Source organism: Pseudomonas sp. PAMC25584 (assembly GCF_058135675.1).
In genome coordinates, this window is record NZ_CM176870.1 from 1929091 (window position 1) to 1984985 (window position 55895).

At 59.6% G+C, this 55895-nt stretch carries 55 protein-coding genes and 1 pseudogene (1 of these 56 running past the window's edge); 37 read left to right on the forward strand and 19 right to left on the reverse strand.

What is annotated here, in order from left to right; genetic code table 11:
- The 10 genes from ACS5Q8_RS08985 to phnN form a co-directional block, all read left to right on the forward strand.
- Positions 1-578 carry the 3' portion of a heme ABC transporter permease gene (locus ACS5Q8_RS08985; protein ID WP_276197203.1) on the forward strand. It extends 178 nt beyond the left edge of the window, so the window shows 578 of its 756 coding nt (coding positions 179-756); its start codon lies beyond the left edge, outside the window; the stop codon is at positions 576-578.
- The gene (ccmD, locus tag ACS5Q8_RS08990) at positions 575-751 is read left to right on the forward strand and encodes a heme exporter protein CcmD (protein WP_253394359.1); all 177 of its coding nucleotides are present in this window, start codon (positions 575-577) and stop codon (positions 749-751) included. The genes ACS5Q8_RS08985 and ccmD overlap by 4 nt, the downstream gene beginning before the upstream one ends.
- Complete coding sequence (gene ccmE / locus ACS5Q8_RS08995; RefSeq protein WP_027607026.1) at positions 748-1203, forward strand: cytochrome c maturation protein CcmE; 456 nt, start codon at positions 748-750, stop codon at positions 1201-1203. The genes ccmD and ccmE overlap by 4 nt, the downstream gene beginning before the upstream one ends.
- A gap of 3 nt (positions 1204-1206) precedes the next feature.
- A complete protein-coding gene (locus tag ACS5Q8_RS09000) occupies positions 1207-3195 on the forward strand; it encodes a heme lyase CcmF/NrfE family subunit (protein WP_276197204.1) in 1989 nt (662 codons plus the stop codon).
- Positions 3192-3728: a DsbE family thiol:disulfide interchange protein gene (locus ACS5Q8_RS09005; protein ID WP_276197205.1), complete on the forward strand. Its 537-nt coding sequence runs from the start codon at positions 3192-3194 to the stop codon at positions 3726-3728. Before ACS5Q8_RS09000 ends, ACS5Q8_RS09005 begins: the two co-directional genes overlap by 4 nt.
- Positions 3725-4198 (forward strand): cytochrome c-type biogenesis protein, encoded by a 474-nt coding sequence (locus tag ACS5Q8_RS09010; RefSeq protein ID WP_276197206.1) that lies wholly within the window; start codon positions 3725-3727, stop codon positions 4196-4198. Before ACS5Q8_RS09005 ends, ACS5Q8_RS09010 begins: the two co-directional genes overlap by 4 nt.
- Positions 4191-5375, forward strand: a complete 1185-nt coding sequence (gene ccmI / locus ACS5Q8_RS09015; protein ID WP_276197207.1) for a c-type cytochrome biogenesis protein CcmI — start codon at positions 4191-4193, stop codon at positions 5373-5375. Before ACS5Q8_RS09010 ends, ccmI begins: the two co-directional genes overlap by 8 nt.
- Positions 5376-5390: 15 nt before the next feature.
- Positions 5391-5786: a hypothetical protein gene (locus tag ACS5Q8_RS09020; RefSeq protein WP_443694098.1), complete on the forward strand. Its 396-nt coding sequence runs from the start codon at positions 5391-5393 to the stop codon at positions 5784-5786.
- Between the two features lie 40 nt (positions 5787-5826).
- Positions 5827-6057, forward strand: a complete 231-nt coding sequence (locus tag ACS5Q8_RS09025) for a hypothetical protein (protein ID WP_443694099.1) — start codon at positions 5827-5829, stop codon at positions 6055-6057.
- A 191-nt stretch (positions 6058-6248) separates the two neighbouring features.
- The gene (phnN, locus tag ACS5Q8_RS09030; RefSeq protein ID WP_443694100.1) at positions 6249-6812 is read left to right on the forward strand and encodes a phosphonate metabolism protein/1,5-bisphosphokinase (PRPP-forming) PhnN; all 564 of its coding nucleotides are present in this window, start codon (positions 6249-6251) and stop codon (positions 6810-6812) included.
- Here phnN and ACS5Q8_RS09035 read toward each other — a convergent pair.
- Positions 6801-7682, reverse strand: a complete 882-nt coding sequence (locus ACS5Q8_RS09035; RefSeq protein WP_443694101.1) for a LysR family transcriptional regulator — start codon at positions 7680-7682, stop codon at positions 6801-6803. The genes phnN and ACS5Q8_RS09035 overlap by 12 nt on opposite strands.
- 462 nt (positions 7683-8144) lie before the next feature.
- Between ACS5Q8_RS09035 and ACS5Q8_RS09040 the strand changes: the two genes are divergently transcribed.
- Positions 8145-9638 carry a M57 family metalloprotease gene (locus tag ACS5Q8_RS09040; protein ID WP_465160086.1) on the forward strand — a complete coding sequence of 498 codons (1494 nt, stop codon included), beginning with the start codon at positions 8145-8147 and terminating at the stop codon, positions 9636-9638.
- Between the two features lie 30 nt (positions 9639-9668).
- Here ACS5Q8_RS09040 and ACS5Q8_RS09045 read toward each other — a convergent pair whose 3' ends face one another.
- The 6 genes from ACS5Q8_RS09045 to gcl all read right to left on the reverse strand — a co-directional run bounded on the left by ACS5Q8_RS09045 (position 9669) and on the right by gcl (position 16944).
- Positions 9669-10865 (reverse strand): MFS transporter, encoded by a 1197-nt coding sequence (locus ACS5Q8_RS09045; RefSeq protein ID WP_426099408.1) that lies wholly within the window; start codon positions 10863-10865, stop codon positions 9669-9671.
- Between the two features lie 322 nt (positions 10866-11187).
- A complete protein-coding gene (locus ACS5Q8_RS09050; RefSeq protein ID WP_276197214.1) occupies positions 11188-12192 on the reverse strand; it encodes a sulfate ABC transporter substrate-binding protein in 1005 nt (334 codons plus the stop codon).
- A 95-nt stretch (positions 12193-12287) separates the two neighbouring features.
- Complete coding sequence (locus ACS5Q8_RS09055) at positions 12288-13112, reverse strand: ion transporter (protein WP_247405189.1); 825 nt, start codon at positions 13110-13112, stop codon at positions 12288-12290.
- Positions 13113-13315: 203 nt separating this feature from the next.
- Positions 13316-14206, reverse strand: a complete 891-nt coding sequence (locus tag ACS5Q8_RS09060; protein WP_465160087.1) for a 2-hydroxy-3-oxopropionate reductase — start codon at positions 14204-14206, stop codon at positions 13316-13318.
- Positions 14207-14375: 169 nt separating this feature from the next.
- Positions 14376-15158: a hydroxypyruvate isomerase gene (gene hyi / locus ACS5Q8_RS09065; protein ID WP_426099404.1), complete on the reverse strand. Its 783-nt coding sequence runs from the start codon at positions 15156-15158 to the stop codon at positions 14376-14378.
- Between the two features lie 10 nt (positions 15159-15168).
- Positions 15169-16944: a glyoxylate carboligase gene (gene gcl, locus ACS5Q8_RS09070; RefSeq protein ID WP_426099403.1), complete on the reverse strand. Its 1776-nt coding sequence runs from the start codon at positions 16942-16944 to the stop codon at positions 15169-15171.
- 266 nt (positions 16945-17210) lie between these two features.
- Here gcl and ACS5Q8_RS09075 point away from each other — a divergent pair, with 266 nt between their 5' ends.
- Positions 17211-17651 (forward strand): GlcG/HbpS family heme-binding protein, encoded by a 441-nt coding sequence (locus tag ACS5Q8_RS09075; RefSeq protein WP_276197218.1) that lies wholly within the window; start codon positions 17211-17213, stop codon positions 17649-17651.
- Positions 17652-17786: 135 nt separating this feature from the next.
- Here ACS5Q8_RS09075 and ACS5Q8_RS09080 read toward each other — a convergent pair whose 3' ends face one another.
- Complete coding sequence (locus tag ACS5Q8_RS09080) at positions 17787-18392, reverse strand: TetR/AcrR family transcriptional regulator (RefSeq protein WP_276197219.1); 606 nt, start codon at positions 18390-18392, stop codon at positions 17787-17789.
- A 134-nt stretch (positions 18393-18526) separates the two neighbouring features.
- Here ACS5Q8_RS09080 and ACS5Q8_RS09085 point away from each other — a divergent pair, with 134 nt between their 5' ends.
- From ACS5Q8_RS09085 to ACS5Q8_RS09105, 5 genes are all read left to right on the forward strand, one after another.
- Entirely contained in the window at positions 18527-19441 is a 915-nt protein-coding gene (locus ACS5Q8_RS09085; RefSeq protein ID WP_276197220.1) for a DUF808 domain-containing protein, read from the forward strand.
- Positions 19442-19628: 187 nt separating this feature from the next.
- Positions 19629-20381, forward strand: a complete 753-nt coding sequence (locus ACS5Q8_RS09090) for a transporter substrate-binding domain-containing protein (protein ID WP_276197221.1) — start codon at positions 19629-19631, stop codon at positions 20379-20381.
- A 17-nt stretch (positions 20382-20398) separates the two neighbouring features.
- Entirely contained in the window at positions 20399-21115 is a 717-nt protein-coding gene (locus ACS5Q8_RS09095; protein WP_443694735.1) for an ABC transporter permease, read from the forward strand.
- Entirely contained in the window at positions 21112-21834 is a 723-nt protein-coding gene (locus ACS5Q8_RS09100; RefSeq protein WP_276197223.1) for an ABC transporter permease, read from the forward strand. Before ACS5Q8_RS09095 ends, ACS5Q8_RS09100 begins: the two co-directional genes overlap by 4 nt.
- A gap of 27 nt (positions 21835-21861) precedes the next feature.
- Entirely contained in the window at positions 21862-22626 is a 765-nt protein-coding gene (locus ACS5Q8_RS09105) for an amino acid ABC transporter ATP-binding protein (protein ID WP_465160088.1), read from the forward strand.
- A gap of 34 nt (positions 22627-22660) precedes the next feature.
- Here ACS5Q8_RS09105 and ACS5Q8_RS09110 read toward each other — a convergent pair whose 3' ends face one another.
- The 3 genes from ACS5Q8_RS09110 to ACS5Q8_RS09120 form a co-directional block, all read right to left on the reverse strand.
- Entirely contained in the window at positions 22661-23866 is a 1206-nt protein-coding gene (locus ACS5Q8_RS09110; RefSeq protein WP_465159091.1) for an ISL3 family transposase, read from the reverse strand.
- A gap of 147 nt (positions 23867-24013) precedes the next feature.
- Positions 24014-24802, reverse strand: coding sequence for an MlaA family lipoprotein (locus tag ACS5Q8_RS09115; RefSeq protein ID WP_276197225.1), 789 nt, complete (start codon positions 24800-24802; stop codon positions 24014-24016).
- Positions 24795-26093 carry a serine/threonine protein kinase gene (locus tag ACS5Q8_RS09120; RefSeq protein ID WP_276197226.1) on the reverse strand — a complete coding sequence of 433 codons (1299 nt, stop codon included), beginning with the start codon at positions 26091-26093 and terminating at the stop codon, positions 24795-24797. Before ACS5Q8_RS09120 ends, ACS5Q8_RS09115 begins: the two co-directional genes overlap by 8 nt.
- A 235-nt stretch (positions 26094-26328) precedes the next feature.
- Here ACS5Q8_RS09120 and ACS5Q8_RS09125 point away from each other — a divergent pair, with 235 nt between their 5' ends.
- Positions 26329-26697: a hypothetical protein gene (locus ACS5Q8_RS09125; RefSeq protein ID WP_426099399.1), complete on the forward strand. Its 369-nt coding sequence runs from the start codon at positions 26329-26331 to the stop codon at positions 26695-26697.
- 52 nt (positions 26698-26749) lie between these two features.
- Here the strand turns inward: ACS5Q8_RS09125 and ACS5Q8_RS09130 are convergent, their stop codons facing one another.
- Entirely contained in the window at positions 26750-28303 is a 1554-nt protein-coding gene (locus tag ACS5Q8_RS09130) for a glycoside hydrolase family 17 protein (protein WP_443698563.1), read from the reverse strand.
- A 331-nt stretch (positions 28304-28634) separates the two neighbouring features.
- On the opposite strand from ACS5Q8_RS09130, the gene ACS5Q8_RS09135 reads away from it, so the two are divergent.
- The 3 genes from ACS5Q8_RS09135 (at position 28635) to ACS5Q8_RS09145 (ending at position 31713) form a co-directional block, all read left to right on the forward strand.
- Positions 28635-29486, forward strand: coding sequence for a glycine betaine ABC transporter substrate-binding protein (locus tag ACS5Q8_RS09135; protein ID WP_276197228.1), 852 nt, complete (start codon positions 28635-28637; stop codon positions 29484-29486).
- Positions 29487-29746: 260 nt separating this feature from the next.
- Entirely contained in the window at positions 29747-30058 is a 312-nt protein-coding gene (locus ACS5Q8_RS09140; RefSeq protein ID WP_276197229.1) for a DUF485 domain-containing protein, read from the forward strand.
- The gene (locus tag ACS5Q8_RS09145; protein WP_276197230.1) at positions 30055-31713 is read left to right on the forward strand and encodes a cation acetate symporter; all 1659 of its coding nucleotides are present in this window, start codon (positions 30055-30057) and stop codon (positions 31711-31713) included. Before ACS5Q8_RS09140 ends, ACS5Q8_RS09145 begins: the two co-directional genes overlap by 4 nt.
- Before the next feature lie 390 nt (positions 31714-32103).
- Here the strand turns inward: ACS5Q8_RS09145 and gltA are convergent, their stop codons facing one another.
- Entirely contained in the window at positions 32104-33393 is a 1290-nt protein-coding gene (gltA, locus tag ACS5Q8_RS09150; protein ID WP_247396434.1) for a citrate synthase, read from the reverse strand.
- Between the two features lie 363 nt (positions 33394-33756).
- On the opposite strand from gltA, the gene sdhC reads away from it, so the two are divergent.
- The 11 genes from sdhC (at position 33757) to ACS5Q8_RS09205 (ending at position 47770) form a co-directional block, all read left to right on the forward strand.
- The gene (gene sdhC, locus ACS5Q8_RS09155; protein ID WP_247396437.1) at positions 33757-34131 is read left to right on the forward strand and encodes a succinate dehydrogenase, cytochrome b556 subunit; all 375 of its coding nucleotides are present in this window, start codon (positions 33757-33759) and stop codon (positions 34129-34131) included.
- Positions 34125-34493 (forward strand): succinate dehydrogenase, hydrophobic membrane anchor protein, encoded by a 369-nt coding sequence (sdhD, locus tag ACS5Q8_RS09160; protein WP_247396440.1) that lies wholly within the window; start codon positions 34125-34127, stop codon positions 34491-34493. The genes sdhC and sdhD overlap by 7 nt, the downstream gene beginning before the upstream one ends.
- 3 nt (positions 34494-34496) lie before the next feature.
- Positions 34497-36269 carry a succinate dehydrogenase flavoprotein subunit gene (gene sdhA, locus ACS5Q8_RS09165; protein ID WP_276197231.1) on the forward strand — a complete coding sequence of 591 codons (1773 nt, stop codon included), beginning with the start codon at positions 34497-34499 and terminating at the stop codon, positions 36267-36269.
- Positions 36270-36280: 11 nt separating this feature from the next.
- Complete coding sequence (locus tag ACS5Q8_RS09170) at positions 36281-36985, forward strand: succinate dehydrogenase iron-sulfur subunit (protein ID WP_276197232.1); 705 nt, start codon at positions 36281-36283, stop codon at positions 36983-36985.
- A gap of 261 nt (positions 36986-37246) precedes the next feature.
- A complete protein-coding gene (locus ACS5Q8_RS09175; RefSeq protein WP_276197233.1) occupies positions 37247-40078 on the forward strand; it encodes a 2-oxoglutarate dehydrogenase E1 component in 2832 nt (943 codons plus the stop codon).
- Between the two features lie 44 nt (positions 40079-40122).
- Positions 40123-41340 carry a 2-oxoglutarate dehydrogenase complex dihydrolipoyllysine-residue succinyltransferase gene (gene odhB / locus ACS5Q8_RS09180; RefSeq protein ID WP_276197234.1) on the forward strand — a complete coding sequence of 406 codons (1218 nt, stop codon included), beginning with the start codon at positions 40123-40125 and terminating at the stop codon, positions 41338-41340.
- Between the two features lie 101 nt (positions 41341-41441).
- The gene (lpdA, locus tag ACS5Q8_RS09185) at positions 41442-42878 is read left to right on the forward strand and encodes a dihydrolipoyl dehydrogenase (protein ID WP_276197235.1); all 1437 of its coding nucleotides are present in this window, start codon (positions 41442-41444) and stop codon (positions 42876-42878) included.
- Positions 42879-43081: 203 nt separating this feature from the next.
- The gene (gene sucC, locus ACS5Q8_RS09190; RefSeq protein WP_017846770.1) at positions 43082-44248 is read left to right on the forward strand and encodes an ADP-forming succinate--CoA ligase subunit beta; all 1167 of its coding nucleotides are present in this window, start codon (positions 43082-43084) and stop codon (positions 44246-44248) included.
- The gene (gene sucD, locus ACS5Q8_RS09195) at positions 44248-45129 is read left to right on the forward strand and encodes a succinate--CoA ligase subunit alpha (protein ID WP_003210566.1); all 882 of its coding nucleotides are present in this window, start codon (positions 44248-44250) and stop codon (positions 45127-45129) included. The genes sucC and sucD overlap by 1 nt, the downstream gene beginning before the upstream one ends.
- A gap of 428 nt (positions 45130-45557) precedes the next feature.
- A complete protein-coding gene (brnQ, locus tag ACS5Q8_RS09200; RefSeq protein ID WP_276197236.1) occupies positions 45558-46871 on the forward strand; it encodes a branched-chain amino acid transport system II carrier protein in 1314 nt (437 codons plus the stop codon).
- A 158-nt stretch (positions 46872-47029) separates the two neighbouring features.
- Complete coding sequence (locus ACS5Q8_RS09205; RefSeq protein ID WP_276197237.1) at positions 47030-47770, forward strand: DUF599 domain-containing protein; 741 nt, start codon at positions 47030-47032, stop codon at positions 47768-47770.
- Positions 47771-47891: 121 nt separating this feature from the next.
- Here ACS5Q8_RS09205 and ACS5Q8_RS09210 read toward each other — a convergent pair whose 3' ends face one another.
- Positions 47892-48143 (reverse strand): hypothetical protein, encoded by a 252-nt coding sequence (locus ACS5Q8_RS09210; RefSeq protein ID WP_247396461.1) that lies wholly within the window; start codon positions 48141-48143, stop codon positions 47892-47894.
- 157 nt (positions 48144-48300) lie between these two features.
- On the opposite strand from ACS5Q8_RS09210, the gene ACS5Q8_RS09215 reads away from it, so the two are divergent.
- From ACS5Q8_RS09215 to ACS5Q8_RS09230, 4 genes are all read left to right on the forward strand, one after another.
- Positions 48301-48777 carry a PaaI family thioesterase gene (locus ACS5Q8_RS09215; RefSeq protein WP_276197238.1) on the forward strand — a complete coding sequence of 159 codons (477 nt, stop codon included), beginning with the start codon at positions 48301-48303 and terminating at the stop codon, positions 48775-48777.
- Positions 48774-49226 carry a PaaI family thioesterase gene (locus tag ACS5Q8_RS09220; protein WP_276197239.1) on the forward strand — a complete coding sequence of 151 codons (453 nt, stop codon included), beginning with the start codon at positions 48774-48776 and terminating at the stop codon, positions 49224-49226. Before ACS5Q8_RS09215 ends, ACS5Q8_RS09220 begins: the two co-directional genes overlap by 4 nt.
- A gap of 89 nt (positions 49227-49315) precedes the next feature.
- Positions 49316-51220 carry a molecular chaperone HtpG gene (htpG, locus tag ACS5Q8_RS09225; protein ID WP_276197240.1) on the forward strand — a complete coding sequence of 635 codons (1905 nt, stop codon included), beginning with the start codon at positions 49316-49318 and terminating at the stop codon, positions 51218-51220.
- A 66-nt stretch (positions 51221-51286) separates the two neighbouring features.
- Positions 51287-52015, forward strand: coding sequence for a dienelactone hydrolase family protein (locus tag ACS5Q8_RS09230; protein ID WP_276197241.1), 729 nt, complete (start codon positions 51287-51289; stop codon positions 52013-52015).
- Between the two features lie 97 nt (positions 52016-52112).
- Here ACS5Q8_RS09230 and ACS5Q8_RS09235 read toward each other — a convergent pair whose 3' ends face one another.
- The 3 genes from ACS5Q8_RS09235 to ACS5Q8_RS09245 form a co-directional block, all read right to left on the reverse strand.
- Entirely contained in the window at positions 52113-52979 is an 867-nt protein-coding gene (locus tag ACS5Q8_RS09235; protein ID WP_276197242.1) for a pirin family protein, read from the reverse strand.
- Positions 52980-53043: 64 nt separating this feature from the next.
- Positions 53044-53460 carry an OsmC family protein gene (locus tag ACS5Q8_RS09240; protein WP_276197243.1) on the reverse strand — a complete coding sequence of 139 codons (417 nt, stop codon included), beginning with the start codon at positions 53458-53460 and terminating at the stop codon, positions 53044-53046.
- Positions 53461-53468: 8 nt separating this feature from the next.
- Positions 53469-53636, reverse strand: coding sequence for a hypothetical protein (locus tag ACS5Q8_RS09245; RefSeq protein ID WP_247396472.1), 168 nt, complete (start codon positions 53634-53636; stop codon positions 53469-53471).
- Here ACS5Q8_RS09245 and ACS5Q8_RS09250 point away from each other — a divergent pair.
- Positions 53632-53883: pseudogene (locus ACS5Q8_RS09250) on the forward strand (HAMP domain-containing protein); the annotation flags it as partial. The gene ACS5Q8_RS09245 and the pseudogene ACS5Q8_RS09250 sit on opposite strands and share 5 nt — an antisense overlap.
- Positions 53884-53975: 92 nt before the next feature.
- Here ACS5Q8_RS09250 and fabB read toward each other — a convergent pair.
- A complete protein-coding gene (fabB, locus tag ACS5Q8_RS09255; RefSeq protein ID WP_276197244.1) occupies positions 53976-55196 on the reverse strand; it encodes a beta-ketoacyl-ACP synthase I in 1221 nt (406 codons plus the stop codon).
- 11 nt (positions 55197-55207) lie between these two features.
- Complete coding sequence (gene fabA, locus ACS5Q8_RS09260; RefSeq protein WP_247396474.1) at positions 55208-55723, reverse strand: 3-hydroxyacyl-[acyl-carrier-protein] dehydratase FabA; 516 nt, start codon at positions 55721-55723, stop codon at positions 55208-55210.
- Between the last annotated feature and the right edge of the window lie 172 nt (positions 55724-55895).

Here is a 55895-nt window from a genome sequence, read left to right on the forward strand (position 1 = left end):
TCCACGTGCCTGCCGCGATGCTGGCCCAGTCCTGCTACGTGATGCTGGCGGTGTGCGGCATCGTCGGCCTGGTGTGGAAGATGAAGCTCGCGGACGTCGCCCTGCAATGCGCTGCGCCCATCGGTGCGTGGATGACCGCCGTGGCGCTGGTCACCGGCGCGATCTGGGGCAAACCCACCTGGGGTTCGTGGTGGGTGTGGGATGCGCGACTAACGTCCATGCTGATCCTGTTGTTTCTGTACTTCGGTCTTATTGCCCTTGGCAATGCGATCAGCAATCGTGACAGCGCCGCCAAGGCCTGTGCGGTGCTGGCGATTGTCGGCGTGATCAACATCCCGATCATCAAATACTCGGTGGAGTGGTGGAACACCCTGCACCAGGGCGCCACCTTCAGTCTGACCGAAAAGCCGGCCATGCCCGTGGAAATGTGGGCGCCGCTGTTGGTGATGGTGCTGGGGTTCTACTGCTTCTTTGGCGCTGTGCTGCTGATGCGCATGCGCCTCGAAGTGCTCAAGCGTGAAGCCCGCGCCAGTTGGGTCAAGGCCGAAGTGCAAACCAGCCTGGGAGCGCGTGGATGAGTTTTGCTTCTTTCAGTGATTTTCTCGCCATGGGCCACCACGGCCTGTATGTCTGGACGGCCTATGGCATCTGCCTGGCCGTACTGGCCCTCAACGTCGCCGTGCCGATCCTGGCCCGCAAGCGTTACCTGCAACAAGAGGCGCGTCGTCTGCGCCGGGAGACCGATAAGTGAATCCGCTGCGTAGAAAGCGTCTGTTGATCATCCTTGCCATTCTGGCCGGCGTAAGTATTGCCGTGGGCCTGGCGATGAGCGCCCTGCGGGAGAACATCAACCTGTTCTACACCCCGACCCAGATCGCCAATGGCGAAGCCCCGCTGGACACGCGCATCCGCGCCGGCGGCATGGTGGAGAAGGGCTCCTTGAAGCGTTCCGGCGATTCCCTGGACGTCACCTTCGTGGTCACCGACTTCAACAAGGCCGTGACCATTACTTATCGCGGCATCCTCCCGGACCTGTTCCGTGAAGGCCAGGGCATCGTCGCCCTGGGCAAACTCAATGCCGACGGTGTGGTAGTGGCCGATGAAGTACTGGCCAAGCACGATGAGAAATACATGCCGCCGGAAGTCACCAAAGCGTTGAAAGACAGCGGCCAATCCGCCCCAACTCCAGCCAAGGAGGGCTAAGTGATGACGTCCGCACTGTATATTCCGGAGCTGGGCCACTTGGCGATGATCCTCGCCCTGTGCTTCGCCATCGTCCAGGCCGTGGTGCCGTTGCTCGGCGCGTGGCGTGGCGACCGTCTGTGGATGAGCCTCGCGCAGCCGGCCGCCTGGGGCCAGTTTGCCTTCCTGGTGTTCGCGTTCGGCTGCCTGACCTACGCCTTTATGACCGACGATTTTTCCGTCGCCTATGTGGCCAGCAACTCCAACAGCGCCTTGCCCTGGTATTACAAATTCAGCGCCGTGTGGGGCGCCCACGAAGGTTCGCTGCTGTTGTGGGCCCTGATCCTCGGCGGTTGGACCTTCGCCGTGTCGATCTTCTCCCGGCAACTGCCGCAAGTCATGCTGGCTAGGGTGCTGGCGGTGATGGGCATGATCAGCATCGGCTTCCTGCTGTTCCTGATCATGACCTCCAACCCGTTCAGCCGCATCCTGCCGCAGATCCCGGTGGACGGGCATGACCTCAACCCGCTGCTGCAGGACATCGGCCTGATCGTCCACCCGCCGATGCTCTACATGGGTTATGTCGGGTTCTCCGTGGCCTTCGCCTTCGCCATCGCCGCCTTGCTCGGCGGGCGCCTCGATGCAGCCTGGGCGCGCTGGTCGCGGCCATGGACCATCGTCGCCTGGGCCTTTCTCGGCATCGGTATCACCCTGGGTTCGTGGTGGGCCTATTACGAACTTGGCTGGGGCGGTTGGTGGTTCTGGGACCCGGTGGAAAACGCGTCCTTCATGCCTTGGCTGGTGGGCACCGCGCTGATTCACTCGCTGGCCGTCACCGAAAAACGCGGCGTGTTCAAGAGCTGGACCGTGTTGCTGGCCATCGCTGCGTTTTCCCTCAGCCTGCTCGGCACTTTCCTCGTGCGTTCGGGCGTGCTGACCTCGGTTCACGCGTTTGCGTCCGACCCTGCGCGCGGTGTGTTCATCCTGATCTTCCTGCTGTGTGTGGTCGGCGGTTCGCTGACCCTGTTCGCCCTGCGCGCGCCGGTGGTCAAGAGCCAGGTCGGCTTCAACCTGTGGTCGCGGGAAACCCTGCTGCTGGGCAATAACCTGGTGCTGGTGGTGGCTGCGTCGATGATCCTGCTCGGCACCCTGTACCCGCTGGTGCTGGACGCGCTGACCGGCGCCAAGCTGTCGGTCGGCCCGCCGTATTTCAACGCCTTGTTCATCCCGTTGATGGGCTTGTTGATGGTGGTAATGGCTATCGGCATGCTGGTTCGCTGGAAAGACACCCCGGTGAAATGGCTGGTGGGCATGCTGACCCCGGTGCTGCTGGGCAGCGCGGCCTTGGCCGTGATCGCCGGTATTGCCTATGGCGATTTCAACTGGGCGGTCCTCGCCACGTTCATGCTCGCCGCCTGGGTGTTGCTGGCCGGTATGCGCGACATTGTCGACAAGACCCGCCACAAAGGCCTGATCAAGGGCCTGCCCACCCTGACCCGCAGCTACTGGGGCATGCAGGTCGCGCATATCGGCATCGCCGTGTGTGCCCTCGGCGTGGTGCTCTCCAGCCAGAACAGCGCCGAGCGCGACCTGCGCATGGCCCCCGGCGAGTCCATGGACCTGGCCGGTTACCACTTCATCTTCGAAGGCGCCAAGCACTTCGAAGGGCCGAACTTCACGTCCGACAAAGGCACCGTGCGCGTAGTACGCAACGGTAAGGAAATCGCCGTGCTGCACCCGGAAAAACGCCTGTACACCGTGCAGAGCTCGATGATGACCGAAGCCGGGATCGACGCCGGTTTCACCCGCGACCTTTACGTCGCCATGGGTGAGCCGCTGGGCGAAGGCGCCTGGGCGGTGCGCGTGCATGTCAAACCGTTCGTGCGCTGGATCTGGTTCGGCGGTTTGATCACCGCTTTTGGTGGTGTGCTCGCGGCGCTGGACCGGCGCTATCGGGTCAAGGTCAAGAGCCGGGTGCGTGAAGCGCTGGGTCTGCAAGGAGCGGCGGTATGAAGCGTTGGTTGATGGTCGTGCCGCTGGGGTTGTTTCTGCTGATGGCGGTGTTCCTGTATCGCGGGTTGTACCTGGACCCGGCCGAGTTGCCCTCGGCCATGATCGGCAAGCCGTTCCCCGCCTTCAATCTGCCGACGGTGCAGGGCGACAAAACCCTGACCCAGGCTGACCTGCTGGGCAAACCGGCGCTGGTCAATGTGTGGGGCACCTGGTGCATCTCCTGCCGTGTCGAGCACCCGGTGCTGAACAAGCTGGCGGAGAAGGGCGTGGTGATCTACGGCATCAACTACAAGGACGACAATGCGGCGGCCTTGAAGTGGCTGGCGGAATTCCACAACCCGTACCAGTTGGATATCCGCGATGAAGACGGCAACCTCGGTTTGAATCTCGGCGTCTACGGTGCCCCGGAAACCTTCTTTATCGACGCCAAGGGCGTGATCCGCGATAAGTACGTCGGCGTGATCGATGAAGTGGTCTGGCGCGAACAACTGGCCGCCAAGTACCAGGCCCTGGTCGACGAGGCCAAGCCATGAAGCGCTGGTTAGCTGCTGCCGTATTAGCCTTGGGCCTGGTGGGCGTGGCCCACGCCGCCATCGACACCTACGAATTCGCCAATGACGCCGAGCGCGAGCGTTTCCGCGACCTGACCAAGGAACTGCGCTGCCCCAAGTGCCAGAACCAGGACATCGCCGACTCCAACGCGCCCATCGCCGCCGACCTGCGCAAAGAGATCTTTCGCATGTTGGGGGAGGGCAAGGACAACCAGCAGATCATCGACTTCATGGTCGACCGCTATGGCGATTTTGTTCGCTACAAACCGGCGCTCACCGGCAAGACCGCGCTGCTCTGGTTCGGCCCCGCCGGGCTGCTGCTGGCCGGCATTGTGGTGATGGTGGTGATCGTCCGCCGTCGCCGCGCCGCCCCTACCGATGGTTCCGACGCGCTATCCGCCGAAGAGCGCCAACGCCTCGACCAATTGCTGGACACCAAGACTGATGATTGATTTCTGGCTCGCAGCCGGCTTGCTGCTTCTGATTGCCCTGAGTTTCCTGTTGATCCCTGTATTGCGTGGCCGTCGTGCCCAGCGTGAAGAGGATCGCACCGCGCTGAACGTGGCGCTCTATCAAGAACGCGTGGCCGAACTGCAAACCCAGCAGGACGAAGGCGTACTCAACGCCGCCCAACTCGACACTGGCCGCGCCGAAGCCGCGCGCGAATTGCTGGCCGACACCGAAGGCGTAGAAAAACCTCGCGAATCGCGTCTGGGCAAGCCGCTGCCGTTGCTCGCTGCGGTTTTAGTGCCGGTGCTGGGCCTTGGCTTGTACATGCACTTCGGCGCCAGCGACAAGGTCGAACTGACCCGCGAATTCTCCCAGCCGCCGGTGTCCATGGAAGACATGACCCACCGCCTGGAACGCGCCGCGGCCGCTCAACCGGACTCGGCGGAAGGCTTGTACTTCCTCGGCCGTGCGTACATGGCCCAGGACCGTTCCGCCGATGCCGCCAAGGTCTTCGAACGCACCGTGGCCCTGGCCGGGCGCCAGCCGGAGCTGTTGGGCCAGTGGGCCCAGGCCCAGTACTTTGCCGACAACAAGCAGTGGTCGCCCAAGGTCCAGGCCCTGACCGACGAAGCCCTCAAGCTCGACCCGAGAGAAGTCACCAGCCTCGGCCTGCTCGGCATCGTGGCCTTTGAAGGCCAGCGCTACCAAGAGGCGATCGATTACTGGAGCCGCCTGCTGGCGCAATTGCCACCGCAAGACAATTCCCGCGTCGCCCTGCAAGGCGGGATCGATCGCGCGGCAGAAAGGCTGAAAGCGAACGGTGGCACCGTCGCCCAAAAGGCCGTGATGAAAGTGCGTGTGGACCTGTCCGCCGACATCAAGGCCAAGGCCCTGCCTGGCGACAGCGTGTTCATCTTCGCCCGCGCCGTCTCCGGCCCGCCGGCGCCGCTCGCGGCCAAGCGCGTGACCGTCGCCGACCTGCCCGTCACCGTCGAACTGGGCGATGCCGACGCAATGATGCCGCAGTTGAAACTGTCCAACTTCCCCGAAGTCCAACTGGTTGCGCGCATATCCCGGGCCGGTCAACCGACCCGTGGCGAGTGGATCGGCCGCAGCCAACCCTTGGCCAGCACCACCACTGCGCTGCAGCAGCTGACCATCGACAGTCCGGACAAGTAATTCGAGGAAACGCCTATGACCGCCCTTGCACGCATCACCCTGCTCAGCCTGGTAGTGGGCTTGAGCGCTTGTGCGGTCCACCGCCCACCTCCCGCGCCCACCGGCCCGACCATCCCACCGTCGGGCCCGTCGACCCAACCCGGCACCCGACCTTCCAGCCCGGTCACCGCCCCAACGAAAGCGCCACCGAGCAAGTCGTCAACCTTCGCCCCGCCACCGGGCGCGGCCAGCCACTGGGACGGCAAGATGCAGGTGTATGTGCTGGAAGACCAGCCCGACACCTTCTACCGCCAGCGCACTTACTACCGCTGGAGCAACGGCTGGAGCCGCTCCATCAGCCCGGACGGGCCGTGGGAAGAGACCGACGTGCAGGGCGTGCCGCCGGGGTTGAGCAAGCACTACGCGCGGTGACAAAAGGCGACCTTTGGGTCGCCTTTTTCGTGGCTTCGTAATGTGGGCCTTCAAATACTGGAGAGCCAATGCCGGGGCTGGACTCTACCTGAGCCTGGCGGGTTTTCTGGTGGGCTCATTTTCAGGCCAGCGGTTATATGCGCTGGGTGGCAGCATCATCAGGACCCGGCTGGACGATCATCCTGATCTGGACGTGATCAATTTTATCAGCGGTGGATTATTGATTGGCTTTGCGGTCTGGCAATGTGCGCGCATTTTGTCAGGAGGCTGATCCTCTGCCATTCGGGAAATCGTACGCAGTTGCCTGCAACCGAACATGAAAGTGCTGACGGGCACGCCTGACCGGGTGCGTGGCGCATCGTAATCCGATACTTTGGCCGCCGCCGGGCTGGGCTAGGCCAGGCGCCGTGATGCGTAGCCGGCCATGTAACAAATCTGCAGATAAGCGAAGAGGGTGTATTGATGGCGGGCAGGTTGATCTATCTCATCGGGCCATCGGGTTCGGGCAAGGACAGCCTGTTGGACGCTGCACGATCACGTTTGGCCGAGCGTGGCTGCCGCATTGTGCGTCGTGTGATTACCCGCTCGGCGGAAGCGCTGGGCGAGGCGGCGCAGGGGGTGAGCGCCGAGCAGTTTGTCGCGATGCAAGCCGAAGGTGCGTTTGCGCTGAGTTGGCAGGCCAATGGTTTGTCCTATGGCATTCCCAAGGAGATCGGTGCGTGGCTGGCGGCGGGGACGGATGTGCTGGTCAACGGCTCTCGTGCCCACCTGGCGCAGGCCCGCGAGCGCTATCCGACGTTGCTGGTGGTATTGCTGAGTGTTGATCAGACGGCACTGCGCCAGCGCTTGCTGGCGCGGGGGCGTGAGTCGGTGGCGGATATCGATGCGCGCCTGGCGCGTAATGCGCGGTTTACGGCGCAGTTGCTGGCCGGCATGGGGGCGGGGTTGCTCGTGCTGGATAACTCCGGTCCGCTGGAGCATACAGTCGAGCGTTTGCTGCGCTGCCTGCACCCGTCAGCGGTTTAACAAGCGTTCCACATACTCCACGAATGCCCGCGCCTTGGCACTCGCCATCCGGCCTGTCGGAAAGACGGCCCATAAGTCCCGCGCCGGTAAACGCCAGTCGGTCAACACCGGTTTCACCTCGCCACTGGCCAGTTCCTGCGTGAACATCCAGGCCGATGCGAGGGTCAGGCCCAGGTGGTTCAGCACGGCAGCGCGTACCCCTTCAGCCGCTGTGACGTTCAAGCGGCCACGGGCGACGATCGGGTATTCGCGGGCGCCTTGGGTAAAGGTCCAGCGCGGGCCTTCGCCCTGGGTGTAGATGACCGCCTGGTGCTGCAACAGATCAGTTGGCGTGGCGGGTTCACCGAAGCGTTCGAAGTAGGCAGGGGTGCCCAGGATATGGCAGGGCGACTCACCGATCTTGCGCGCGGTCAGCCCTGAATCGCTCAGGTTGCCCATGCGCAGGGCGACGTCGATGCCTTCTTCCACCAGGTTTAGGCTGCGGTCGTCGAGCACCACTTCGATGTTCATCCCAGGGTACTGCTCCAGAAACGGCCCCAGGTGCGGAAGGATATGCAGGCTGGCAAAGGTTACGGCGGCGCTGATGCGCAGGTTACCCGACAGCCCGGCGCCCGCGCTTCGGGCGGCGTCGTCGGCCTCGTTGGCTTCATCGATAGCACGCTTGGCTTTTTCAAAAAACGCCAGGCCCGCTTCGGTCGGTGTCAGGCCTCGGGTTGAACGCAACACCAACCGCACCGCCAGGCGTGCTTCCAATTGCGCGACGCTCTTCGACACGGCGGGCTGGCCGATGCCCAGGCGTTTGGCAGCGGCGGAAAACGAGCCGGTTTCGACAACGTGGACGAAGGTTTCCATGGCGCTAAGGCGGTCCATCGGGTCTCCCTTGCTTGCTTGATTGAGCGCATCGCGACGCAGTGCGGCGCACAAGCCTACGAGGAATGGTCATGACTTGTCATCCGGTCCTAAACGGCGTTTATCGTATTGAAGAAGGTTAAAGGGTTATGTCTTTGTCAGTCGAAGATTGGAGTAACTCATCTTCGGGTATTTTTTAGATAGTATTTTTTTAGTGTAAAAACAACCCGGTATTTGCGAAGTTTTTGTGTAGTTGAATGTTTAAATTGCAAATGAAATCGTGGTTGTCTAACCGCGTGTTACGTGGCGTGGGGATGTTTCGGCTGAAACTAAAATGGAGTTGGTCTGATATTTTTCACTGTGCGAGATTGTCAGCGATGACGATGAGCCTGGCTCTACTAGTTTGCGTCTATCGATACTTAATTTCCGGGTCGGTTTGATTCGGTCTCTTTATTTATTCGTTAACAAAGCGAGTGCCGCACAATGAATGGATTTGATCTGCGTTCTGTTACTTCCCGTGCTGGTTTACCGATATCGGACCCCGGCCCGTTTGGTGCGGGCGCCATTCAGAAACCGTCCTTTACAACTGATCAGGCAGCCAAACAAATCACCCGGGAAAATCTTCGTTTTCGCGACCGTAACGGCGATCAGAAGATCGATTTGCACTACACGGTAGACGCGAGCTTCACCGCCCAGCAGCAGCAACGCGTGCGCCAGGCGGTTCAAGCCTGGCAGGATGTGGCCGCTATCAACTTCCGCGAGCAGTCAGGCAGTACGGACGGAACGCTCAGTATCCACAACAACCCTCGCGGCGACCGGGGAGTTGCCGACATGCCTCATGGCGCCACGACCCGTGCATCGGCCACGATCGGCACCGGGGGAAGTGCGAGTTCGCCGGCGCTGGGCAGTCACTTTTCGGTCACGGCTATTCATGAAATCGGTCACGCCATCGGCCTGCAACATCCGGGAGACTATAACGGCGGCGCCAACTATCAAAACGGCGCGGTCTATGCGCAGGACACCAAGGCACGCACTGTGATGAGTTACTGGTCGGAACGCCATCAATCCGGTCACGACTTCAAGTCGCTCAATCCGTCCGCTCCGATGATGGACGATATCGCCGCGGTCCAACGCTTGTATGGGGCCAATCACCAGACCCGCAAGACCGACACCACCTATGGCTTCAATTCCAATACCGAGCGGGAAGTGATGAGCCTTAGCAGCGCCAAAGACAAACCGGTCTTCTGCGTATGGGATGGTGGCGGTAAAGATACGCTGGATTTTTCCGGGTTTTCCCAGGATCAGAAGATCGATCTGAATGCGGAGTCGTTCTCTGACGTGGGCGGCTTGAAGGGCAATGTGTCCATCGCCAAGGGGTGCATTATTGAGAATGCGATCGGCGGTGCCGGCCGTGATGCTTTGATTGGCAATGACGCGGCCAATCGGCTCAAGGGCGGTGCCGGTGCTGATACGTTGAGAGGCGGAGGCGGGGCGGATACGTTTGCCTACGATAACGCCAGCGACTCCACCGCGCAGAGCCCCGACCTGATCGAGGACTTCACCAGCGGCACCGATAAGATCGACGTTTCTGGAGCATTAATCGCGTCGGGTGTGCGTGCCCTTGTGTTCACCGATCGGTTCAGCGGTCGCGCCGGTGAAGCGGTGCTCAAGCACGATGCAAGTACGGGCCGGTCGAGCCTGGCCATTGATCTGAAGGGAACGGGCAACGCGGACATGGTGATCAACAGCAAAGGGCAGATCAAACCGGGCGATGTACGGTGGGGTGGACCGCAGCATGAAGTTCAGCCTGTGCCGACACCGACACCGACACCGACACCAACCCCAACCCCACAGCCTGGTGAAACCCCAATCGTGCCATCTGCACTGTTCGAAATGCTTGCCAAGACACTGTCAGCGCTCTTGTTACAGATGATGCAGCTTATCGCCCCATCGTCCAGTGGAAGGCCGCGGTCGTAACCCCACCCACGATCGCGGCGCATCATGCCGTCAGGCAGTGACCACCGAGGTGTGGCGCGAAGCACTGAGAAAGCGCAGCAACGCCACCAGCGGGAACGCGCTGCCCACCAGCATCACGCCCAGCCAGCCGCCGTGTTCGTACACGCTGCTGGCAATCGCCGAGCCGAAGGCACCGCCGATGAAGATGCTGGTCATGTACAGCGCGTTCAGGCGGCTGCGGCTGTTGGCATCGAGGGCGTAGATGGCGCGTTGGCCGAGGACCATGTTCATCTGCACACAGAAGTCGAGGACCACGCCGGTCACTGCCAGGCCGATCACGCTGTACAGCGGGTGTACGAAGGCCGGCAGGAAGCTCAACACCGCAAACACCATGGCCAGCAGCGACGCGCGGTGGGTGTGGCCGGCGTCGGCCAAGCGCCCGGCGATGGGCGCGGCGATGGCGCCGATGGCCCCGACCAGGGCGAAGATGGCAATCTGGGTCTGGCTCAGGCCATGGTTACGTACCAGCTCCAGCGGAGCGGCGGTCCAGAACAGGCTGAAGGTGGCAAACATGCAACCTTGATAAAAGGCGCGCTGGCGCAGCAGCGGTTGTTCGCGCAGCAGGGTGCCGAGGGAGCGCAGCAATTGGCCATAGCTGGCGCTGTGGTCGGGCTGGCGCTTGGGGATGGTCATCAGCAAGACCACGCTGATAACGGCCATCAACGCGGCAGCGGCCATGAACATTGCACGCCAGCCGAAGTGGTCGGCGACGACGCTGGACACCGGCCGTGCCAGCAGGATTCCCAGCAACAGGCCACCCATGATGCTGCCGACCACTCGGCCACGGGACTCGGCAGGTGCCAGGTGCGCCGCCAACGGGATCAGGATCTGCACCGACACCGAACTGAAACCGATCAACAACGACACCAGCAGGAACAGGTTCGGTTGCTCGGTAAACGCCGCGGCCAGCAGGCTGGCGATGGCGATCACCGTGGTGCTGATCATCAGCTTGCGGTTTTCCAGCAAGTCACCCAGGGGCACCAGGAAAAACAGGCCCAGGGCGTAGCCGATTTGTGTCAGCGATACGATCAGGCTGGCCATCGCAGGCGTCAGGCCGATGTCCGGTGCGATCAGTTCGATGATCGGCTGCGCGTAGTAGATGTTGGCGACGATGGCGCCGCAGCAAAACGCAAACAGCATCACCATCCCGCGGGTCATGGTGCTTGTAGCGTGGGGAGTAGCGTTCATGGTGTTCTCATAAAAGCGAAGGAAGATGGCGAGCGAGAGTAAAGACAAGACTCGGCGGCGAGTAGGCTGTTGGCGGTGATATCACTCATGCCGTGAAATGATGACTGAAGCCTTGGCGTTGGCTTCGAGCCCCCATGATACATTCAGACACACCTGCCGAAACAGGCCATCCGGCAGCCTGAGGATCACGCTGAACACCAAACAAATGTGGGAGCTGGCTTGCCTGCGATGTGGACCCCCCGGTGTATCAGACACACCAGGGCGACGCTATCGCAGGCAAGCCAGCTCCCACACGTGCTCGCCTTCCTTCAGTGGGCGCGGCTTACTGCCCGCTGTAGATCTGGTCAAACACCCCGCCATCATTGAAGTGGGTTTTCTGCACGGTGCGCCAGTCGCCAAAGGTCTTCTCGACCGACAGGAAGTCGACTTTCGGGAAACGATCGGTGTACTTGGCCAGCACTTTCGGATCACGCGGGCGCAGGTAGTTGCTGGCTGCGATTTCCTGGCCTTCCGGCGACCACAGGTACTTCAGGTAGTCTTCGGCGACTGCACGCGTGCCTTTCTTCTCGACCACTTTGTCCACCACCGTGACCGGCGGCTCGGCTTCGGCGGAGACGCTTGGGTAGATCACTTCGAACTGATCGCGGCCGAATTCGCGGGCAATCATTTCTGCTTCGTTTTCAAAGGTCACCAGCACGTCGCCGATCTGGTTGGTCATGAACGTAGTGGTGGCGGCGCGGCCGCCGGTGTCCAGCACGGGCGCTTGTTTGAACAGCTTGCCGACAAAGGCCTTGGCCTTGTCTTCGTCGCCGCCGTTCTTCAGTACATAGCCCCAGGCCGACAGGTAGGTGTAGCGGCCATTACCCGAGGTTTTCGGGTTGGGCACGATCACTTGCACGCCATCTTTGAGCAGGTCCGGCCAGTCTTTCAGGGCTTTCGGGTTGCCCTTGCGCACGATAAACACGGTGGCCGACGTGAACGGCGCGCTGTTATTCGGTAGGCGGCTGACCCAGTTGTCCGGCACCAGTTTGCCGTTGTCGACCAGGGCGTTGATGTCGGTGGCCATGTTCATGGTGATCACGTCAGCCGGCAGGCCGTCGATCACCGAGCGCGCTTGTTTGCTGGAGCCGCCGAAGGACATCTGCAAGGTCAGCTTGTCGTTCGGGTGCTCGGCTTCCCAGTGTTTCTGGAAGGCGGCGTTGTAGTCCTTGTAGAAATCGCGCATCACGTCGTAGGAGACGTTGAGCAGAGTGGTCGGTGCGGCCTGGACGACGCCGGCCAGTGCGAGGCCTGCAGCCAGGAGAGAGGCGCTAACGAGTTTTTTCACTGCTCATTCCTTGTTGTTCGAGAGTAGAGAGAGGCACTGTGCCAGCGACTATAGCCGGGGGTGCATAGTCGTTTAAAGATTAAAAAGAACTTTGCTTATTCCTGTTTTTTAAACAGCGCGTTGCCACACCGCGAACAAAACGCCGCGTTCGCGTCATGGGTGTTTTTCTTGCACACCGGGCAGTCCGTTTGCAACTGTTCACCGCGCATGGCATTGGCCAGTTCAGCGGTAAAAATCCCGGTAGGCACGGCGATGATCGAGTAACCGGTGATCATCACCAGGGACGAAATCACTTGGCCCAGCGGGGTCTTGGGCACGATGTCGCCAAAGCCCACGGTGGTCAGGGTCACGATCGCCCAGTAGATGCCCTTGGGGATACTGGTAAAGCCGTGCTCCGGCCCTTCGATCACATACATCAAGGTGCCGAACACCGTCACCAGGGTGCAGACGCTGAGCAGGAACACCACGATCTTCTGTTTGCTGCCGCGCAACGCCGACATCAGGTAGTTGGCCTGCTTGAGATACGGCCCGAGTTTCAGCACCCGGAAGATCCGCAGCATGCGGATGATGCGGATGATCAGCAGGTACTGGGCGTCGCTGTAATACAGCGCGAGGATGCCGGGGACGATGGCGAGCAAGTCCACCAAGCCATAGAAACTGAAGGCATAGCGCAACGGCTTGGGCGAGCAGTACAGCCGCAGGCCGTACTCGATGGCGAAGATGACGGTGAAGCCCCACTCGATGTAGGCCAGCACGTTGGCGTAGTTGTCGTGGACTTCCTGAATGCTGTCGAGGATCACCACCACCAGGCTGGCGAGAATGATCAGCAGCAGGGTGCTGTCGAAACGCCGCCCGGCGGGCGTGTCGCTCTGGAACACCATGACGTAGAGACGCTGGTGCCAGTCGTTGTTGCTGTCCATAACTCTCGCCCATGTCGGATATCGGGCAAGCCTAGGGGGATTCGAACGGGCTGTCCACGCAGGCGTTGTGCCGCATTCGGCGGCCGGTGCTGCAGGATAATCTGGCTGAACCCGGGGGGCGCATGATGCGTAAGTCAATGAGCGCAAGTTGTCCTCATCGCAGGCAAGCCAGCTCCCACACTGGCTCGCATTTCACCGCGCGCTTACTGATCGCGAATCGAAAAATTCGCCATATGCTCCAGCCCCTTGATCAGCGCCGAATGGTCCCAATTCCCGCCACCGAGGGCGGTGCAGGTGCTGAACACTTGCTGGGTGCCGGCGGTGTTCGGCAGGTTGATCCCCAGCTCCTTGGCCCCGGCCAGCGCCAGGTTCAAATCCTTCTGGTGCAGATTGATGCGAAAGCCCGGATCGAAGGTGCCCTTGATCATGCGTTCGCCGTGTACTTCAAGGATCTTCGACGCGGCGAAGCCGCCCATCAGCGCTTCACGCACCTTGGCCGGGTCGGCGCCGTTTTTCGCGGCGAACAGCAGCGCTTCGGCCACCGCCTGGATGTTCAGCGCGACGATGATCTGGTTCGCCACTTTCGCCGTCTGGCCGTCGCCGTTGCCGCCGACCAGGGTGATGTTTTTGCCCATGCTCTGGAGCAACGGCAGCGCACGCTCGAAGGTCTGCGGCTCGCCGCCGACCATGATGCTCAAGGTGCCGGCCTTGGCCCCGACTTCACCACCGGACACCGGCGCATCGAGGTACTGCGCGCCGGTCTGGTTGATCCTCGCGGCGAACGCCTTGGTCGCGGTGGGGGAGATCGAACTCATGTCGATCACCACTTTGTTCGGCGACAGACCGGCGGCTACGCCATCGGCGCGGAACAGCACGTCATCGACCTGCGGGGTGTCGGGCACCATGACGATGATGAATTGCGCTTCCTGGGCGACTTGCTGCGGGCTGGCCAGCGCGATGGCGCCGGCCGCGATCAGCGCGTGTGGCGCCTTGCCGTGGTGTTCGGACAGGAACAGTTGGTGACCGGCTTTTTGCAGGTTGGCGGCCATGGGTTGGCCCATGATGCCGGTGCCGATAAATCCGATTTTAGCCATGAAGAAATCCTCTTTTTATTCGATAGAGCGCGGTCTGCCAAACACATGGGGTCCAAATGTGGGAGGGGGCTTGCTCCCGATAACGGTCTTTCATTCAACCTGTGTGTTGACGGATACACCGCTATCGGGAGCAAGCCCCCTTCCACTTTTTGGTTTCGTGTGGTGCCTGTCAGATCGCGTTGTGGGTCTTGAGCCAACCCAAACCCGCTTCGGTGGTGGTCAACGGCTTGTATTCACAGCCAACCCAACCCTGATAACCGATGCGATCCAAATGCTCGAACAGGAACCGATAGTTGATCTCCCCAGTCCCCGGTTCGTTGCGCCCCGGGTTATCCGCCAGTTGGATGTGGTTGATCTCACTCAAGTGCGCGGCCAAGGTCTGGGCCAGATCACCTTCCATGATTTGCATGTGATAGATGTCGTATTGCAGGAACAGATTGTCACTGCCCACCTGCGTGCGAATCGCCAGGGCCTGCGCGGTGTTGTTCAGGTAGAACCCAGGGATGTCGCGGGTGTTGATTGCTTCCATCACCAGCTTGATACCCGCCGCTTGCAGCTTGTCGGCGGCGTATTTGAGGTTGGCGACAAAGGTCTTTTCCACGGCGGCATCGTCCACGCCTTGTGGCCGGATGCCTGCCAGGCAGTTGACCTGAGTGTTGCCCAGCACCTGGGCGTAGGCGATGGCCAGGTCGACCCCGGCGCGGAATTCCTCGACCCGGTCCGGGTGGCACGCCAGGCCCCGTTCACCCTTGGCCCAGTCGCCGGCCGGTAGGTTGAACAACACTTGGGTCAGGCCATTGGCGTCCAACTGCGCCTTGATTTCGGCGGAGTTGAATGCGTAGGGGAACAGGTACTCGACGCCTGCGAAACCGGCATCGGCGGCCGCTTTAAAACGAGCGAGAAAAGCCTGTTCGGTGAACAGCATGGACAGGTTGGCGGCAAAGCGCGGCATAAAGTTCTCCTTAATCGAGCAGGGAAATGGCAGTCGGCGCATCGTTACCGACCAGGGCCAGGTCTTCGAATTCGTTGACGGCGTTGATCTCGGTGCCCATGGAAATATTGGTCACGCGCTCCAGAATAATCTCAACGATCACCGGAACCTTGAATTCTTCGAGCATTTCCTGGGCGCGGCGCAGTGCCGGCTGGATCTGGCCCGGCTCGAACACGCGCAGGGCCTTGCACCCCAGGCCTTCGGCGACCGCGACGTGGTCGACGCCATAGCCGTTGAGTTCCGGGGCGTTGAGGTTGTCGAAAGACAACTGCACGCAGTAGTCCATTTCGAACCCGCGCTGGGCCTGGCGTATTAATCCCAGGTAGGCGTTGTTCACCACCACGTGGATATACGGCAGCTTGAACTGCGCACCCACGGCCAGTTCTTCGATCATGAACTGGAAGTCATAGTCGCCGGACAGCGCCACCACCTTGCGGCTCGGATCGGCCTTGACCACGCCCAGCGCCGCCGGGATGGTCCAGCCCAACGGGCCGGCCTGGCCGCAGTTGATCCAGTGACGTGGCTTGTAGACGTGCAGGAATTGCGCACCGGCAATCTGCGACAGGCCGATGGTGCTGACGTAGCAGGTATCTTTGCCGAACACCTGGTTCATCTCTTCGTACACCCGTTGCGGCTTGACCGGCACGTTGTCGAAGTGCGTCTTGCGCTGCAGGGTGGCCTTGCGCTGTTGGCAGTCATGCAGCCAGGCGCTGCGGTCCTTGAGTTTGCCGGCGGCTTTCCACTCACGGGCGACTTCGATGAACATCGTCAGCGCGGCACCGGCGTCGGAAACGATGCCCAGGTCCGGGGTGAACACGCGGCCGATTTGCGTCGGCTCGATGTCGACGTGGATAAATCGGCGCCCCTCGGTGTACACCTCCACCGAACCGGTGTGGCGGTTGGCCCAGCGGTTGCCGATGCCCAGCACCACGTCCGATTTCAGCAGCGTCGCGTTGCCATAACGGTGGGAGGTTTGCAGGCCGACCATGCCCACCATCTGCGGGTGATCGTCGGGGAGGGTGCCCCAGCCCATCAGGGTCGGGATCACCGGGATGCCGGTCAGCTCGGCGAACTCCACCAGCAAGTCGCTGGCATCGGCATTGATCACGCCGCCACCGCTCACCAGCAGCGGGCGTTCGGCCTGGTCGAGCAGGGCCAGGGCTTTTTCGACCTGGATGCGCGTGGCCAGCGGTTTGGCCAGGGGCAGTGGCTGGTAGGCGTCGATGTCGAATTCGATTTCGGCCATCTGCACGTCGAACGGCAGGTCGATCAGCACCGGGCCAGGGCGGCCGGAGCGCATTTCATAAAAGGCTTTCTGGAACGCATACGGCACCTGGCCGGGTTCGAGGACGGTGGTTGCCCACTTGGTCACCGGCTTGACGATGCTGGTGATGTCCACGGCCTGGAAATCCTCCTTGTGCATCCGCGCCCGGGGGGCCTGGCCGGTGATGCACAGGATCGGAATCGAGTCGGCCGAGGCGCTGTACAGGCCGGTGACCATGTCGGTGCCCGCCGGGCCCGATGTGCCGATGCACACGCCGATATTGCCGGCCTTGGTGCGGGTGTAGCCCTCGGCCATGTGCGAGGCGCCTTCCACATGGCGAGCAAGGACGTGATCGATGCCACCCACCTTCTGCAAGGCCGAATACAGCGGGTTGATCGCGGCGCCCGGGATACCGAAGGCGGTGTCGACCCCTTCGCGACGCATCACCAGAACGGCGGCTTCGATTGCTCTCATTTTGCTCATTATTTTGCAGCCTCTTGCGTTTTATAATTGTATACAAGTTGCGTCTGTGCAAAGTGTATTCATGGCGAGCGGCGTAGGTCAATGCATTTTATTCGGCGGTCTTTGCGTTGGTCTTAGCGTGTTTTAACGGCGATTTCCGACGATATGCAGGCGTATGCGAAAAAAACTGTATACATGATATATAAATATTGTGTTCTATTTGTTGTGTTTTGTGGCTGCTAAAGAAGAGCCAACGGCTTTCCCATAACAAGATAAGGACGGCACCCATGAGCGCTTTAACCTTGAAAGTCGCAGTCAACCTGGCCAGCCAGGCCATCGGCGCAGGCCGTACCATCGCCTCGGCACCGCTGACCATCGCCGTGCTCGACAGCGGTGGTCACCTGATCACCCTGCAACGCGAAGACGGCGCCAGCCTGCTACGCCCGCAAATCGCCATCGGCAAGGCCTGGGGCGCGATTGCCCTGGGCAAAGGCTCGCGCTTGCTCGCGTTGGATGCGCAGCAGCGCCCGGCATTTATTGCGGCGTTGAACAGCCTGGGGCAGGGCAGCGTGGTGCCGGCGCCGGGTGGTGTGTTGATTCGGGGTCAGGATGGGGCGGTGCTGGGGGCGATCGGGATCAGCGGGGATACGTCGGATATTGATGAGCAGTGTGCGATTACGGCGATTGAGGGGGTGGGGTTGTGGGCGGATGCGGGGGTGTCAGCCTGATTATTGGATGATTGCCAGGGCCTCATCGGGAGCAAGCTCCCTCCCACCGTTGACTGTGTTCACACATTTCTATTTGTGAATACCGTCAAATGTGGGAGGGAGCTTGCTCCCGATTGGCACAGGCACCTCGGCATCTCAGTCCGGCGCACAGCCTTTAAGCACCAACCGAATAATCGTCTGCGCCGCCGCCTCGTAATCCGCTTCATCCAGCTTGGCTTTACCCGTCACCGCCGAAATCTGCCAATCAAAATCCGCATACGTCTGGGTCGCCGCCCAGATGCTGAACATCAAGTGATTGGGCTCAATCGCAGCGATCAGCCCGCGATCGACCCAATGCTGGATACAGTCGATATTGTGCTTGGCCTGGGCGTTGAGTTGCTCGACCTGCTCGGCGCTCAGGTGCGGGGCGCCGTGCATGATTTCGCTGGCGAACACTTTGGAGGCGAAGGGTAGGTCGCGGGAGATGCGGATTTTCGAGCGGATGTAGTTGCTCAGTACCACCGCCGGCTCGCCCTCTGGGTTGAACGGTGTGGAGGCCGCCAGGATCGGCTCGATGATGCTCTCGAGTACTTCGCGGTAGAGGTTGTCCTTGGACTTGAAGTAGTAGTAGACGTTGGGCTTGGGCAGCCCGGCCTTGGCGGCGATGTCACTGGTTTTGGTCGCGGCGAAGCCCTTGTCGGCAAACTCCTCGCTCGCCGCCCGCAGGATCTTTTCTTTATTGCGCTCGCGAATGCTGCTCATAAACCAGAGGGTTCCTTGCCATGACAGGCGGTTGCGCATGGTAGCACCGGCCATCCGCGAGCCTCAACAATGTGCCCGCAACGCCCATGGCCGCGTTATGCTCGCGCCATCTCACCCTTATGGAAGCCCGATTCATGGCAGGAAGCAGCTTGTTGGTTTTGATCGACGATATCGCCGCAGTACTCGATGACGTTGCACTGATGACAAAGATGGCCGCCAAGAAAACCGCCGGCGTGCTCGGCGATGACCTGGCGCTCAATGCCCAGCAAGTCTCCGGGGTGCGCGCCGAGCGGGAGATCCCGGTGGTGTGGGCGGTGGCCAAGGGGTCGTTTCTCAACAAGCTGATCCTGGTGCCGACGGCGTTGTTGATCAGTGCGTTTGTGCCCTGGGCGGTGACGCCGTTGTTGATGCTCGGCGGCGCCTACTTGTGTTTCGAGGGCTTTGAGAAGCTCGCTCACACGTTTCTGCACAGCAAAGCCGAAGACCAGGCCGAACACGCCCAGTTGGTCGCCGCCGTGGTGGACCCGGCGACCGATCTGGTGGCGTTCGAAAAGGACAAGATCAAAGGCGCGATCCGCACGGACTTCATCCTCTCGGCCGAAATCATCGCCATCACGCTGGGCACCGTTGCCGATGCGCCGTTGACGCAGCAGGTGATCGTGCTATCGGGCATTGCCATTGTGATGACCATCGGCGTTTACGGCGTGGTGGCCGGCATCGTCAAGCTCGATGACCTGGGCTTGTGGCTGACCCAGAAGCCTGGGCAGATGGCGCGCAGTATCGGTGGCGCGATCTTGCGCGCGGCACCGTACATGATGAAAAGCCTGTCGGTGATCGGTACGGCGGCGATGTTCATGGTCGGCGGCGGCATCCTCACCCACGGCGTGCCGGTGGCGCATCACTGGGTCGAGACGGTCAGCCAGAGCACCGGTGGCCTGGCGTGGTTGATGCCGACCTTGCTCAACGCGGTGGCCGGCATTATTGCCGGGGCGCTGGTGTTAGCACTGGTCACTGTGGCGGGCAAAACCTGGCGGGCCGTGCGCGGTTGATTGGGCATTCAGGGTTTTGCCTACAAAAAACTCAGAAATAGACTGTATGTAAAAAATAGATTATTTGTGCAAGTTGGCGTAGTGTCCGCTTGGTCAGTGACTGAGCCTGCGTCAATTACCCGTGTCCCTTCAGGTTAACCAGGCCTCAGGCACTACCCAGAATAAAAATAATTCGGTAGGTGCCTTCATGAAACACGTCAAACAGACGCTCTATGCCGTAACGATCACCCTCGGGCTGCTGTCGGTGGCCCACGCGCAACCGCTGCGTTTCGCCACGGAGGGCGCTTATCCGCCGTTCAACTACGTGGACTCGAATAACCAACTGCGTGGTTTTGACGTCGATATGGCGAACGCCCTGTGCGCCAGGCTGAGCGTCGAATGCTCGATCGTGGCCCAGGACTGGGAAGGCATTATCCCGGGCCTGCTTGCCAAAAAGTACGACGCAATCATCGCCTCGATGGCCATCACCGAAGAGCGCCAGCAGACCGTCAGCTTCACCCAGCCCTACAACCGCACGCGCATGGTCCTGGCAGTGCCCAGGGGCAGCGACATTCAGGACACGGCACCGGCCACGTTGGCCGGCAAGACGGTCGGCGCTCAATCGTCCTCGACCCAGGGCATCTACAACCAGGATGTCTATGGCGCCAATGGCGCGCGGGTCAAGTTGTATGTCGGGCAGGACGAGGCCAACAGTGACCTGCTCAATGGTCGCCTGGATGCGGTGGTCAACGACAGCGCGCCGATGCAGGAGTGGTTGAAGAGCACCGACCCGCAGTGTTGCCGGGTGCTGGCTATTCCCGGTACGCAAAGCGACGCCGGTATTGCCGTGCGCAAGGCCGATGACGCGTTGCGCGCCAGGCTGAACCAGGCCATCGCGGATGTGATCGCCGACGGTACGTATCGACAGCTCAAGTTGGCCCATGGCCTTGAGGATGATTAAGCGCGGGAGTGTCTTCCATGTTCGAGTCATTGGGGTTGTTGTCGTTGGGCGCGGGCGGTTGGGGCGGCGCGCTGCTGGCGGGCGCTGGGGTCACGATGGCGCTGGCATTGGCGTGTGTGCCGCTGGGGTTGCCATTGGGCTTGTTGGTGGCGTTGTGCAGCAAATCGCCCAGCGCAACGGTGAGGGCGATGGCGGCACTGTTCTCCACCTGTTTTCGTGGTCTGCCGGAGTTGCTGACGTTATTGATCGTGTATTACGGCATCCAGATTGCGCTGCAGAAATTCCAGGCGTATTGGGGCGGTTCGGCCGAGTTTTCCATCAATGCGTTTGTGGCGGCGGTGATCGCGTTCAGCCTGGTGCTGGCGGCCTTTTCCAGCGAGGTGTGGCTGGGTGCGCTGAAGACCGTCGCACGCGGTCAGTATGAAGGCGCCCAGGCACTGGGCTTGAGTCGCAGGCAGACGTTTTTCAAAGTGGTGCTGCCGCAGGTGATGAGCGTTGCCTTGCCGGGGCTGTCGAACAACTGGTTGAGCCTGCTCAAGGACACGGCGTTGGTGTCGACCATTTCCCTGGTGGACTTGATGCGCCAGACCAGCCTGGCGGTGAATGCCACCAAGGAGCCGATGCTGTTTTATCTGGCGGCGTGTTGCCTGTACCTGCTGCTGTCATCGATCTCGGGGTTTTGCATCGCGCAGCTTGAAAAGCACTACGGCCAGGGCCGGGAGCGTGCCTCATGACGGCGGGCGAGCGCTTTGCCGAGTGGCTCGGGCTTGAACTGTTTCAGCGCTATGGGGCGCAGTTGCTTGATGGTTTGTTGCTTACCCTGCAATTGGTGGCGCTATCCAGCAGCGTCGGGATGGTGCTCGGCGTGCTGTTGGCGTTGGGCAGGACTTCGCGCTGGCGCTCGTTGCAGTACGGGTGCAGGGCCTATGTCTACTTTTTCAGGGGCTCTCCACTGCTGGCGCAACTGTTCCTGATTTATTACGGCTTGGGTTCCTTCCACGGTTTCTGGCGCGACCTGGGCCTATGGGGGTGGTTCGGCGACCCATGGTTTTGCGCTTTGCTGGCGTTCACCTTGAATACGGCGGCCTACCAGGCCGAGATCTTTCGCGGCGGATTGCTCTCTGTGCCGCGTGCCCACTATGAAGCCGCGACGGCGTTGGGGTTGAATCGCACCACCACGTTTTTCAAGGTGACCTTGCCGCAGGTGCTCATCGTGACGGTAGGGCCGCTGGGCAATGAACTGATTTTGATCATCAAGGCCAGCGCCATTGTGTCGCTGGTCACCTTGCTGGACTTGATGGGCGTGGCCAAGCTGGCGTTTTCACGCACTTTTGATTTCCAGGTGTATGTGTGGGTGGCGCTGGTTTACCTGCTGGTGGTCGAGTGTGTCCGGCGTGGGGTGAACCGTCTTGATCGTCGACTTACCCAGCATCTGCGGCCAACTGACGAATGATAGGAGAGGGCACACATGGGGTCATCAATGCAGTTAAAGCGGTTGATCTGTCCACCTGCGCCGGTGGTGATTGACGTCGAAGGGCTGAGCAAATGGTATGGCCCGTATCAGGTGTTGCACGGCATCGACCTGCGGGTGGTGCAGGGCGAACGAATTGTGCTGTGCGGTACCTCGGGCTCCGGCAAGTCCACGTTGATCCGTTGCCTCAATCGTCTGGAACCTGCGCAGCAGGGCCGAATCCAGGTGCTGGGAGCCGACGTGAGCGCATCGCCGACACACTGCCGGGCGGCCTTGCGTGAGGTCGGCATGGTGTTTCAGGGCTTCAACCTGTTTCCTCACCTGACCGTCTTGCAAAACTGCGTGCTGGCGCCGATGTCCGTGCGCGGCATGCCCCGCGACAGCGCACAGGAGCAGGCCATGGCGCTGCTGAAAAAAGTCGGGATTGATCAACACTGGAAAAAATACCCGTCGCAACTGTCGGGCGGCCAACAGCAACGGGTCGCGATTGCCAGGGCATTGTGCATGGCCCCAAAAATCATGCTGTTCGATGAGCCGACGTCAGCGCTGGACCCGGAGGCTGTCGGCGAGGTGCTGGACGTGATGGTCATGCTCGCCGAAAGCGGCATGACCCTGCTCTGCGTCACTCACGAAATGGGCTTTGCCCGGCAAGTGGCCGGGCGTGTGCTGTTTCTCGATGGCGGGCGGATTATCGAAGACCAGCCGCCGGAGGCGTTTTTCACTGCGCCGCGAACGCCACGCGCCCAAGCATTTCTGGCGCAGGTGCTGGGGTAGGCGTCAGGTATCGAGCAGGCAAAAAAAAGGTTCTTCACGGATTACCGGGAAAGACGCTCTTGATCTTCATGAAAAAGAATTCGCTATCCCGGTAACCATACGCCATACGCTTGATCACCTTTATTCGATTGTTTATTCCTTCCAACTGACCGGTGTGCATTGGCCAGCGAACCCGACTGACGATGCCTCGCCAGTAACCCTTTAGTCTTTTGGCAAACTGCATCAGGGCAGGTATCTCGCTTTCATGGGCGTGACGCAGCCATTGGTTCCAAGCTGATCTCCAGTCCCAGGCGGTGCTCGGCGTCCAGAGCGTTTTGAGTTCAGCCTTCATTAAATAGACCGTCATCAGCGACTGGTTGGCCGCCAGCAGATCCTGCAAATGAACCTGTTGCTCTGGGTTTTTCAGGTTCTCAGGATTGCGCAGCAGTAACCATCGCGCCTGCTTGATGACTTTGCGTGCAGGCCTGTCATGGCGCAGTCGATTGGCTTCGTCGACACGAACCCGGTCAATTACCTCTCGACCATATTTGGCCACCACATGAAAGAGGTCGTAGACCACTCGCGCTTTGGGGCAGTGGTGACGAACCTCCAGATCAAAAGCGGTGTTCATGTCCATCGCCACCGCTTCGATTAGCGCGCAGCCCTCGGGCCCCAGCTCTTCAAAAAAGGGTCTAACCGCCGCCCGACTACGGCCTTCGCCGATCCACAGCACCCGTCGCGTATCCGCATCCAGGACAACGGTGGCATAACGATGACCTTTGAAGAGTGCGAACTCGTCCATGACCAAGCGTCGCGGTTTCGCCTTTGGCAAAACGCTTAATGCTGCTTGCAGGGCTCGACGCTCCAGTAAACGAACGGTCTCCCAATGCAGGCCAAACATCTGCGCCACGTGCAGCGTTGGAAGGCGCTCGCACGCTTGAATGACGGCATCTGCCAGGCGCCGGGTCATGCGGGCATAGCGATCCAGCCAACTAACCGCCTCCATGCGCTTGCCACAATCGCGGCAACCAACGCGCCGGAGCAAAACGCTCAAGCGCACCGCATGGCCGAGAATAGGCAAGTCACGAATGATGCGCTCGCAATACTCATGAGTGGTTGAGCAGAGCTTTTGACAGCCGCCACAACATGGGAACCGGGTGGCATGGGGGATCAGGTCGATCTGAAGGGCATCGCCGTCAGGCTTGATGTTGACGACAGAAAAGCCCTCCCAAAAGGGAAGGAAAGTATTAATATCTCGCATAAGAACGCCGGTTTGTTAGATGTGTTTGCTCGCACGAACATCATCAACCAAATCGGCGTTCTTGTTTCTGTGTTTCCCGAGATTCCGTGAAGAACCAAAAAAAAGCCACTCGAGCGCGTCGAATGGCTTTTTTACAGCGTGGATCGGTTACTCGGCAATCTGCAACTTGCGCGATTCGGTATAGATGTAGCGCACTTTTTCGTACTCGAATGGCGAGTTCATCTGACCGTAGCGGAAGCTGGTCTGGTAGCGCTTGTCGACCGCGCGCAGGGCCCAGATTTCCGGATGGTTGGAGCTGACTTCGGAGACGTTCAAGAAGTTGATCTGCGATTCGGCGCTGTAGTCGACCAGCAGGCCGCCGGTATCGCGCAGGTTCGACGGGCCCAGAATCGGCAACACCAGGTAGGCGCCGCCAGGCACGCCGTAGAAGCCTAGGGTCTGGCCGAAGTCTTCGCTTTGGCGCGGCAGGCCCATGGAGGTGGCCGGGTCCCACAACCCGGCGACGCCGAGGGTGGTATTGAGCAGCAGGCGCCCGGTGGTTTCCAGGGAGCGGTGACCCTTGAGTTGCAGCAGGCTGTTCAACAGGTTGGGCACATCGCCCAGGTTGTTGAAGAAATTGCTCACGCCGGTACGCAGGAAGCTCGGCGTGACGTAGCGGTAACCGTCGACCACCGGCAGAAACACCCATTGGTCGAAGCGGTAGTTGAAGTGGTACACGCGGCGGTTCCACGACTCCAACGGGTCATACACGTTGAGGGCGGTCAGTGATGAACGTTCGAATTCGCGTTGGTCCAGGCCCGGATTGAACTTGAGCTTGCTCAGTGGCTCCTTGAAACCGTCGGCACCCACCACGGTGGGCGCGTGAGCCTTGCTGTTGTCGGCATTGGCCACGCTTGCGCACATCAGGGCGGCAAGCAGCAGAAGATATTTAGCCACGGAAGAACTCCAGCATGGCGTCGGCGTTGACGCGGTAATTGAGGTTGCCGCAGTGGCCGCCCAGCGGGTAGACGGTCAAGCGATCGCCGAAGGTTTGACGCAGGAAGCCGAGGTCGCCCGGACCGAGGATCACGTCGTCGGCGTTATGCATGACGGCGATTTTCGGGCTGGCGTGCAGGTAGTCCTTGAGGGCGTACAGGCTGACCTGATCGACCAGTTGCAACAGGCTGCCGCCATCGGAACGGGCGCGCCACATCGGAATGACCTGTTCGGTGAGGTAGCAATCGAAGTCACATTGCAGCGCGCGCTTGAGGAACGGCGTGAGGCTGGTGCCTTCGGTGATCGGGTACTTCGGCGGGATGATCAGGCCACGGCGGTTGATCAGGTCCGAGGTGAACGCGATGTCGGCCGCCGAAAAGCGGAACGTGGTGCCGATCAGCATGGCCATCTGTTCGTTGGTCAGGTGTTGCTTGGAGTTCTGGAAGTCGTAGAGCAGAGCGTCGTTTAGGTCGATGTAGCCTTTTTGCTGGAAGTAGCGGGTCAGCTTGTTCAACACCAGCTCATAAAAGGTCGTGGTGTTGTTGATGCCCTTGACCTCGGTTTGCACCAGCTTGTCGAGGTTGGTGATCGAGGTGTAGAGGTTGACCGGAGGGTTGAGCAGCAGCACTTTCTTGAAGTTGAAGCTGCGACGGGTTTCATCGAGCTTGCTGACAAACGCCGCATCCAGCGCGCCGAGGCTGTAGCCGCTGAGGTAAAAGTCGGTGACCGGCAGCGAGGCGTTCTGCGCGCGCACTGCTTGCATCACGCGGTACATATCTTCGGCGTCTTCCTGGGTGATGCCAGGCGTGGCAAAGCGCGAGGCTGCGCTCATGAAGTCGAAGCTGGTGGGCGATGACAGTTGCACGACGTGGTAGCCGGCCTGGTAGTAGAGTTTTTTCAGGTATTCGTTGATGCTGCTGTCAAACCGCGCACCGGTGCCCGATATCAAGAAGATCAGCGGCGCGGCGTGGTCTTGCTTGGCGATGCGGTAGGTGAGTTTCTTCACCGCCCAGAAGTTGTCGGGCAGGCTGAATTCGCGCTCGGGGCGCATGTTCAGGGTGTAGTCCGACTGGTTGATTTCGTCGTTGCTCGGCAAGCTGGGCCGAAGGTCAGGCGGCGTGGTGGCAATGGTCGCTTCGAACGGGTTGGTCAAAGGGAAGCCATAGCTGGCCTGGTCGATGTCGACGGCCAGTGCTGACGCACTCAAAAAAAGGCTGCCTAGCAAGGCAGCGCAGCGCAAGGAACGGAGCATGACTTAATCCCTAAGAGGAAACGTGCTGAATGAAGTTCGCAGGCTATGACCACCGCGTTGCCACCGAAGTGCCAGCCTTCGGCACGAAAAATCGGAAAAAAACGTCGGAATCGGGGTGATAGTCGCCAGAAGATACACTTTGCGACGCATTGATGAACACTTATCTGCGTACATATCTTGCTAACGGCCGCCGGGGGATTAAGCTGAGCGCCGTTTTTGCCTATCGGAGTGCTCCATGTCCCGCCGCTTGCCGCTGATCTTGCTGCTTATTGCCCTGCCGTTATGGCTGGCCGCCAGTTATGCCGCGCGTTACGGCTTTATGGAGGATGGCCGCTGGGTCGGTATTTGCGCGGATGAAGCCAGCCGCTGGGAATGCCAGGTGCGTTCGAACCTCGGTTTGATGATTCACTTCAAGATGATGGGCTGGGCTGCGCTGATGACGTCGGTGCTGGCGTTTTTCGTACCGGGGCGCGCGGGGTGGGGGTTGGCGGTGCTGGGACTGGTGTTCGGGTTGCCAGCGCTGGCGTTGTACAACACCACGTTTGCGGTGTTTGCAGTGGTGATTGCGGGGTTGCGGTTGGTCCGCAAGCCACGGGGCGCCTGATAGGGCCAATCGGGGGCGGTGCGACGATTCGACTTGCCCCCCGATGGCGTTCTTAAGCCTTGCGCATCCGCAAGCACCGCCACAAAGCCACAACCATCAACCCACTGACCAGCGCCCAACCCCACGCCTGCTGGTTCAGTAGGCCTTCGCGGAACAGCTGGGGCGCAATGCCGGCACCGATGATAAAGGTCAGCAGCGCGATTTCCCGACGTGGCCCGGTCACGGGGCGAACCAGATAGACCAGGGCGGGCAGTACCAGCGCCGCACTTGGGAAGCTGCGATAACGTGGGTCAAACACCAGCGCCAGCATCATGACCGCACCCGCGAACCCAGCGATTGCCACCCACCAGCCTGCGCGCTGCTCCAGCCAGTTGAATGCTCGTTCGCGCCAACCCTGGCGGTCGCTCAAGGCCAGGGCCGCGTGCGCCAGTACCAGCAGGTTCAACGCGACCAGCAGCCCCGCCCACACCCATTCATCATTGAAGCGTGCAGTTACGCGGGTCAGTTCGGCCCAGGTGCCGATGGAGCAGGCGGCGACGGCCCCGAGCAGCGGTAGCAGCCAGGCGGCGCGCGGGCTGCGCACCCGCCCACCGAGCGCTAGCGTGCCCAGCAGGATGATTCCGCCCACCCCCAGCCACAGCGGCCAGTACGGCACGTTGGTCACCGGGCCGGCGAGGATGCCCTTGTCCTGGCGGTCGGCATCGAATAAGCCCCAGTAACCCCCGACAGCGCCTTCACTGGCACGCTTCCACGGCTGATCAAAGGCTTCGATCAGGTTGTAGTGCCAACCATTGGCTTCGGCCATGGCCACGAAGCCGCGCATGAACTTGGCCTCATTGACCCGGCTCGGCACTGCGGTTTCGCGCTGGCGGCCTTCGCTGGGCCAGCCGGTCTCGCCGATCAGTACGTCCTTGGGCGCAAATTTGTTGCCAAAGGTCTGGCGCACATCGCCGACATGTTTGAGTGCCTGGTCGATCCCCGAGGGATCGTCTTCCCAGTAGGGCAGCAAGTGGATGGTCAGGAAATCCACCGCCGGGGCTATTTCCGGGTGTTGCAGCCAGAATTCCCAGACGTCGGCATATGTGACCGGCTGCTTGACCTGGCTTTTGACCTTATGGATCAGCTTCACCAACTGTGCGGCCGTGACTTCCTTGCGCAGCAGGGTTTCGTTGCCGACGATCACCGAGGTGACCACGTCGGCGTTGGCGTTGGCCGAGGCGATCAAGGCGTCAACTTCTTTTTCAGTGTCGAGTGGGTTGCCGTTGACCCAGGCGCCGATCATCAGTTTTAGCCCGTGTTTGCGCGCCAGGTCCGGCAAGGCTTCCAGGCCGGTCATGGAGTAGGTGCGGATGCATTCGAAGCGAGTGGCCAGCAGGGCCAGGTCGGCGTCCATGCGCTCGGGACGCAGCGTGAACGGCTGGTCGAACGGCGATTGGTCCTTGTCGAAGGGCGTGTAGGAGGCGCATTGCAGCTTATGGCTGGCGCTGGCCACGTCCGGCAACACCACCGGCCGGCCGAGGCCGTACCAGTACCCGACCAGCGCGAGCAGGCCGAGGATCGAGGCGAAAAAATAGGGCAGGGCAGGGAAGCGGGCAGTCGCGGGCATGGTCGGCTTATCTGGGGAGCAAAGGCGCGCATCTTACCCGGATTTGTCGCGTCCCAGTGGGGCTGCATGATTTAGACATGCAAAGTTCGGGCGGGGTATGAGGCGAGTGTCCCATAAAAGCGCTAGCTGGCGATGTGATGTCGTTTCTTGCTTACCTGAGGTCGCTGACAGAGCAGGACAAAGGCCCCGGCAGGTTGATGATCGAAGTATCAGCACTCCACTGATGTCGTAGCGGCCGGAAAGATGCGCGTGAAGGGGGCGCGGCGCACCACATAACAACAGGTTGACGTCGCTCGACATCCGTCGGGCGCAGCACTTTCGGGGAAGTACGATGAAGATGCGACGACTCTTGGGCGCAGCTGCCACTCTGGTAGTTGCGATGAGCTCCACACTGGCCAGCGCCGACAGCAAAACCCTGAGCATCGGCTATGTGGACGGTTGGTCCGACAGCGTTGCCACCACCCATGTGGCGGCAGAGGTGATCAAGGCAAAGCTCGGTTATGACGTCAAACTGCAAGCGGTCGCCACCGGGATCATGTGGCAAGGCGTTGCCACCGGCAAGCTCGACGCCATGCTCTCTGCCTGGCTGCCCGTGACCCACGGTGAATACTGGGCCAAGAACAAGGACAAGGTGGTCGACTACGGCCCCAACTTCAAGGATGCGAAGATCGGCCTGATCGTGCCGGAGTACGTCAAGGCCAAGTCCATTGAAGACCTCAAGACCGATACCACCTTCAAGAACAAGATCGTCGGTATCGACGCCGGTTCAGGCGTGATGCTCAAGACCGACGAAGCGATCAAGGCCTATGGCCTGGACTACAAGCTGCAAGCCAGTTCCGGCGCCGCGATGATCGCCGAACTGACCCGTGCCGAAGACAAACAGGAATCCATTGCGGTCACCGGGTGGGTGCCACACTGGATGTTCGCCAAGTGGAAACTGCGTTTCCTGGACGATCCAAAAGGGATTTATGGCGCTGCTGAAACCGTCAACAGCATCGGCAGCAAGGGCCTGGAGAAGAAAGCGCCGGAAGTTGTGGCGTTCCTGAAGAAATTCCAATGGGCTTCCAAGGACGAAATCGGTGAAGTCATGCTCGCCATTCAGGAAGGCGCCAAGCCTGATGCAGCCGCCAAGGACTGGGTCGCCAAGCACCCTGAGCGGGTTGCCGAATGGACCGGTAAGTAACCCCCTTTGATGTAACTCCCCTGTGGGAGGGGGCTTGCCCCCGATTGCGGTGTGTCAGTCGCTGATGATCTGACTGGTCTACCGCTCTCGGCGGCAAGCTCCCTCCCGCATTATTTTCGTCACCCGTAAATGTTTCTGCGCCCTCGCAAACCCTCGCTACACTCCCTCCTAATACTAAGGTCGTCTGGAACGTGTCCAGCAGTCGCATACAGTGGATATTGTTTCAATAATAACAAAGCTGTGCTGCGAGGATAAAAACAATGAACGACAGCATTTACCTCTCGATTCAAAACAGCCCGCGCTTCAAGGAGCTGGTTAGGAAAAGGGAAAGGTTCGCCTGGATTCTCTCGGCGATCATGCTAGGGCTTTACTCCGGATTCATCCTGTTGATCGCCTACGGGCCACAATTGCTGGGGACTAAGATCAGTCCCACTTCGTCCATCACCTGGGGAATCCCTATTGGTGTCGGGCTGATTCTTTCGGCCTTTGTCCTCACTGCGATCTACGTGCGACGCGCCAACGGCGAATTCGACGACCTGAACAATGCGATTCTCAAGGAGGCTGCGCAATGATCCGTCGTCTATTGGCTGTACTCGGTGCTTCGGTCTTCGCGCCTGCTGTATGGGCGGCGGAGGCATTAACGGGTGAAGTGCAAAAACAACCGCTGAATATTCCAGCGATCCTGATGTTCGTGGTCTTTGTCGGCGCGACGTTGTGCATCACCTACTGGGCGTCCAAGCGCAACAATTCGGCGGCCGACTATTACGCGGCCGGCGGCAAGATCACCGGTTTTCAGAACGGTCTGGCGATTGCCGGCGACTATATGTCTGCCGCGTCTTTCCTGGGTATTTCCGCACTGGTATACACCTCCGGCTACGACGGCCTGATCTACTCGATCGGCTTCCTGGTGGGCTGGCCGATCATTCTGTTCCTGATCGCCGAGCGCTTGCGTAACCTGGGCAAATACACCTTTGCCGACGTGGCGTCCTACCGCCTCGGGCAAACCCAGATCCGCAGCCTGTCGGCCTGTGGCTCGCTGGTGGTGGTAGCGTTCTACCTGATCGCGCAGATGGTTGGCGCGGGCAAGCTGATCCAGTTGCTGTTCGGTCTCGATTACCACGTGGCAGTGATCATGGTGGGTATCCTGATGTGCATGTACGTGCTGTTCGGCGGCATGCTGGCAACCACCTGGGTGCAGATCATCAAGGCAGTCTTGCTGCTGGCTGGTGCTACATTCATGGCGGTCATGGTGATGAAGCACGTCAACTTCGACTTCAGCACATTGTTCGCCGAGGCAGTCAAGGTTCACCCTAAAGGTGAGGCAATCATGAGCCCCGGCGGCCTGGTGAAAGATCCGGTCTCCGCGTTCTCCCTGGCCCTGGCACTGATGTTTGGTACCGCCGGCCTGCCGCACATCCTGATGCGCTTCTTCACCGTGAGCGACGCCAAGGAAGCCCGTAAGAGCGTGTTGTACGCTACTGGCTTCATCGGCTACTTCTACATCCTGACCTTTATCATCGGTTTTGGTGCGATCCTGTTGGTCAGCACTAACCCGGCGTTCAAGGATGCTGCAGGCGCCTTGCTCGGTGGTAACAACATGGCAGCGGTTCACCTGGCCAACGCGGTGGGTGGCAGTATCTTCCTGGGCTTCATCTCGGCTGTGGCGTTTGCCACCATCCTTGCGGTGGTTGCGGGCTTGACCCTGGCCGGTGCTTCGGCGGTGTCCCACGACCTATATGCCAGCGTGATCAAGAAAGGCAAGGCCAACGACAAGGATGAGATTCGCGTCTCGAAGATCACCACTATCGCTTTGGCGGTGCTGGCAATCGGTCTGGGTATCCTGTTTGAAAGCCAGAACATTGCGTTCATGGTTGGCCTGGCCTTCTCCATCGCGGCTAGCTGTAACTTCCCGGTGTTGCTGCTTTCCATGTATTGGAAGAACCTCACCACCCGTGGCGCAATGATTGGTGGCTGGCTCGGGTTGATCAGTGCCGTGGGCCTGATGGTCCTGGGGCCGACCATCTGGGTGTCGATCCTGCATCACGAAAAAGCCATCTTCCCGTATGAGTACCCTGCGCTGTTCTCGATGATCATCGCGTTCGTCAGTATCTGGTTCTTCTCCATCACCGACAAGTCGGCGGCGGCAGTCAAGGAACGGGCGCTGTACTTCCCGCAGTTTGTGCGTTCGCAGACTGGCCTGGGGGCGAGTGGGGCGGTTGCTCACTAAGGTTGTAGCTCAATAGGAAATGCCCCGGTCGAAAGGCCGGGGCATTTTTTTGGCTGGGGTTTTGTGTTGGCTGGGCTATTGCCATCGGGAGCAAGCTCCCTCCCACATTTGACTGCATTCCAGGGTGGGTAGTCGGGCAAATACGGGGGGTTGTAGCTCAATAGGAAATGCCCCGGTCGACAGGCTGGGGCATTTTTTGGCTGGGCATTGCCATCGGGAGCAAGCTCCCTCCCACATTTGACTGCATTCCAAGGCGGATGCTCGGTCAAATGTCGGAGGGGGCTTGCTCCCGATAGCGGCATTTCAGACAAAACAGTTTCTCGGTTCCTGCACAAATAAAAACGGCCTCCATGAAGGAGGCCGCTTTTTTATTACTCATCAGTCAGATGCTTACTTGCGATCTTCCAACTTGGTGATGTCACGCGACGCGTAGCCGGTGTACAGCTGGCGCGGGCGGCCAATCTTGTACGGGCTGGAGAGCATTTCTTTCCAGTGGGAGATCCAGCCCACGGTCCGCGCCAAGGCGAAGATCACGGTGAACATGCTGGTTGGAATGCCGATCGCCTTGAGGATGATCCCCGAGTAGAAGTCGACGTTCGGGTACAGCGAGCGTTCGATGAAGTAAGGGTCGGTCAGGGCGATCTCTTCCAGGCGCATGGCCAGTTCGAGTTGCGGATCGTTCTTGATGCCCAGTTCCCTCAACACTTCGTCGCAGGTTTTCTTCATGACGGTGGCGCGCGGGTCGCGGTTCTTGTAGACCCGGTGACCGAAGCCCATCAACTTGAACGGATCGTTCTTGTCTTTGGCCTTGGCGATGTATTTGTCGATGTTCGAGACATCGCCGATTTCATCGAGCATGGTCAATACGGCTTCGTTCGCACCACCGTGGGCAGGGCCCCACAGTGCGGCGATACCGGCGGCGATACAGGCGAACGGGTTGGCACCCGAAGAACCTGCCAGACGCACGGTAGAGGTGGAGGCGTTCTGCTCGTGGTCGGCATGGAGGATGAAGATCCGGTCCATTGCCTTGGCGAGCACCGGGCTGATCGGTTTGATCTCGCACGGGGTGTTGAACATCATGTGCAGGAAGTTTTCCGCGTAAGTCAGGTCGTTGCGCGGGTACATCATGGGTTGGCCCATGGAGTACTTGTAAACCATTGCGGCCAGGGTCGGCATCTTGGCAACCAGGCGGATCGCGGAAATTTCGCGATGCTGCGGGTTATTGATGTCGAGGGAGTCGTGATAGAAAGCCGACAGGGCACCGACTACGCCGCACATGACGGCCATTGGGTGGGCGTCGCGACGGAAGCCGTTGAAGAAAGTCTTCAACTGCTCGTGAACCATGGTGTGGTTCTTTACGGTGCTGACGAACTCGGCTTTCTGCTCGGCGGTTGGCAACTCGCCATTTAGTAGCAGATAGCAGGTTTCCAGGTAATCCGATTTTTCAGCCAGTTGCTCAATCGGGTAGCCCCGATGCAGCAAAATGCCATTGTCGCCATCGATATAGGTAATCTTCGACTCGCATGAAGCGGTCGACATGAAGCCTGGGTCGAAAGTGAAACGGCCCGTGGCCGTAAGGCCCCGTACGTCGATAACATCAGGACCAACGGTGCCGGTTAAAATGGGCAGCTCGACGGGGGCTACGCCCTCGATGATCAACTGCGCTTTTTTGTCAGCCATGTGGCCTCCTATTTATGCTTCAAATCATCAGACAGACCCCCCACGCAGGGCCCGGACCACTATAGTGAGATAAATTCAGATGTCAATTTGCCTAAAGTCTTGCTCCAGAAGGCTTTCACAGGACTTTTTCCTCGAAATTTACCGCCATTTACGCCTTTTATTCCGCCAGCGCAATGCGCTATTAGCGTGAGGTCAGCGCGTTGTCATTAGTAGCCTAACTGTCTATACTCGGCCACCGACCGCCAAGGGCTTTTGGGCTTGCTTTCATTGGGGGTCGCACTCCCTGGGTGGCGTTACCTGACCAGTACACTCCCCAACAACTTTGCCCTGATTGTTAGGGGCTCTTCAGTGTGAAAAAAAGCCGTGAATAGCCAACGACCTGTAAACCTAGACCTAAGGACCATCAAACTCCCCATCACCGGCGTTACGTCGTTCCTGCACCGTGTTTCCGGCATCATCCTCTTCCTGGGCTTGGGCTTCATGCTTTATGCATTGAGCAAATCCTTGGGTTCCGAGGAAGGTTATGCCGAGGTGAAGGCATGCTTGACCAGTCCGCTGGCCAAGTTCGTAGCATGGGGTCTCTTGTCCGCTCTGCTGTATCACTTGGTAGCCGGCGTGCGCCACTTGATCATGGATATGGGCATCGGTGAGACGCTGGAAGGCGGCCGCCTGGGCTCGAAAATCGTCATCGCCATTTCCGTGGTGCTGATCGTTCTGGCAGGAGTTTGGATATGGTAACCAGCGTAACGAATCTGTCGCGTTCGGGCCTCTATGACTGGATGGCACAGCGTGTGTCTGCGGTCGTTCTCGCGGCTTATTTCATTTTCCTGATCGGATACCTCGTCGCAAATCCGGGCATCGGCTATGAGCAGTGGCATGGCCTGTTTTCCCATAACGCGATGCGAATCTTCAGTCTGCTGGCCCTTGTAGCCCTGGGCGCTCACGCCTGGGTCGGCATGTGGACCATCTCGACCGACTACCTGACGCCAATGGCGCTGGGCAAGTCTGCGACAGCAGTACGGTTTCTCTTCCAGGCAGTATGCGGCGTCATGATGTTCGCTTACTTCGTCTGGGGTGTGCAGATTCTTTGGGGTATCTGATCCATGGCTAACATTCCAACTATTTCCTTCGACGCTATCATCATTGGTGGCGGCGGCGCCGGCATGCGCGCAGCGCTGCAACTGGCTCAGGGCGGTCACAAGACTGCCGTGATCACCAAGGTGTTCCCGACGCGTTCCCACACCGTATCGGCTCAGGGTGGCATCACCTGCGCCATCGCCTCCGCCGACCCGAACGATGACTGGCGCTGGCACATGTACGATACCGTCAAGGGTTCCGACTATATCGGTGACCAGGACGCTATCGAATACATGTGTCAGGAAGGCCCGGCCGCCGTGTTCGAGCTGGACCACATGGGGCTGCCGTTCTCGCGTACCGAGCAAGGTCGTATCTACCAGCGTCCATTCGGCGGTCAGTCGAAGGATTACGGTAAAGGTGGCCAGGCTGCCCGTACCTGCGCTGCTTCCGACCGTACCGGTCACGCGCTGCTGCACACCCTTTATCAGGGCAACCTGAAAGCTGGCACCACGTTCCTGAACGAGTACTACGCGGTTGACCTGGTGAAAAACCAGGACGGCGCATTCGTCGGCGTGATCGCTATCTGCATCGAAACCGGTGAAACCACCTACATCCGCGCCAAGGCTACTGTTCTGGCGACTGGCGGTGCAGGTCGTATCTACGCATCGACCACCAACGCCCTGATCAACACCGGTGACGGCGTTGGCATGGCGCTGCGTGCTGGCGTGCCGGTGCAGGACATTGAAATGTGGCAGTTCCACCCAACCGGTATCGCCGGTGCCGGTGTACTCGTCACCGAAGGTTGCCGTGGTGAAGGTGGCTATCTGATCAACAAGCACGGTGAGCGTTTCATGGAGCGTTATGCTCCGAACGCGAAAGACCTTGCTGGTCGTGACGTTGTTGCTCGCTCCATGGTCAAGGAAATCATCGCCGGCAACGGCTGTGGCCCGAATGGCGACCACGTAATGCTGAAGCTCGATCACCTCGGCGAGGAAGTGCTGCACAGCCGCCTGCCAGGTATCTGCGAGCTGTCCAAGACCTTTGCTCACGTTGACCCGGTGGTTGCTCCGGTTCCGGTTGTTCCGACTTGCCACTACATGATGGGCGGCGTGCCGACCAACATTCATGGTCAGGCGATCACCCAGAACGCCGAAGGTGTGGACGAGATCATTCATGGTCTCTTCGCAGTAGGCGAAGTGGCTTGCGTATCGGTACACGGCGCCAACCGTCTGGGCGGCAACTCGCTGCTCGACCTGGTGGTATTCGGCCGCGCTGCCGGCCTGCACCTCGAGAAGGCGCTGACCGACGGCATCGAATACGATGACGCCACTGACGCCAACATCGAAACCGCCCTGGCCCGTCTGAACGCTCTGAACGAGCGTACCGATGGCGAAGACGTGGCTACCCTGCGTCGCGAGCTGCAAAGCTGCATGCAGAACTACTTCGGTGTATTCCGTACCGGCGAATACATGCAGAAGGGTATCGCCCAGTTGGCCGACCTGCGCACGCGCATCGCCAACGTCAAGATCAACGATAAGAGCCAGGCGTTCAACACCGCTCGTATCGAAGCCCTTGAACTGCAAAACCTGTTGGAAGTGGCTGAAGCGACTGCGATCGCCGCCGAGGTTCGTAAAGAATCCCGTGGTGCTCACGCTCGTGAAGACTTTGAAGATCGCGATGACGAAAACTGGTTGTGCCACACCCTGTACTTCCCGGGTGACAAGCGCGTAACCAAGCGTGCCGTTAACTTCTCGCCGAAGACGGTTCCGATGTTTGAACCGAAAATTCGGACTTACTAAGGGTGGCTGCCATGTTGAAAGTCAGTGTGTATCGCTACAACCCTGATCGGGACGCTGCGCCGTTCATGCAGGATTTTCAGGTCGATACCGGTGGTAAAGACTTGATGGTGCTGGATGTGCTGGCCCTGATCAAAGAGCAGGACGAAGGTTTCTCCTATCGTCGCTCTTGCCGTGAAGGTGTGTGCGGTTCCGACGGCATGAACATCAACGGCAAAAACGGCCTGGCGTGCATCACGCCACTGTCCGCCGTGGTTAAGGGCAATAAGCTGATCGTTCGTCCTCTGCCAGGGTTGCCGGTTATCCGTGACCTGGTCGTCGATATGAGCATCTTCTACAAGCAATACGAGAAGGTTAAGCCATTCCTGCAGAACGACACGCCGGCTCCGGCCATCGAACGTCTGCAGTCCCCGGAAGAACGCGAAAAGCTCGACGGTCTGTACGAGTGCATCCTGTGCGCTTGCTGCTCGACTTCCTGCCCGTCCTTCTGGTGGAACCCGGACAAGTTCCTGGGTCCAGCCGCTCTGCTGCAAGCGTATCGCTTCCTGGCAGACAGCCGTGACACCTATACGTCCGAGCGCCTGGCTTCACTGGATGACCCGTTCAGCGTATTCCGCTGCCGCGGGATCATGAACTGCGTCAACGTATGTCCCAAAGGCCTGAACCCGACTAAGGCCATTGGTCACATCCGTAATATGCTGCTGCAAAGCGGCGTGTAATTGACGTTGTAGCAAAGCAGGACCGTTGTGCCCGTAAATGCTACGGCGCAGGCTTCAACCGGCGCCGTAGTCTTAACTTGAGCAGCGACTTACAAAGCCGCGGCTCTTATTTTGAAGAAATGAGACAAGCAGGGGCATTCGGGTTGGTACCCGAACTATCAGCGTGATCCTAAGTGGCTTGTTTTGGTCGCTGCACTGGGCCTTTTGCAAGCAAACTCGGTGTCGCCGCCGGTGGTGTCCCCAAATCGAGGGTGACCAAGCATGCAAGAAAGCGTGATGCAGCGCATGTGGAACAGCGGCTATCTTTCAGGTGGTAACGCTGCCTATGTGGAAGAGCTTTATGAGCTCTACCTGCACGACCCTAACGCTGTGCCAGAAGAATGGCGCACCAAATTTCAGACGTTGTCTTCAGACGGCAACGCTGCCACCGATGTATCGCACGCAACAATTCGCGATCAGTTCGTGCTGCTGGCAAAGAACCAGCGCCGCGCCCAACCGGTTTCTGCCGGAAGCGTGAGCAGTGAGCATGAGAAGAAGCAAGTTGAAGTATTGCGACTGATCCAGGCCTACCGTATGCGTGGCCACCAGGCGGCCCAGCTCGATCCGCTGGGGCTCTGGAAGCGTCCTGCACCTGCAGACCTGTCGATCAATCATTACGGCTTGACCAATGCCGATCTTGATACGATCTTCCGTGCCGGCGACCTGTTCATCGGCAAAGAGGAAGCGAGCCTACGTGAAATTCACGAAGCGTTGCAGCAGACATATTGCCGCACCATTGGCGCTGAGTTCACGCACATCACCGACTCCGAACAGCGTCACTGGTTCCAGCATCGCCTGGAAGGCGTGCGTGGCCGTCCGGTTATGTCCGCCGATGTGCGCAGCCACCTGCTTGAGCGCGTGACCGCAGCCGAAGGCCTGGAAAAATACCTGGGCACCAAATACCCGGGTACCAAGCGTTTCGGCCTGGAAGGCGGCGAGAGCCTGATTCCGATGCTCGATGAGCTGATCCAGCGTTCCGGCTCCTACGGCACCAAGGAAATCGTGATCGGCATGGCCCACCGTGGCCGTCTCAACGTGCTGGTCAACACCTTCGGCAAGAACCCGCGCGAGTTGTTCGACGAGTTCGAAGGCAAGAAAAAGGTCGAGCTGGGTTCCGGTGACGTTAAATACCACCAGGGCTTCTCGTCCAACGTGATGACCACCGGCGGTGAAGTTCACCTGGCCATGGCCTTCAACCCATCCCACCTGGAAATCGTTTCTCCAGTGGTCGAGGGTTCGGTGCGGGCTCGCCAGGATCGTCGTAACGACACCACTGGTGAGAAGGTTCTGCCGATTTCCATCCACGGCGACGCGGCATTTGCCGGTCAAGGCGTGGTTCTGGAAACCTTCCAGATGTCGCAGACCCGCGGCTTCAAGACTGGCGGTACCGTTCACATCGTCATCAACAACCAGGTGGGCTTCACCATCAGCAACCCGTTGGACGCGCGTTCCACCGAGTACGCCACCGACGTTGCCAAGATGATCCAGGCACCGATCCTCCATGTGAATGGTGATGATCCGGAAGCCGTGCTGTTCGTGACCCAACTGGCGGTCGACTACCGCATGCAGTTCAAGCGTGACGTGGTGATCGACCTGGTTTGCTACCGCCGTCGCGGTCACAACGAAGCGGACGAACCAAGCGGCACCCAGCCGTTGATGTACCAGCAGATCACCAAGCAGCGCACTACCCGTGAGCTGTACGCCGAAAGCTTGACCAAGGCCGGTGTGGTTGACGAAGTGCGTGTTCAGGCGAAAGTCGACGAATACCGCAACGCTCTGGACAATGGTTTGCATGTTGTAAAAAGCCTGGTTAAAGAGCCGAACAAAGAGCTGTTCGTCGACTGGCGTCCGTACCTGGGCCACGCCTGGACTGCACGTCACGATACGTCTTTCGATCTGAAGACCCTGCAGGAACTGTCTGCCAAGCTGCTGGAAATTCCGGATGGCTTCGTCGTACAGCGCCAGGTTGCGAAGATCTACGAAGACCGTCAAAAAATGCAAGCCGGCGGCCTGCCGATCAACTGGGGTTACGCTGAAACCATGGCGTACGCGACCCTGGCGTTCGAAGGTCACCCGATCCGCATGACCGGCCAGGACATCGGCCGTGGTACGTTCTCGCACCGTCACGCGGTTCTGCACAACCAGAAAGACGCGGGTACCTACATCCCGTTGCAACACCTGTACGAAGGTCAGCCACGTTTCGACCTGTACGATTCGTTCCTGTCCGAAGAAGCCGTGCTGGCGTTCGAATACGGTTACTCGACCACCACGCCTCAGGCGCTGGTGATCTGGGAAGCCCAGTTCGGCGACTTCGCCAACGGTGCCCAGGTGGTTATTGACCAGTTCATCACCAGCGGTGAGCACAAGTGGGGCCGTCTGTGCGGTCTGACCATGCTGCTGCCACACGGTTATGAAGGTCAGGGTCCGGAGCACTCTTCGGCCCGTCTGGAGCGTTACCTGCAACTGTGCGCCGAGCACAACATCCAGGTATGCGTGCCGACTACCCCGGCCCAGATCTACCACTTGCTGCGTCGTCAGGTCATTCGCCCGCTGCGCAAGCCGCTGGTAGTGCTGACGCCGAAATCGCTGCTGCGTCATAAATTGGCCATCTCGACCCTGGAAGATCTGGCTGACGGTTCGTTCCAGACCGTGATTCCAGAAATCGATGCACTGGATGCGGCCAAGGTCACTCGCCTGGTCCTGTGCAGCGGCAAGGTCTACTACGATCTGCTGGAAAAACGCCGTGCCGAAGGCCGCGAAGACATCGCCATCGTGCGTATCGAGCAGCTTTACCCGTTCCCGGAAGATGACCTCATGGAGATCATCGCGCCTTACACCAACCTCACTCATGTAGTGTGGTGTCAGGAAGAACCGATGAACCAGGGCGCGTGGTACAGCAGCCAGCATCATCTGCGTCGCAGCATGGGTAACCACATCAAGGGCTTGGGCCTGGAGTACGCCGGCCGCGATGCTTCTGCCGCACCTGCATGTGGCTATGCATCGATGCACGCCGAGCAGCAGGAAAAACTCCTGCAAGATGCTTTCACTGTTTAACGCCTTCGCGCTGACTGAAACCGAATTTTAAGGACCCATAGATAATGGCTATTGAAATCAAAGCCCCGACATTCCCGGAATCGGTTGCCGATGGCACCATTGCCACTTGGCACAAGAAACCCGGCGAGGCTGTAAAACGTGACGAACTGATCGTCGACATCGAGACCGACAAAGTCGTTCTGGAAGTGTTGGCCGAAGCTGACGGCGTGCTGGGCGCGATCATCGCCAATGAAGGCGATACCGTCCTGTCCAACCAGGTACTGGGCTCGATCGAAGCGGGCAGCGCTGCTGCTGCTCCAGCCGCCGCACCGGCTGCTGCTTCTGCTCCAGCTGCTGCTCCGGCTGCTGGTGGCGAAGATCCAATCGCCGCACCGGCTGCTCGTCAATTGGCCGAAGAAAACGGCATTAACCTGGCTTCCATCAAAGGCACCGGCAAAGACGGCCGTGTGACCAAGGAAGACGTGGTTGCTGCAGTTGAAGCCAAGAAAAACGCTCCAGCAGCTGCACCTGCCAAGGCAGCAGCGCCTGCTGCCGCTGCTCCTGTGTTCGCCGCTGGCGACCGCACCGAGAAGCGCGTTCCGATGACCCGCGTGCGTGCCACCGTGGCCAAGCGCCTGGTTGAAGCCCAGTCGAACATGGCGATGCTGACCACCTTCAACGAAGTCGACATGACCGAAGTCATGGCCCTGCGTTCGAAGTACAAGGATCTGTTCGAGAAGAGCCACAACGGCGTGCGCCTGGGCTTCATGTCGTTCTTCGTGAAAGCGGCCACCGAAGCGCTGAAACGCTTCCCGGCAGTCAACGCTTCCATCGACGGTAGCGACATCGTTTACCATGGCTACGCAGACGTCGGCGTTGCCGTGTCCAGCGACCGTGGCCTGGTGGTTCCGGTTCTGCGTAACGCCGAGCTGATGAGCCTGGCTGAAATCGAAGGCGGCATCGCCGGCTTCGGCAAGAAAGCCCGTGACGGCAAGCTGACCATCGACGAGATGACCGGCGGTACCTTCACCATCACCAACGGTGGTACCTTCGGTTCGATGATGTCGACCCCGATCGTCAACCCGCCGCAAGCCGCGATCCTGGGCATGCACAACATCATCCAGCGTCCGATGGCCATCAACGGCCAAGTCGTGATCCGCCCAATGATGTACCTGGCGCTGTCTTACGATCACCGCCTGATCGATGGTAAAGAAGCCGTGACTTTCCTGGTGACCATCAAGAACCTGCTGGAAGACCCAGCTCGTCTGCTGCTGGATATCTGATAGAAGCAGCTGCCGGCCTCAAGTGACAGGCTGCCGGAAACGGCAGTCGGGCTTGGGGCTTGCGGCTTGAAAGCTTGCTGCTAAATAGAGGAACTATTTTCATGTCGCAGAAATTTGACGTTGTAGTGATTGGTGCAGGTCCTGGCGGCTATGTTGCCGCCATCAAGGCTGCACAACTGGGCCTCTCGACTGCTTGCATCGAAAAATACACCGACAAGGAAGGCAAACTGGCACTGGGCGGTACTTGCCTGAACGTTGGTTGCATTCCTTCCAAGGCGCTGCTGGACAGCTCCTGGAAATTCCACGAAGCGCAAAGCGGTTTTGCCATCCACGGCATCAACCACGCTGGCGTGACCATGGACGTACCCGCGATGGTCGGCCGTAAAGCCAACATCGTTAAAGGCCTCACCTCCGGCGTTGCGACCCTGTTCAAGGCCAACGGCGTAACTTCCCTGCAAGGTCACGGCAAACTGCTGGCCGGCAAGAAAGTTGAAATCACCAAGCCGGACGGTTCGGTAGAAATCATCGAAGCCGAAAACGTGATCCTGGCCCCAGGTTCGCGTCCAATCGACATTCCACCAGCACCTGTTGATCAGAACGTGATCGTTGATTCGACCGGCGCCCTGGAATTCCAGGCAGTTCCTAAGCGTCTGGGCGTGATCGGCGCTGGCGTGATCGGCCTGGAACTGGGTTCGGTCTGGTCCCGTCTGGGTTCCCAAGTCACTGTTCTCGAAGCCCTGGATACGTTCCTGCTGGCTGCTGACACCGCAGTGTCCAAAGAAGCGCTGAAAACCCTGACTAAACAAGGTCTGGACATCAAGCTGGGCGCTCGCGTGACCGGCTCGAAGGTTAACGGCGAAGAAGTCGTCGTGACCTACACTGACAAGGATGGCGAGCAGACCATTACTTTCGACAAGTTGATCGTAGCCGTTGGTCGCCGCCCAGTGACCACCGACCTGCTGGCTTCCGACTGCGGCGTGAACATCGACGAGCGTGGTTTCATCCACGTTGACGATCACTGCGCTACCACCGTTCCAGGCGTCTACGCCATTGGCGACGTGGTTCGCGGCATGATGCTGGCGCACAAGGCTTCCGAAGAAGGCATCATGGTTGTCGAGCGCATCAAGGGCCACAAAACCCAGATGAACTACGACCTGGTACCATCGGTTATCTACACCCACCCGGAAATTGCATGGGTTGGCAAGAACGAACAGCAGTTGAAAGCTGAAGGCGTTGAAGTTAACGTCGGCACCTTCCCGTTCGCTGCTTCTGGCCGTGCCATGGCAGCCAACGACACCGGTGGTTTTGTCAAAGTCATCGCTGATGCCAAGACTGACCGCGTATTGGGCGTCCATGTGATTGGCCCAGGCGCTGCAGAACTGGTCCAGCAGGGCGCAATCGGTATGGAATTCGGCACCAGTGCCGAGGACATCGGCATGATGGTTTTCTCCCATCCGACCCTGTCCGAAGCGTTGCACGAAGCCGCGCTGGCAGTGAATGGTCATGCCATTCACATCGCGAACAAGAAGAAGCGCTAAAACGAGATAATAAGAAACCACGGCGGCTGCCCGTCGTGAGCCTTGTGCGCAAGACTCACCGCGGAATGTCCGCTGGACGCAGTCTTGCGCAGCTTGACCGGGCTTAAGTCCGGCAAGTTGCGTAAGCAGCAGTCACAGGTGGCGCGGCACTCATAATGAGCGCAGCGCCGAATGCGCAGTACCTAACGAAGACGGTAAAAAGCATGAATCTTCACGAGTATCAGGGTAAGCAGCTGTTCGCTGAATACGGCCTGCCAGTATCCCAGGGCTACGCAGTAGACACCCCGGAAGCAGCAGCAGAAGCTTGCGATAAAATCGGCGGGACCGAATGGGTTGTAAAAGCCCAGGTTCACGCAGGTGGTCGCGGTAAAGCGGGCGGCGTTAAGCTGGTTCGCAGCAAAGAAGACGCCAAGGCCTTCGCACAACAGTGGCTGGGCAAGCGTCTGGTGACTTACCAGACTGATGCCAATGGCCAGCCAGTCACCAAGATCCTGGTTGAATCGTGCACTGATATCGCTAAAGAGCTGTACCTGGGCGCTGTCGTTGACCGTTCGAGCCGTCGCATCGTGTTCATGGCTTCCACCGAAGGTGGCGTGGACATCGAGAAGATCGCTCACGACACTCCAGAAAAAATTCTCAAAGCCACCATCGACCCACTGGTTGGCGCTCAGCCATTCCAGGGGCGCGAGCTGGCTTTCCAGCTGGGCCTGGAAGGCAAGCAAGTTGCCCAGTTTGCCAAGATCTTCGTAGGTCTGGCCAAACTGTTCCAGGATCACGATCTGGCCCTGCTGGAAGTGAACCCGCTGGTGATCAAGGCTGACGGCGATCTGCATTGCCTCGACGCCAAGATCAACATCGACGCCAACGCCATGTACCGTCAGCCTAAGCTGAAGACTTTCCACGATCCGTCGCAAGACGATCCGCGCGAAGCGCACGCTGCCAAGTTCGAACTGAACTACGTAGCCCTGGAAGGTAACATCGGCTGCATGGTCAACGGTGCTGGCCTGGCCATGGGTACCATGGACATCGTCAATCTGCATGGCGGCAAACCAGCCAACTTCCTCGACGTGGGCGGTGGTGCTACCAAAGAACGCGTAACCGAAGCCTTCAAGATCATCCTGTCCGACTCCAACGTCGCTGCAGTACTGGTCAACATCTTCGGCGGCATCGTTCGTTGCGACATGATTGCCGAAGGCATCATCGGTGCAGTGAAAGAAGTCGGCGTGAAAATCCCGGTGGTTGTTCGCCTTGAAGGTAACAACGCTGAACTGGGCGCTAAAGTACTGGCAGAAAGCGGTTTGAACATCATCGCGGCTACCAGCCTGACCGACGCTGCTCAACAAGTTGTTAAAGCTGCGGAGGGCAAATAATGAGCGTCCTGATCAATAAAGACACCAAAGTTATCTGCCAGGGTATTACCGGTTCGCAAGGTAGTTTCCACACCCAGCAAGCCATCGAATACGGCACCAAGATGGTGGGTGGTGTAACTCCGGGCAAAGGCGGCACCGAGCACCTGGGCCTGCCCGTGTTCAACACCGTTAAAGACGCAGTCGCTGCCACTGGCGCCACCGCCAGCGTGATCTACGTTCCAGCTCCTTTCTGCAAGGACTCGATCCTGGAAGCGGCATTCGGCGGCATCAAGCTGATCGTGTGCATCACCGAAGGCATTCCTACCCTGGATATGCTGGACGCCAAGGTCAAGTGCGACGAGCTGGGCGTGGTCCTGATCGGCCCTAACTGCCCAGGCGTGATCACTCCAGGCGAATGCAAGATCGGCATCATGCCCGGTCACATTCACTTGCCAGGTAAAGTCGGTATCGTTTCCCGTTCCGGCACCCTGACCTACGAAGCTGTGAAGCAGACCACTGACGCCGGTTTCGGTCAGTCGACTTGCGTCGGCATCGGCGGTGACCCGATCCCAGGCTCGAACTTCATCGACATCCTGAAGTTGTTCCAGGAAGACCCGAAGACCGAAGCGATCGTCATGATCGGTGAGATCGGCGGGTCGGCTGAAGAAGAAGCGGCTGCCTACATCAAGGCACACGTGACCAAGCCGGTTGTTTCCTACATTGCTGGTGTGACTGCCCCTGCTGGCAAGCGCATGGGCCATGCTGGCGCAATCATTTCTGGCGGCAAGGGCACTGCAGACGAGAAGTTTGCTGCCCTGGAAGACGCAGGCGTGAAAACCGTGCGTTCGCTGGCAGACATCGGCAAGGCTCTGTCCGAGCTGACCGGTTGGGCTGTCAAGTAAGCCTCGCGCTTAACTGACGCTTCACCAGGCAAAGGCCACCTTCGGGTGGCCTTTGTGCATTCTGGGCGGCCCATTTATTGAAATGTACTCGGTTCCATGTGGGAGGGGCTTGCTCCCGATAGCGGTTCAGTCACATCAGCAGTGACTTCACTCCGCTATCGGGAGCAAGCCCCCTCCCACATTTTTTATCTGTATTGCCAAATTAAGTATGAAAACACGACATTCGGATGTCGCTTATCGGACGGTCCGCCCTGCAACAGTGCGTTTATCGGCCAAATTCTGTACCCTTGCCGCCTCTTTAAAGCGCCCGCATCCCAAAAGGAAGCCGCGCGCTAGGCCGGTTGGTGCCCATAAGGGCCGACAGCATTTCCCTCATCCATAGGGAAGCCCTCTCTAAATTCCGATTCAGTAGTGTGGTATTTCCTCAAATGAAAGTGTTGAAAAGCCAGGACATCCTGGCGTTGGGCTTTATGACCTTTGCCCTGTTCGTGGGCGCCGGCAACATCATCTTCCCGCCGATCGTTGGTTTGCAGTCCGGGCCCCATGTCTGGATGGCGGCGTTGGGTTTCCTGATCACCGCAGTCGGGCTACCGGTGGTCACGGTAATCGCCCTGGCCAAGGTCGGCGGCGGTATGGATGCGTTGAGCAGCCCGATCGGCAAGATCGCCGGTGGCGTGCTGGCGGCGGCCGCGTATCTGGCGGTAGGGCCGCTGTTCGCCACCCCGCGTACCGCGACCGTGTCCTTTGAAGTGGGCCTGGCGCCGTTGACCGGCGAAAGCCCGCTGGCCCTGTTCCTCTACAGCGCTGTGTACTTTCTGGTGGTGTTTTTCGTCTCCCTGTACCCCGGCCGCCTGCTGGACACCGTGGGCCGTTTCCTGGCACCGCTGAAAATTCTCGCGCTGTCCATCCTCGGCATCGCCGCGTTTGCCTTGCCGGCCGGTGAAGTGGGGGTTGCCACCCCGGAATACGTGGCTGCGCCGTTCTCCCAAGGCTTTATCAATGGTTACCTGACCATGGATACCCTGGGCGCGCTGGTGTTCGGCATCGTGATCGTCAACGCGATCCGTTCCCGTGGGGTCGAATCGCCTAAGCTGATCACCCGTTACGCGATCATTGCCGGGTTGATCGCCGGCGTCGGCTTGGCGCTGGTGTACATCAGCCTGTTCCGCCTTGGGGCGGGCAGCCATGAAGTCGCTGCCGGTGCCGCCAATGGCGCCGCTGTTCTGCATGCCTACGTGCAACACACCTTTGGCTCTCTGGGCAGCGGTTTCCTGGCTGTGCTGATCTCCCTGGCCTGCCTGGTCACCGCCGTCGGCCTGACCTGTGCCTGCGCCGAATACTTCAGCCGAATCCTGCCGCTGTCCTACAAGACCCTGGTGGTGATCCTGGCGCTGTTCTCGCTGTTCGTGTCCAACCTGGGCCTGACCAAGCTGATCGCGTTCTCGATCCCGGTGCTCACCGCAATCTACCCGCCGTGCATCGTGCTGGTGGCTTTGAGCTTCTGCAAAGACTTCTGGCAGGAGCAAAGCCGTATCGTTGGCCCGGTGATGCTGGTTTCGTTCATCTTTGGCTGCATCGATGCGCTCAAGGGCGCCGGGCTGGCGGGTTGGATGCCGTCGCAATTGGCTAACCTGCCGTTGAGCGAGCAGGGCCTGGCGTGGCTGGTGCCATCGGTGATGATCCTGGTGGTTGCTGTGGTGGTGGACCGGATGCTCGGCAAGCGCAGCGAAGCCATCGCGTAACGCACGCTTCACGTTGTACCGAAATGCCCCGTATCAATCGATATGGGGCATTTTTTTGCGTGACGGGCAGTGTCTTTTCCAGTGGGCTAACGTCGAAGGGGTAACGAAAAGCTCCAGCCAGCTCCCACAGTTTCCCTCTACTGTGTATAAGGACCCGCATGCCGTTTATCGAAGCCAACCTGATCCACCTGCTTGCCGCACTCTGGTTTGTTATCTGTTGGGGCGGCTACACCCGTTACGCGACCTGGAAAGCCCGCGACACCGCCTGCCTGGCCAGTGTGCTGCACCTGTATCGCGAAGACTGGATGCGTCGCATGCTGCTGCGCGACAACCGCATCGCCGACGCCAGCGTGATCGGCAACCTGGAGCGTAACGCCTCGTTCTTCGCTTCGAGCACCTTGATCATCCTTGCCGGCATTCTCACGGTGCTGGGGGCGTCCGAGCGAGCCGTGTCGTTGTTGGCGGACATCCCCATGGTGCAGCAGGCGTCCCAGGGCATGTCGGAGATCAAGCTGCTATGCCTGGCGCTGGCGTTTGTCTACGCGTTCTTCACGTTCAGTTGGTGCATGCGCCAGTACAACTTCGCGGCCGTGCTGGTGGGGTCGGCGCCGATGATCGGTGAGCGGCACGTGTCGGAGCAGGAGCGCAAGGCGTTTGCCCTGCGGGCGGCGCGGGTCATTTCGATGGCGGCCAACCAGTTCAACTTTGGCCTGCGCGCTTATTACTTCGGCATGACCATGCTGGCGTGGTTTGTCAGCCCCTGGCTGTTCATGTTGATGAGTGCCGGGGTGGTATTGGTGCTGTATCGCCGGGAGTTTCATTCCGACGTACTGCAAGTGATGGTGTATACGCAGACCGACACGCCGCTGCCGGACCTGGCGAAAGAACCGCTGGTATAGAACGCTGCGGGTTTTGTCCGACTTATCGCGCCTCGCCCAAGGGCTAAATACCTCAGGCAAAGTAAAGCCCGCTATCTAAGCGGGCTTTCTTTTTGCAGCCAAGCTATTTCAAGCCCCGGTATCAAGAACCGGTTGCTGGGGTAGCCGGTGCTGCTTCTTGTGTTGCGGCTTTGTTCGATTCGGCCTGAGCTTTGGCAGCATCGGCGTTTTCTTTCGCAGCGTCGTTCACTTTATCTTGTGCTTTCGCCATATCTTTCTGAGCTTGCTCAGAATGCGCGGCAGCATCTTGGGCTTTGTCTTCGGATTTTTTATCGCAGGCAGCCAGACCGAGGGCGGCGGCCAACATCATGGAAATAGCTAAAGTCTTGCGCATGGGTGTTTCTCCTTAGTGAAGATATCTACTGGCCTTTCGAGCATATGGGGCCAGCATTAGTTCCTTTTATCCCACAGATATATAAAGCATTTTTCCAAGGAACTTTCCCCGACGGTCCATACTCCGCCGGACCCACACTCATAAGAGTCTGAACCGAATGACCGAAAATTCCTTGTTGGAGCGTGCCAAACGCTTTATTTCGGCTCTGCGCCATTGCCAGGTGCTGGGCATTACCGTTCATCACGCCTGCGAGGAGGGGATCACCCTGGTCCTGCCCTACGGCCCGACGATCGTTGGCGACCCCCAGACGGGTGTCATCCATGGTGGCGCGTTGACTTCATTGATGGACACCGCCTGCGGCATGGCCACCCTATGTGTGTTGCCGGAGTTCGAGGTGTGCCCGACCCTGGACCTGCGCATCGACTACATGCATCCCGCCGAACCGCACAAGCCGGTATATGGCTTCGCCCAGTGTTACCGCGTGACCAGCGACGTGATTTTTACCCGTGGTTTCGCTTACCAGGACGACCCGCAACAACCCGTCGCTCACGCGGTGGGCACGTTCATGCGCATGGGCAAGCGCCTCAAGGGCACGCAAGGGTTGGGCAGCACGATCAAGGGAGAGCAGGCATGACTCACTCATTCAAGACGCGTCTGGAGCAGGCCCATGAGTGCGGCAACTATGAGGCGCTGCTCGACCTGATCCCCTATGCCAAGCTGATCGGCATCGAATGCACGCGGATAGGCGATGAGCTGCTGTTCCGCCTGCCGGCCAACAAGGACAACATTGGTAACCCGATATTGCCGGCGCTGCACGGCGGCGTGATTGCAGGCTTTATGGAACTCTGCGCCGCGTTGCACCTGCTGGTGTTCACCGGCGCTCCGGGCTTGCCGAAAATCATCGACTTTTCTCTCGATTACCTGCGTGCCGGCCAGTTTCGCGACACATACGCCAAATGCCAGGTCTGGCGCCAAGGTCGACGGGTGGCAAATGTGGCGATCACCGCCTGGCAAACCACTGCGGCCGAACCCATTGCCACCGCCCGCGCGCATTTCAAGATCGAGGAAGTGCCCCGCCCTTGAAATTCTGGTCTTAGCCCCCAACTTTGATGACAACCCGCCGCCAACCCTCTCGGGCGCGGCCACTGCCATCCAATTGGAGTTTGATGACCATGAGTGTGGAAACTCAAAAGGAAACCCTGGGCTTCCAGACCGAGGTGAAGCAACTGCTGCACCTCATGATCCATTCGCTGTATTCCAACAAGGAAATTTTCCTTCGCGAATTGATCTCGAACGCCTCTGACGCTGTCGACAAATTACGCTTCGAAGCCCTGTCCAAGCCGGAGTTGCTGGAAGGCGGCGCAGAACTCAAAATCCGCGTGAGCTTCGACAAAGACGCCAAGACCGTTACCCTCGAAGACAACGGTATCGGCATGAGCCGTGACGATGCGATCACCCACCTGGGGACCATCGCTAAATCCGGCACCGCCGACTTCATGAAGCACCTTTCGGGTGACCAGAAGAAAGATTCGCACCTGATTGGCCAGTTCGGTGTGGGCTTCTACTCGGCCTTCATCGTCGCCGACAAGGTTGAAGTGTTCAGCCGCCGCGCGGGCCTCGCTGCCAGTGAAGGTGTGCATTGGTCTTCGAAAGGCGAGGGCGAGTTTGAAATTGCCACCGTCGAAAAGGCTGATCGTGGTACGCGTATCGTGCTGCACCTCAAGGCCGCTGAAGATGAATTCGCCGATGGCTGGCGCCTGCGCAATATCATCAAGAAGTACTCCGACCATATCGCCCTGCCGATCGAGCTGCCGAAAGAGCAAGCAGCCGCCGAAGGCGAAGAAGCGCCGGCCGTTGAGTGGGAAACCGTCAACCGTGCCAGCGCCCTGTGGACCCGTCCGCGTACCGAGATCAAGGACGAGGAATACCAGGAGTTCTACAAGCACATCGGGCACGATTACGAAAACCCGCTGAGCTGGAGCCACAACAAGGTCGAAGGCAAGCTGGAATACAGCTCGCTGCTCTACGTACCGGCCCGCGCTCCGTTCGACCTGTACCAGCGCGAAGCGCCAAAGGGTCTGAAGCTCTACGTGCAGCGCGTGTTCGTGATGGACCAGGCGGAATCGTTCCTGCCGCTGTACCTGCGCTTTATCAAAGGCGTGGTCGACTCCAACGACCTGTCGCTGAACGTATCGCGGGAAATCCTGCAGAAAGACCCGATCATCGACTCCATGAAGTCGGCGCTGACCAAGCGCGTTCTCGACATGCTGGAAAAACTGGCGAAGAACGAGCCTGAGCAATACAAAGGCTTCTGGAAAAACTTCGGCCAGGTCATGAAAGAAGGCCCGGCTGAAGATTTCGCCAACAAGGAAAAAATCGCTGGCCTGCTGCGCTTTGCGTCCACCCTGGGCGAAGACGGCGAGCAGGTGGTGTCCCTGGCCGAGTACCTGGCACGCGCCAAGGAAGGTCAGGATAAGATCTACTACCTGACCGGCGAAACCTACGCTCAGGTCAAGAACAGCCCGCACCTGGAAGTCTTCCGCAAGAAAGGCATCGAAGTGCTGCTGCTGACTGACCGTATCGATGAGTGGCTGATGAGCTACCTCAGCGAATTCGACGGCAAGACCTTCGTCGACGTGGCTCGTGGTGACTTGGACCTGGGCAACCTGGATTCCGAAGAAGACAAAAAAGCCGCTGAAGAAGTGGCCAAGTCTAAGGAAGGCCTGGTTGAGCGGATCAAGGCGTCCCTGGGCGATGCCGTCAGCGAAGTGCGGGTTTCCCACCGTCTGACCGACTCCCCGGCGATCCTGGCCATTGGCGAGCAGGACCTGGGCATGCAGATGCGTCAGATCCTCGAAGCCAGCGGGCAGAAGGTGCCGGACTCCAAGCCGATCTTCGAATTCAACCCGGCTCACCCGCTGATCGAGAAACTCGACGGCGAACAGAGCGAAGAGCGTTTTGGCGACCTGTCGCACATCCTCTTCGATCAGGCGGCCCTGGCCGCTGGTGACAGCTTGAAAGACCCGGCCGCCTATGTGCGCCGACTGAACAAGCTGTTGGTTGAACTGTCAGTTTAAACCCGTTGTAGAAAAACCCGCTTCGGCGGGTTTTTTCGTTCTTGTGCACCTTAACTGGAGTAAATGATGAGCCAAGTCACTGTGCGTTCCGTGGTCTATCAGATTGATGGCCAGTCCTATGAAAGCCGCCTGGCCTTCGATGCCAGCCAAACCGGCCCGCTACCGGGCCTGCTGATGGCGCCGAACTGGATGGGGGTGAGTGCAGGTGCCGAAGAGATCGCCAAGAGCGTCGCCAGTAAAGGCTACGTGGTACTGATCGCCGACCTGTACGGGCAAACCGTGCGCCCGTCGAATAACGATGAAGCCGCTGCGGCAATGATGCCGTTGAAGAACGACCGTCCCTTGTTGAACACGCGCATGCAGGCGGCCTTTGAGCAACTGCAAGGCCAGACCGAAGCTGCGGTGGACACGTCCAAATTGGCCACCTTCGGTTTCTGCTTTGGCGGTTGCTGCTCGCTGGAGCTGGCGCGCACCGGCGCACCGTTGAAGGCGGCGGTTTCGTTCCACGGCAGCCTCGACACGCCAAACCCGGCGGATGCGAAGAACATCAAGGGTTCAGTGTTGGTGTTGCATGGCGCCTCCGACCCGCTGGTGCCGAAAGAGCAACTGCCGGCGTTCGAAGATGAGATGAACGCGGCCGTTGTGGATTGGCAGCTGCTGAGCTATGGCGGTGCGGTGCATTCCTTCACCGACCCGCATGCCAATGTGCCAGGCATGATGATGTACGACGCGAAGACCGCTGCGCGGGCGTTCCAGTCGATGCATAACTTGTTGGATGAAGTGTTCAAGGGCTAAGTCTCTAGCGTCTGTCCTGGCCTCATCGTGAGCAAGCCCACTTCCACATTTAACCGCGTTATGCGGTCGAATGTGGGAGCGGGCTTGCTCGCGAATGCTATCTCACAGGCAACTCAATTCTTTCGGTTTCACCGGGCACCGTCGGCCAATCCGCCGCCGCCCAACGCTGCCTGGCCTGCTCGATCACGGCCGGATCGCTCGCCACAAAATTCCAGTTGATCCGGCGTGGCCCATCCAGCGGCGCGCCGCCGAACACCATCAGGTGACAATCGGTCTCGGCAGACAGAGTCATCTCCTGTCCGCTCGGCAGCACCACCAGGCTGTGTACCTCAAGTGGTTCACCGTCCAACTGCACGTCACCCTCCAGCACGTACACCGCGCGTTCCTCATGCTCGTCGGGGATCAGCAGGGTGGTGGCCGTCTGCATCTGCACGTTGGCATACAGCGTGGGCGACAGGACCGGCACCGGTGATTTGAGGCAGAAGCCATTGCCCGCGATCAGGCGGATCTGCACGCCCAGGTTGTCACTGGCCGGCAAGCTAGCCGCCGGATGGTGGCTGTAGTGCCCAGGCCCGGTCTCGTGGTCCTTGGGTGAGGCGAGCCACACTTGCAGCCCATGCAGGCTGAACCCCTTGGCCTTGAGTGCCTCGGGCGTACGTTCGACGTGGGCAATCGCGCTGCCGGCAGTCATCCAGCTCACGTCGCCGGTCTCCACCAACTGGTCCGAACCGAGGCTGTCCTTGTGCTGCAAGGCGCCTTCAAACAGGTAGGTGAGGGTCGACAGGCCGATATGCGGGTGCTGGCGGATATTCATACCGCTGCCCGGCGCATAGCGGGTCGGCAGCATATGGTCGAAAAACACGAACGGCCCGACGCTGCGACATTCCCGCGATGGCAGCGGGCGCAGGATGGGCTGGCCTTCGACATCTTCGAGGCGAGGGCGGATCACGGTGAGGGTGGTCATGGTGCGTCCCAGTCTGAGCGGGTTGGATAGCCCAGAGCATAACCCGCTCGACCAGAGGTTGCCGCTACTGGCTGAAGGCACCTTCCGCCAATTTTGTCTCGATGCTCACCTCGGCGGTGGTCATCAGTTTGTGTATCGGGCAACGGTCGGCGATGCGGTGCAGTTCGTCGCGTTGCTGATCGGTGAGCACGCCCTTGAGCGTCAGTTTGACGTTGAGCACGTACTTGCCCTTTTGCTCTTCGCTGTCGTCGTGGGTGACTTCCACGGTTACGCCGGTCAGCGGGATGCCCTTTTTCTGCGCATACAGCTTCAGGGTCAGGGCCTTGCATGACGCCAGGGCCGCATCGAAATAGCCATGGGGCGAGGGGGCGGAGTCGTCACCGCCGAGGCTTTTGGGCAGGTCGGTGAACAACTCGTGGTTATCGATGTTGAGGCTGTGGCGGAAGTTGTCGGCATTCAGGGTGTTGACGGTAACAGGCATGGCGAACCTCACAAGCGTGGCAGGAAGAAAGTCATGCAGTTATAGAACATGCTGGCACTCAGGCGTTCCAGGATTTTTTCCAGGAAGCTGCGGGCATGATTCCCAGCATTCGCGAGCTTCAGGCGCTCGCGCAGAACGAGCAGGAAATCATTCAGGTCAAAAACAGCCTGCAGCATCGTGCTGTCGCTGGGGCGGTCGCTGAGAGCCGCCCAGAACGTCGTCGGTGGCGATCTGGCCGGCGAGATCAGCCCGAGTGGCCGGGATGAGGCGGCGCGTCTACAACAAGCGCTCAAGGGCGTGCAGGAAAACCTTCGCGATACCCTGCGGCGCATTTCCGAATCATCCAGCCCGCTCGCGTCGGCCCCCGAAGAGCTCAGTTGCGTGATCGAAGACGCCACCCGCGGGTTGCACCGGCAGCGCCAGTAAATCGAACAGATGATCGGCGGGATTCAGCAAAAATCCATAAAAAAACCCCGAACCAGTCGGGGCTTTTTCATGTGATCAACCTGCGGGGCTTACTTGCCCTGCCAGCGTTTCAGCACCAGGGTGGCGTTAGTGCCACCGAAGCCGAAGCTGTTGCTCATCACGGTGTCGATTTTTACGTTTTCAACGGTCTTGGTCAGGATCGGCATATCGGCGACGACCGGATCGATCTCTTCGATATTAGCCGAGCCAGCCATGAAGTTGCCTTCCATCATCAGCAGGCAGTAGATCGTTTCGTGAACGCCTGCGGCCCCCAGGGAGTGACCGGACAGGCTCTTGGTGGAGCTGATGGCGGGTGCCTTGTCGCCGAATACCGCGCGCACGCCTTCCATTTCCTTGGCGTCGCCGACCGGAGTCGAGGTGCCGTGGGTGTTTATGTAGTCGATCGGGGTATCCACGGTGGACATGGCCATCTGCATGCAGCGGATGGCGCCTTCACCGCTTGGCGCAACCATGTCGTAGCCGTCGGAAGTGGCGCCGTAGCCGACGATTTCCGCGTAGATCTTCGCGCCACGGGCCAAGGCGTGTTCCAGCTCCTCGACCACCACCATGCCGCCGCCGCCGGCGATGACGAAACCGTCACGCTTGGCGTCGTAGGCGCGGGAGGCCTTTTCCGGGGTGTCGTTGTACTGGGTGGACAGGGCGCCCATGGCGTCGAACAGGAACGACTGGCTCCAATGTTCTTCTTCACCACCGCCGGCGAACACGATGTCCTGCTTGCCCAGCTGGATCTGCTCAACTGCGTTACCGATGCAGTGAGCACTGGTGGCGCAGGCAGAGGAGATCGAGTAGTTCACGCCCTTGATCTGGAACGGCGTGGCCAGGCAGGCGGAAACGGTGCTGCCCATGGTCCGCGTGACACGGTACGGGCCAACGCGCTTCACGCCTTTCTCGCGCAGGATGTCCAGCGCTTCCATCTGGTTCAGGGTGGACGCGCCGCCGGAGCCGGCGATCAGGCCGGTACGCACGTTCGAGACCTGATCGTGGCTCAGGCCGGAATCGGTGATGGCGTCCTTCATGGCCAAGTAGGCGTAGGCGGCAGCGTGGCCGACGAAGCGGTAGATCTTGCGATCTATCAATTCTTCGAGGGGCAGGTCGATGGAGCCGGAAACCTGGCTACGCAGACCCATTTCGGCATATTCCGGGTTGAAGCGGATGCCAGGGCGACTTGCACGCAGGTTAGCGGTGACGGTCTCTTTGTCATTGCCCAGGCAAGAAACGATGCCCAGACCAGTGATAACGACGCGGCGCATGCGGATAACCCTTAAAAGTTTTCAGTGGAAGTGAATACGCCGACCCGAAGGCCTTCGGCAGTATAGATCTCGCGACCGTCGACAGTCACCGAACCGTCGGCGATGGCCAGGTTCAGCTTGCCCTTGAGGACGCGCTTGATTTGAATGTTGTAGGTGACTTTCTTGGCGCTTGGCAGAACCTGGCCAAAAAACTTCACTTCGCCCGAACCCAGGGCGCGACCGCGGCCGGGCAAGCCTTGCCAGCCGAGGTAGAAGCCGACCAGTTGCCACATGGCGTCGAGGCCCAGGCAGCCCGGCATGACAGGGTCACCTTCAAAATGGCAGGCAAAGAACCACAGGTCCGGAGTGATATCCAGCTCGGCGACCAATTCACCTTTGCCGTACTTGCCACCCTCTTCGCTGATATGGGTGATGCGATCCACCATCAGCATGTTCGGGGCGGGCAGTTGCGCGTTACCTGGGCCGAACAGCTCACCGCGACTGCAGCGCAGCAGGTCTTCCCGAGTAAAGGCGTTTTGTTTGGTCATGCGAGCTCCTCAATAATCCCATGCGGCAGGGTAGGGCAAATCTTCCCGATACCGACGACGCGTTCATGCCTCATATCGGCAGCCTACACATAGACTATTGCGTTGTAGTGAAAGTCACAGCGTCAAGGCACTCAATGTACACTTGTTCACTGAAATTATAAACCGGGCCTGT

Coding starts and splice junctions, on each gene's coding strand:
- ACS5Q8_RS09095 (WP_443694735.1), top strand. CDS start 20,399: ATGTTCGAGTCATTGGGGTTGTTGTCGTTGGGCGCGGGCGGTTGGGGC.
- ACS5Q8_RS09145 (WP_276197230.1), top strand. CDS start 30,055: ATGATCCGTCGTCTATTGGCTGTACTCGGTGCTTCGGTCTTCGCGCCT.
- ACS5Q8_RS09220 (WP_276197239.1), top strand. CDS start 48,774: ATGACTCACTCATTCAAGACGCGTCTGGAGCAGGCCCATGAGTGCGGC.
- ACS5Q8_RS09085 (WP_276197220.1), top strand. CDS start 18,527: ATGGCAGGAAGCAGCTTGTTGGTTTTGATCGACGATATCGCCGCAGTA.
- ACS5Q8_RS09105 (WP_465160088.1), top strand. CDS start 21,862: ATGCAGTTAAAGCGGTTGATCTGTCCACCTGCGCCGGTGGTGATTGAC.
- ccmI (WP_276197207.1), top strand. CDS start 4,191: ATGATTGATTTCTGGCTCGCAGCCGGCTTGCTGCTTCTGATTGCCCTG.
- ccmD (WP_253394359.1), top strand. CDS start 575: ATGAGTTTTGCTTCTTTCAGTGATTTTCTCGCCATGGGCCACCACGGC.
- ACS5Q8_RS09060 (WP_465160087.1), bottom strand. CDS start 14,206: ATGGCTAAAATCGGATTTATCGGCACCGGCATCATGGGCCAACCCATG.
- ACS5Q8_RS09080 (WP_276197219.1), bottom strand. CDS start 18,392: ATGAGCAGCATTCGCGAGCGCAATAAAGAAAAGATCCTGCGGGCGGCG.
- ACS5Q8_RS09230 (WP_276197241.1), top strand. CDS start 51,287: ATGAGCCAAGTCACTGTGCGTTCCGTGGTCTATCAGATTGATGGCCAG.
- ACS5Q8_RS09205 (WP_276197237.1), top strand. CDS start 47,030: ATGCCGTTTATCGAAGCCAACCTGATCCACCTGCTTGCCGCACTCTGG.
- lpdA (WP_276197235.1), top strand. CDS start 41,442: ATGTCGCAGAAATTTGACGTTGTAGTGATTGGTGCAGGTCCTGGCGGC.
- ACS5Q8_RS09100 (WP_276197223.1), top strand. CDS start 21,112: ATGACGGCGGGCGAGCGCTTTGCCGAGTGGCTCGGGCTTGAACTGTTT.
- sucD (WP_003210566.1), top strand. CDS start 44,248: ATGAGCGTCCTGATCAATAAAGACACCAAAGTTATCTGCCAGGGTATT.
- gcl (WP_426099403.1), bottom strand. CDS start 16,944: ATGAGCAAAATGAGAGCAATCGAAGCCGCCGTTCTGGTGATGCGTCGC.
- ACS5Q8_RS09000 (WP_276197204.1), top strand. CDS start 1,207: ATGACGTCCGCACTGTATATTCCGGAGCTGGGCCACTTGGCGATGATC.
- ACS5Q8_RS09245 (WP_247396472.1), bottom strand. CDS start 53,636: ATGCTGCAGGCTGTTTTTGACCTGAATGATTTCCTGCTCGTTCTGCGC.
- ACS5Q8_RS09215 (WP_276197238.1), top strand. CDS start 48,301: ATGACCGAAAATTCCTTGTTGGAGCGTGCCAAACGCTTTATTTCGGCT.
- ACS5Q8_RS09025 (WP_443694099.1), top strand. CDS start 5,827: ATGTGGGCCTTCAAATACTGGAGAGCCAATGCCGGGGCTGGACTCTAC.
- ACS5Q8_RS09140 (WP_276197229.1), top strand. CDS start 29,747: ATGAACGACAGCATTTACCTCTCGATTCAAAACAGCCCGCGCTTCAAG.
- ACS5Q8_RS09020 (WP_443694098.1), top strand. CDS start 5,391: ATGACCGCCCTTGCACGCATCACCCTGCTCAGCCTGGTAGTGGGCTTG.
- ACS5Q8_RS09110 (WP_465159091.1), bottom strand. CDS start 23,866: ATGCGAGATATTAATACTTTCCTTCCCTTTTGGGAGGGCTTTTCTGTC.
- ACS5Q8_RS09120 (WP_276197226.1), bottom strand. CDS start 26,093: ATGCTCCGTTCCTTGCGCTGCGCTGCCTTGCTAGGCAGCCTTTTTTTG.
- sdhA (WP_276197231.1), top strand. CDS start 34,497: ATGGCTAACATTCCAACTATTTCCTTCGACGCTATCATCATTGGTGGC.
- ACS5Q8_RS09055 (WP_247405189.1), bottom strand. CDS start 13,112: ATGGACAGCAACAACGACTGGCACCAGCGTCTCTACGTCATGGTGTTC.
- sdhD (WP_247396440.1), top strand. CDS start 34,125: ATGGTAACCAGCGTAACGAATCTGTCGCGTTCGGGCCTCTATGACTGG.
- gltA (WP_247396434.1), bottom strand. CDS start 33,393: ATGGCTGACAAAAAAGCGCAGTTGATCATCGAGGGCGTAGCCCCCGTC.
- ACS5Q8_RS09075 (WP_276197218.1), top strand. CDS start 17,211: ATGAGCGCTTTAACCTTGAAAGTCGCAGTCAACCTGGCCAGCCAGGCC.
- ACS5Q8_RS09210 (WP_247396461.1), bottom strand. CDS start 48,143: ATGCGCAAGACTTTAGCTATTTCCATGATGTTGGCCGCCGCCCTCGGT.
- ACS5Q8_RS09125 (WP_426099399.1), top strand. CDS start 26,329: ATGTCCCGCCGCTTGCCGCTGATCTTGCTGCTTATTGCCCTGCCGTTA.
- ACS5Q8_RS09130 (WP_443698563.1), bottom strand. CDS start 28,303: ATGCCCGCGACTGCCCGCTTCCCTGCCCTGCCCTATTTTTTCGCCTCG.
- sucC (WP_017846770.1), top strand. CDS start 43,082: ATGAATCTTCACGAGTATCAGGGTAAGCAGCTGTTCGCTGAATACGGC.
- fabB (WP_276197244.1), bottom strand. CDS start 55,196: ATGCGCCGCGTCGTTATCACTGGTCTGGGCATCGTTTCTTGCCTGGGC.
- ACS5Q8_RS09235 (WP_276197242.1), bottom strand. CDS start 52,979: ATGACCACCCTCACCGTGATCCGCCCTCGCCTCGAAGATGTCGAAGGC.
- ACS5Q8_RS09135 (WP_276197228.1), top strand. CDS start 28,635: ATGAAGATGCGACGACTCTTGGGCGCAGCTGCCACTCTGGTAGTTGCG.
- ACS5Q8_RS09175 (WP_276197233.1), top strand. CDS start 37,247: ATGCAAGAAAGCGTGATGCAGCGCATGTGGAACAGCGGCTATCTTTCA.
- ACS5Q8_RS09010 (WP_276197206.1), top strand. CDS start 3,725: ATGAAGCGCTGGTTAGCTGCTGCCGTATTAGCCTTGGGCCTGGTGGGC.
- ACS5Q8_RS09240 (WP_276197243.1), bottom strand. CDS start 53,460: ATGCCTGTTACCGTCAACACCCTGAATGCCGACAACTTCCGCCACAGC.
- ACS5Q8_RS09170 (WP_276197232.1), top strand. CDS start 36,281: ATGTTGAAAGTCAGTGTGTATCGCTACAACCCTGATCGGGACGCTGCG.
- fabA (WP_247396474.1), bottom strand. CDS start 55,723: ATGACCAAACAAAACGCCTTTACTCGGGAAGACCTGCTGCGCTGCAGT.
- ACS5Q8_RS09035 (WP_443694101.1), bottom strand. CDS start 7,682: ATGGACCGCCTTAGCGCCATGGAAACCTTCGTCCACGTTGTCGAAACC.
- brnQ (WP_276197236.1), top strand. CDS start 45,558: ATGAAAGTGTTGAAAAGCCAGGACATCCTGGCGTTGGGCTTTATGACC.
- odhB (WP_276197234.1), top strand. CDS start 40,123: ATGGCTATTGAAATCAAAGCCCCGACATTCCCGGAATCGGTTGCCGAT.
- ACS5Q8_RS09045 (WP_426099408.1), bottom strand. CDS start 10,865: ATGAACGCTACTCCCCACGCTACAAGCACCATGACCCGCGGGATGGTG.
- ACS5Q8_RS09005 (WP_276197205.1), top strand. CDS start 3,192: ATGAAGCGTTGGTTGATGGTCGTGCCGCTGGGGTTGTTTCTGCTGATG.
- htpG (WP_276197240.1), top strand. CDS start 49,316: ATGAGTGTGGAAACTCAAAAGGAAACCCTGGGCTTCCAGACCGAGGTG.
- phnN (WP_443694100.1), top strand. CDS start 6,249: ATGGCGGGCAGGTTGATCTATCTCATCGGGCCATCGGGTTCGGGCAAG.
- hyi (WP_426099404.1), bottom strand. CDS start 15,158: ATGCCGCGCTTTGCCGCCAACCTGTCCATGCTGTTCACCGAACAGGCT.
- ACS5Q8_RS09090 (WP_276197221.1), top strand. CDS start 19,629: ATGAAACACGTCAAACAGACGCTCTATGCCGTAACGATCACCCTCGGG.
- ACS5Q8_RS09040 (WP_465160086.1), top strand. CDS start 8,145: ATGAATGGATTTGATCTGCGTTCTGTTACTTCCCGTGCTGGTTTACCG.